The 57,671-nt window shown below is 54.3% G+C and carries 48 protein-coding genes, 1 tRNA gene and 1 riboswitch (2 of these 50 cut by a window edge); of the genes, 21 read left to right on the forward strand and 28 right to left on the reverse strand.

Annotated features, from left to right (window positions below; genetic code table 11):
- On the forward strand, window positions 1-1,982 hold the 3' portion of the coding sequence (locus NTH01S_RS00985) for a TonB-dependent receptor (protein WP_084366802.1). It extends 418 nt beyond the left edge of the window; only the last 1,982 of its 2,400 coding nucleotides appear in the window; the start codon falls outside the window, past its left edge; its stop codon occupies window positions 1,980-1,982.
- Window positions 1,983-2,136: 154 nt separating this feature from the next.
- Here NTH01S_RS00985 and NTH01S_RS00990 read toward each other — a convergent pair whose 3' ends face one another.
- Complete coding sequence (locus NTH01S_RS00990) at window positions 2,137-3,558, reverse strand: amino acid permease (RefSeq protein WP_245642025.1); 1,422 nt, start codon at window positions 3,556-3,558, stop codon at window positions 2,137-2,139.
- 153 nt (window positions 3,559-3,711) lie between these two features.
- The gene (gltX, locus tag NTH01S_RS00995) at window positions 3,712-5,046 is read right to left on the reverse strand and encodes a glutamate--tRNA ligase (protein WP_068167955.1); all 1,335 of its coding nucleotides are present in this window, start codon (window positions 5,044-5,046) and stop codon (window positions 3,712-3,714) included.
- 121 nt (window positions 5,047-5,167) lie between these two features.
- On the opposite strand from gltX (NTH01S_RS00995), the gene NTH01S_RS01000 reads away from it, so the two are divergent.
- Window positions 5,168-6,292, forward strand: coding sequence for a THUMP domain-containing class I SAM-dependent RNA methyltransferase (locus NTH01S_RS01000; protein WP_068168164.1), 1,125 nt, complete (start codon window positions 5,168-5,170; stop codon window positions 6,290-6,292).
- A 140-nt stretch (window positions 6,293-6,432) separates the two neighbouring features.
- Here the strand turns inward: NTH01S_RS01000 and NTH01S_RS01005 are convergent, their stop codons facing one another.
- Complete coding sequence (locus NTH01S_RS01005; RefSeq protein ID WP_068167958.1) at window positions 6,433-6,918, reverse strand: bactofilin family protein; 486 nt, start codon at window positions 6,916-6,918, stop codon at window positions 6,433-6,435.
- Between the two features lie 463 nt (window positions 6,919-7,381).
- On the opposite strand from NTH01S_RS01005, the gene NTH01S_RS01010 reads away from it, so the two are divergent.
- Window positions 7,382-8,353 carry an adenosine kinase gene (locus tag NTH01S_RS01010; protein ID WP_068167961.1) on the forward strand — a complete coding sequence of 324 codons (972 nt, stop codon included), beginning with the start codon at window positions 7,382-7,384 and terminating at the stop codon, window positions 8,351-8,353.
- 173 nt (window positions 8,354-8,526) lie between these two features.
- Here the strand turns inward: NTH01S_RS01010 and hpnK are convergent, their stop codons facing one another.
- The 4 genes from hpnK to NTH01S_RS01030 all read right to left on the reverse strand — a co-directional run bounded on the left by hpnK (window position 8,527) and on the right by NTH01S_RS01030 (window position 12,804).
- Window positions 8,527-9,351 carry a hopanoid biosynthesis-associated protein HpnK gene (gene hpnK, locus NTH01S_RS01015; RefSeq protein ID WP_068167962.1) on the reverse strand — a complete coding sequence of 275 codons (825 nt, stop codon included), beginning with the start codon at window positions 9,349-9,351 and terminating at the stop codon, window positions 8,527-8,529.
- A 12-nt stretch (window positions 9,352-9,363) separates the two neighbouring features.
- Window positions 9,364-10,788 carry a hopanoid biosynthesis associated radical SAM protein HpnJ gene (gene hpnJ, locus NTH01S_RS01020; RefSeq protein WP_068167966.1) on the reverse strand — a complete coding sequence of 475 codons (1,425 nt, stop codon included), beginning with the start codon at window positions 10,786-10,788 and terminating at the stop codon, window positions 9,364-9,366.
- An 82-nt stretch (window positions 10,789-10,870) separates the two neighbouring features.
- A complete protein-coding gene (gene hpnI, locus NTH01S_RS01025; protein WP_084366806.1) occupies window positions 10,871-12,031 on the reverse strand; it encodes a bacteriohopanetetrol glucosamine biosynthesis glycosyltransferase HpnI in 1,161 nt (386 codons plus the stop codon).
- A gap of 62 nt (window positions 12,032-12,093) precedes the next feature.
- Entirely contained in the window at window positions 12,094-12,804 is a 711-nt protein-coding gene (locus NTH01S_RS01030; protein WP_084366808.1) for an ABC transporter substrate-binding protein, read from the reverse strand.
- Between the two features lie 328 nt (window positions 12,805-13,132).
- On the opposite strand from NTH01S_RS01030, the gene hpnH reads away from it, so the two are divergent.
- A complete protein-coding gene (hpnH, locus tag NTH01S_RS01035; protein WP_068167972.1) occupies window positions 13,133-14,320 on the forward strand; it encodes an adenosyl-hopene transferase HpnH in 1,188 nt (395 codons plus the stop codon).
- A 209-nt stretch (window positions 14,321-14,529) separates the two neighbouring features.
- Window positions 14,530-15,822, forward strand: coding sequence for a hemolysin family protein (locus tag NTH01S_RS01040; RefSeq protein WP_068167976.1), 1,293 nt, complete (start codon window positions 14,530-14,532; stop codon window positions 15,820-15,822).
- Between the two features lie 3 nt (window positions 15,823-15,825).
- Here NTH01S_RS01040 and NTH01S_RS01045 read toward each other — a convergent pair whose 3' ends face one another.
- The 3 genes from NTH01S_RS01045 to NTH01S_RS01055 are packed head-to-tail and all read right to left on the reverse strand — an operon-like array spanning window position 15,826 to window position 17,635.
- A complete protein-coding gene (locus NTH01S_RS01045; protein WP_068167981.1) occupies window positions 15,826-16,215 on the reverse strand; it encodes a hypothetical protein in 390 nt (129 codons plus the stop codon).
- Entirely contained in the window at window positions 16,212-16,508 is a 297-nt protein-coding gene (locus tag NTH01S_RS01050; RefSeq protein ID WP_084366810.1) for a rod-binding protein, read from the reverse strand. Before NTH01S_RS01050 ends, NTH01S_RS01045 begins: the two co-directional genes overlap by 4 nt.
- Window positions 16,505-17,635 carry a flagellar basal body P-ring protein FlgI gene (locus NTH01S_RS01055; RefSeq protein WP_084366812.1) on the reverse strand — a complete coding sequence of 377 codons (1,131 nt, stop codon included), beginning with the start codon at window positions 17,633-17,635 and terminating at the stop codon, window positions 16,505-16,507. Before NTH01S_RS01055 ends, NTH01S_RS01050 begins: the two co-directional genes overlap by 4 nt.
- 212 nt (window positions 17,636-17,847) lie before the next feature.
- Here NTH01S_RS01055 and dksA point away from each other — a divergent pair, with 212 nt between their 5' ends.
- The 9 genes from dksA (at window position 17,848) to NTH01S_RS01105 (ending at window position 26,739) form a co-directional block, all read left to right on the forward strand.
- Window positions 17,848-18,261, forward strand: a complete 414-nt coding sequence (gene dksA, locus NTH01S_RS01060) for an RNA polymerase-binding protein DksA (RefSeq protein ID WP_068168175.1) — start codon at window positions 17,848-17,850, stop codon at window positions 18,259-18,261.
- Between the two features lie 53 nt (window positions 18,262-18,314).
- Window positions 18,315-18,389, forward strand: a tRNA-Thr gene (locus NTH01S_RS01065).
- A 107-nt stretch (window positions 18,390-18,496) separates the two neighbouring features.
- Window positions 18,497-21,103 (forward strand): penicillin-binding protein 1A, encoded by a 2,607-nt coding sequence (locus NTH01S_RS01070; RefSeq protein ID WP_068167983.1) that lies wholly within the window; start codon window positions 18,497-18,499, stop codon window positions 21,101-21,103.
- 62 nt (window positions 21,104-21,165) lie between these two features.
- A protein-coding gene (gene prfB / locus NTH01S_RS01075) for a peptide chain release factor 2 (protein ID WP_157070813.1) occupies window positions 21,166-22,297 on the forward strand; the annotation gives its coding sequence in 2 pieces (ribosomal slippage) (window positions 21,166-21,234 and window positions 21,236-22,297; 1,131 coding nt in all).
- 395 nt (window positions 22,298-22,692) lie between these two features.
- Complete coding sequence (locus NTH01S_RS01085) at window positions 22,693-23,358, forward strand: energy transducer TonB (protein ID WP_068167992.1); 666 nt, start codon at window positions 22,693-22,695, stop codon at window positions 23,356-23,358.
- A 160-nt stretch (window positions 23,359-23,518) separates the two neighbouring features.
- The gene (locus NTH01S_RS01090; protein WP_068168178.1) at window positions 23,519-24,568 is read left to right on the forward strand and encodes a MotA/TolQ/ExbB proton channel family protein; all 1,050 of its coding nucleotides are present in this window, start codon (window positions 23,519-23,521) and stop codon (window positions 24,566-24,568) included.
- Window positions 24,569-24,572: 4 nt separating this feature from the next.
- Entirely contained in the window at window positions 24,573-24,995 is a 423-nt protein-coding gene (locus tag NTH01S_RS01095) for an ExbD/TolR family protein (protein WP_068167994.1), read from the forward strand.
- Between the two features lie 67 nt (window positions 24,996-25,062).
- A complete protein-coding gene (locus tag NTH01S_RS01100; protein ID WP_068167997.1) occupies window positions 25,063-25,491 on the forward strand; it encodes an ExbD/TolR family protein in 429 nt (142 codons plus the stop codon).
- Between the two features lie 48 nt (window positions 25,492-25,539).
- On the forward strand, window positions 25,540-26,739 hold the full coding sequence (locus NTH01S_RS01105) for a hypothetical protein (protein WP_068168182.1): 1,200 nt from the start codon (window positions 25,540-25,542) through the stop codon (window positions 26,737-26,739).
- A 108-nt stretch (window positions 26,740-26,847) separates the two neighbouring features.
- Here the strand turns inward: NTH01S_RS01105 and flgH are convergent, their stop codons facing one another.
- A complete protein-coding gene (gene flgH, locus NTH01S_RS01110) occupies window positions 26,848-27,591 on the reverse strand; it encodes a flagellar basal body L-ring protein FlgH (RefSeq protein WP_068167999.1) in 744 nt (247 codons plus the stop codon).
- A 213-nt stretch (window positions 27,592-27,804) separates the two neighbouring features.
- On the opposite strand from flgH, the gene NTH01S_RS01115 reads away from it, so the two are divergent.
- Entirely contained in the window at window positions 27,805-30,297 is a 2,493-nt protein-coding gene (locus tag NTH01S_RS01115) for a mechanosensitive ion channel domain-containing protein (RefSeq protein ID WP_068168002.1), read from the forward strand.
- Between the two features lie 73 nt (window positions 30,298-30,370).
- Window positions 30,371-31,837 (forward strand): carbohydrate porin, encoded by a 1,467-nt coding sequence (locus tag NTH01S_RS01120; RefSeq protein ID WP_068168004.1) that lies wholly within the window; start codon window positions 30,371-30,373, stop codon window positions 31,835-31,837.
- Between the two features lie 276 nt (window positions 31,838-32,113).
- Here NTH01S_RS01120 and NTH01S_RS01125 read toward each other — a convergent pair whose 3' ends face one another.
- From NTH01S_RS01125 to NTH01S_RS01135, 3 genes are all read right to left on the reverse strand, one after another.
- Window positions 32,114-33,007: an EamA family transporter gene (locus NTH01S_RS01125; RefSeq protein ID WP_068168007.1), complete on the reverse strand. Its 894-nt coding sequence runs from the start codon at window positions 33,005-33,007 to the stop codon at window positions 32,114-32,116.
- Window positions 33,008-33,009: 2 nt separating this feature from the next.
- A complete protein-coding gene (parE, locus tag NTH01S_RS01130) occupies window positions 33,010-35,067 on the reverse strand; it encodes a DNA topoisomerase IV subunit B (protein ID WP_068168010.1) in 2,058 nt (685 codons plus the stop codon).
- A 62-nt stretch (window positions 35,068-35,129) separates the two neighbouring features.
- A complete protein-coding gene (locus NTH01S_RS01135; RefSeq protein WP_068168011.1) occupies window positions 35,130-35,690 on the reverse strand; it encodes a hypothetical protein in 561 nt (186 codons plus the stop codon).
- A gap of 319 nt (window positions 35,691-36,009) precedes the next feature.
- Here NTH01S_RS01135 and NTH01S_RS01140 point away from each other — a divergent pair, with 319 nt between their 5' ends.
- Window positions 36,010-36,561, forward strand: a complete 552-nt coding sequence (locus tag NTH01S_RS01140; RefSeq protein WP_157070816.1) for a hypothetical protein — start codon at window positions 36,010-36,012, stop codon at window positions 36,559-36,561.
- Window positions 36,562-36,641: 80 nt separating this feature from the next.
- Window positions 36,642-36,797 (forward strand): hypothetical protein, encoded by a 156-nt coding sequence (locus NTH01S_RS11700; RefSeq protein ID WP_157070817.1) that lies wholly within the window; start codon window positions 36,642-36,644, stop codon window positions 36,795-36,797.
- A 183-nt stretch (window positions 36,798-36,980) separates the two neighbouring features.
- Here NTH01S_RS11700 and NTH01S_RS01145 read toward each other — a convergent pair whose 3' ends face one another.
- The 4 genes from NTH01S_RS01145 to NTH01S_RS01160 all read right to left on the reverse strand — a co-directional run bounded on the left by NTH01S_RS01145 (window position 36,981) and on the right by NTH01S_RS01160 (window position 43,550).
- Window positions 36,981-39,917 (reverse strand): TonB-dependent receptor domain-containing protein, encoded by a 2,937-nt coding sequence (locus NTH01S_RS01145; protein WP_068168014.1) that lies wholly within the window; start codon window positions 39,915-39,917, stop codon window positions 36,981-36,983.
- 285 nt (window positions 39,918-40,202) lie between these two features.
- Window positions 40,203-41,330: an OmpA family protein gene (locus NTH01S_RS01150; RefSeq protein ID WP_068168188.1), complete on the reverse strand. Its 1,128-nt coding sequence runs from the start codon at window positions 41,328-41,330 to the stop codon at window positions 40,203-40,205.
- A 169-nt stretch (window positions 41,331-41,499) separates the two neighbouring features.
- On the reverse strand, window positions 41,500-41,850 hold the full coding sequence (locus NTH01S_RS01155; protein WP_068168017.1) for a DUF1491 family protein: 351 nt from the start codon (window positions 41,848-41,850) through the stop codon (window positions 41,500-41,502).
- A gap of 89 nt (window positions 41,851-41,939) precedes the next feature.
- Entirely contained in the window at window positions 41,940-43,550 is a 1,611-nt protein-coding gene (locus tag NTH01S_RS01160) for a S41 family peptidase (protein WP_068168020.1), read from the reverse strand.
- Between NTH01S_RS01160 and NTH01S_RS01165 the strand changes: the two genes are divergently transcribed.
- Window positions 43,549-43,758: a hypothetical protein gene (locus NTH01S_RS01165; RefSeq protein WP_068168022.1), complete on the forward strand. Its 210-nt coding sequence runs from the start codon at window positions 43,549-43,551 to the stop codon at window positions 43,756-43,758. The two genes, NTH01S_RS01160 and NTH01S_RS01165, sit on opposite strands and share 2 nt — an antisense overlap.
- A 70-nt stretch (window positions 43,759-43,828) precedes the next feature.
- On the opposite strand, the gene topA is transcribed toward NTH01S_RS01165, so the two are convergent.
- Window positions 43,829-46,519, reverse strand: a complete 2,691-nt coding sequence (gene topA, locus NTH01S_RS01170) for a type I DNA topoisomerase (protein ID WP_068168025.1) — start codon at window positions 46,517-46,519, stop codon at window positions 43,829-43,831.
- 27 nt (window positions 46,520-46,546) lie between these two features.
- Window positions 46,547-47,716, reverse strand: coding sequence for a DNA-processing protein DprA (gene dprA / locus NTH01S_RS01175; protein ID WP_068168027.1), 1,170 nt, complete (start codon window positions 47,714-47,716; stop codon window positions 46,547-46,549).
- A gap of 94 nt (window positions 47,717-47,810) precedes the next feature.
- On the opposite strand from dprA, the gene NTH01S_RS12145 reads away from it, so the two are divergent.
- Complete coding sequence (locus tag NTH01S_RS12145) at window positions 47,811-47,945, forward strand: hypothetical protein (protein WP_267288046.1); 135 nt, start codon at window positions 47,811-47,813, stop codon at window positions 47,943-47,945.
- Between the two features lie 150 nt (window positions 47,946-48,095).
- Here the strand turns inward: NTH01S_RS12145 and plsY are convergent, their stop codons facing one another.
- The 4 genes from plsY to gltX (NTH01S_RS01195) are packed head-to-tail and all read right to left on the reverse strand — an operon-like array spanning window position 48,096 to window position 52,364.
- Window positions 48,096-48,722: a glycerol-3-phosphate 1-O-acyltransferase PlsY gene (gene plsY, locus NTH01S_RS01180; protein WP_068168030.1), complete on the reverse strand. Its 627-nt coding sequence runs from the start codon at window positions 48,720-48,722 to the stop codon at window positions 48,096-48,098.
- Window positions 48,719-50,008: a dihydroorotase gene (locus NTH01S_RS01185; RefSeq protein WP_068168033.1), complete on the reverse strand. Its 1,290-nt coding sequence runs from the start codon at window positions 50,006-50,008 to the stop codon at window positions 48,719-48,721. The genes plsY and NTH01S_RS01185 overlap by 4 nt, the downstream gene beginning before the upstream one ends.
- Window positions 50,005-50,952, reverse strand: coding sequence for an aspartate carbamoyltransferase catalytic subunit (locus NTH01S_RS01190; RefSeq protein WP_068168036.1), 948 nt, complete (start codon window positions 50,950-50,952; stop codon window positions 50,005-50,007). The genes NTH01S_RS01185 and NTH01S_RS01190 overlap by 4 nt, the downstream gene beginning before the upstream one ends.
- Window positions 50,953-50,963: 11 nt before the next feature.
- Entirely contained in the window at window positions 50,964-52,364 is a 1,401-nt protein-coding gene (gene gltX / locus NTH01S_RS01195; RefSeq protein WP_068168039.1) for a glutamate--tRNA ligase, read from the reverse strand.
- A gap of 296 nt (window positions 52,365-52,660) precedes the next feature.
- Between gltX (NTH01S_RS01195) and NTH01S_RS01200 the strand changes: the two genes are divergently transcribed.
- Window positions 52,661-54,718: a ComEC/Rec2 family competence protein gene (locus tag NTH01S_RS01200; RefSeq protein WP_245642026.1), complete on the forward strand. Its 2,058-nt coding sequence runs from the start codon at window positions 52,661-52,663 to the stop codon at window positions 54,716-54,718.
- Here the strand turns inward: NTH01S_RS01200 and NTH01S_RS01205 are convergent.
- From NTH01S_RS01205 to spt, 4 genes are all read right to left on the reverse strand, one after another.
- Entirely contained in the window at window positions 54,690-55,265 is a 576-nt protein-coding gene (locus NTH01S_RS01205) for a TetR/AcrR family transcriptional regulator (protein ID WP_068168045.1), read from the reverse strand. The genes NTH01S_RS01200 and NTH01S_RS01205 overlap by 29 nt on opposite strands.
- Before the next feature lies 1 nt (window position 55,266).
- Window positions 55,267-55,731, reverse strand: coding sequence for a nuclear transport factor 2 family protein (locus tag NTH01S_RS01210; RefSeq protein ID WP_068168048.1), 465 nt, complete (start codon window positions 55,729-55,731; stop codon window positions 55,267-55,269).
- 254 nt (window positions 55,732-55,985) lie between these two features.
- Window positions 55,986-57,311: a voltage-gated chloride channel family protein gene (locus NTH01S_RS01215; RefSeq protein WP_068168051.1), complete on the reverse strand. Its 1,326-nt coding sequence runs from the start codon at window positions 57,309-57,311 to the stop codon at window positions 55,986-55,988.
- A gap of 26 nt (window positions 57,312-57,337) precedes the next feature.
- Window positions 57,338-57,415, reverse strand: a riboswitch (Fluoride riboswitch).
- Window positions 57,416-57,501: 86 nt separating this feature from the next.
- A protein-coding gene (gene spt / locus NTH01S_RS01220; protein WP_068168054.1) for a serine palmitoyltransferase crosses the window boundary here: on the reverse strand, window positions 57,502-57,671 show its end. Its footprint extends 1,024 nt past the window's final position; 170 of the gene's 1,194 nt are visible here — the last part of the coding sequence; its start codon lies off the right edge, out of view; the stop codon is at window positions 57,502-57,504.

Consider the following 57,671-nt stretch of genomic DNA (forward strand, 5'->3'; position numbering starts at 1 on the left):
CCAGCCCGGATACATCTGGCATGCAAGGCGGGGCGATCCAGAGCCGCAGCCTGACGGATGCTGACATGGCGCTGATGCTGGACAATGCGCCAGCCCAGAGTGCGACATATCTGGCGGAAAATATTGATTCGGAAAACCTTGATAGCGTCAGCATGATGCCGGGTTCTTCGCCGATTGATATGCCAGCAACGTCTGCAGCGGCTGGTGTGATGAACGAAACGTCCCATGATCCGGACCACAAATTTGGTGGTATGATGGATTTTTCTTACGGGACAAATAACCTGTCGCGTGAGTTTTTCCGCCTTGAATCGGGTGATCTGGGGCGTACGGGTGTGCGGAGCTATCTGTCATTCTCTAATAGCCATGCGCGCTCTTGGATGGGGGCAGGCATCAACCAGCGACGTCACCTTGATTTCGGTCTGCGGAAAGACTGGGATAATGGCTCGTTTGCAAAAGTGTTTATGTCATGGAACTCTGAGAACTTTGTTATTGATCGTTATCCGACGGCTACAGAGTTCTTTACGTATAAGCATACTGGGCAGGGCTACGGTCGTAAGGCCGAGTTTGACAAGGCCGGGAATGATTACTGGAAGAACAATGTTGACCATTGGAACCAGCTTTTCCTAACAGCACCGATGCATTTTGTGCTGAGTGACAAGCTACAGTTCGATTTGCGCCCATATTATAGCTGGGGCCGTGGCTGGGATGGGTCGTCCGGTGGTTTTGCTTCTAATGGGATGACTTATGGCAATGGTCAGGCAATTGCTGTTGGCACGCCATTGACCAGCTATTTCCAAGAAGATGGTGCGTTGGATGTCGGGGCTACGGCGAAGCTGGGCTATGATGTTGATCAGCATAACCACATTGATGTGGGTTATTGGTACGAAAATCAGGACTACACCCAGCATTTCCCGACGAGCGTTACGAAACCTGACGGGGCGAACCCAAGCCCAAATGAGGGATCATACCAGGTTTTCTCTAATGGTGCGCGTTCTAACCCGGGCAATACCACTGGGTATGAAGTGCATTCGCTCTTCCTTCAGGACACGGCAAAGTATTTGGACAACCGCTTGCAAATCAATGCAGGGTTTAAGTACGTCATGTCTAATATGTGGTATGTTCAGTATCCCAGCCAGGTGCGTATGGGGCAGAATTTGACGGCACCGTTGCCGCATTTCTCTGTGAGCTATCGCATTAATGAGCACCATCAGGTGTACATCAATGCCGAGGGTGATTTTCGCCAGCCAGCATCTTCTGCGATTGCAAACACGGCCTATACGGGTGTTGCGCCGAAAAACCAGTATTCGATTAAAGAAGAGCTGGGTTATCGCTACAATGATGATCATGTCATCGTTGATTTGGATCTCTTTAATTACAACATCACAAACCGTTTGCTGTCCACGTATGTTGGCAACAACCAATACGGTGTAGTGAATGCGGGTAATCAAACGGCGCGCGGTGTGGATGTGATGGCATCGTTGCAGCCGATTTATGGTTTCAGCCCATATGTTTCGTTTGAGTATCTGAATGCGCGTTTGGATACGAACATTGCCGCTTCTGATGTGCTGGGGAATCTGACGGCCTTCCGCACGAAGGGTACGCAAGCACCGATGGCGCCGCATGTGATGGCGAACTTTGGCATGACCTACACAAATGCAGGTTTCTTCGCGAACGCGACGATGCATTATACAGGTCCGCAATCTGTGACGATCGCAGGTGATCAACGTATGCCCGGGTACATCACGGATACGCTGTCTCTTGGTTATCACTTCAAGCCAGTATGGTATGCGCAGTCTCCGACGGTTCGTTTGAACTTCACGAATTTGACGGGCGCTGTGGTGCGGACGGGTGCTGTTGGTGTTGGTACCAATGCAACGGCTGTTCGTTTGATGAATGGCAATATGTCTGGTGCGGGTTCAAGCGCGCAGTTCTTTGTGCAGCCGCGCTTCAGTATGACGGGTACGATCTCTACGTCGTTCTAAGTGCTTAGGGTATAAAGACCTGTAAAAAGGGCCTGCCAGATTATTCTGGCAGGCCCTTTTTTATGTTCTGCCCGTATGCTCGGCGGCATATCCATGGCTGAGTGTTTCGTAATGGTCAGGTGCTATGCTCTCCCGCGTTCGGAGAGCATAGCGTTCAAGCGCGCTGAGACTGTACCACTTCTTTGATGCGATAAGCTGCATAAAAGACAATGACGCTTAAAGTACTGGCAAACAGTGTGGATCTGCCAGATGCGGAATACAGCATGCCAATAATGACAACGGCAATGCCAACTAGGCTTGCCGTACTGATCCAACGTGGCATGACAAAGAGTGCAGATTGCTCATCACGAAGGGAGCGGTGGGCACAGATGACGAGAGCATAAACCACCAAAATGACTGCGCCAGAGGCGCCGAGCAAAAAAGCAAAGAGTACATCTGGTGATAGGATGGAACAGCCGGCAACGATCAGGCCAAAGAGGCTGCAACCGGCAATGGCGCGTTGCGGCAGGCGTTGCTTAGACAGTTTTGCGAACCAAGAGGGGGCATCTTTACGCGCGGCTAGGCCTTGTAGGGTGCGGGATGTAATGTAGATGGAAGAGTTCAGGCATGAAATCACGGCACTTAGGATGACCACTTTCATTAAGAAAGGTGCGCCCGGTATGCCGATGGTTTCCATGGCAGTGACGAAGGGAGAGTGCCCAGGGTGAATGTTTGTCCATGGCACGAGGCACAGAATAAGAGCAACGGATAGAAGGTAGAAAACCATAATCCGTAGGCCGGTCGAGCGTGTGACTTTTGCGATATTCCCGCCCGCATCTTTGGTTTCTGCGGCTGCCATGGTCGCTGATTCAGAGCCGATCATTGAGAAAAGAACGCTTGGAATCGCGGTGAGGACCGCAAAGATCCCATGTGGAACAGGCCCCCCGCCAGTGTTCAAATTATGAACGACAGAAGGGGGTGGGCCGACAAAATGGAGTAGAGCGGCCAAGCCGAGTGCGCAAAACCCTAAGACGCAGATGACTTTGATGAGAGAAAGCCAGAACTCACATTCCCCAAAGAGGCGGACCGAAATCAGATTCAGAAGGTTAACGGTGATGATGAGGCCAATGGCAATGACCCATACGGGGAGGGCGACCCATTCGGAAATGGCGATGGCACCGGCAATGGCTTCTGCCCCGATGACGATGGCCCAGAAGAACCAATAGAGCCAACCGGCGACAAATCCGGCGGCTGGTCCGCAACCGACGCGAACACAATCCACAAATGATCCGATGCCGGGGCGTGCTAGTAGCATTTCCCCAAGCAGGCGCATCACAATAACGACGAGTAGGCCTGTCGCCGCATAAGCAAGGAGGACGGCGGGGCCTGCAAGAGCGATGGACGCAGAGCTTCCCACGAATAATCCGGCACCAATGACGCCACCTAGAGCGATCATTGTAACGTGCCGATCTTGTAATGTCCCGGTTGGAGCATTCTCGTGAGAGGTGTGGTGAATTATCGCCATGAAGCCATTATGTGTTGTGGATGGGAATGTGCGGAGTGGCCGATATAAAAAGGCCAGCTTATTTTCAAACATAGAATTGGCCCTGCGGGAAGAAGTGCTTTCTGGGGCGTTCAACGTGCTGGTGCGCGTTTTTGTGTGAGAGGGTTTTGCAAAATGGCCATAAAAAAAGCGCTCCAGCAGGAAGCTGAAGCGCTTTTGAAAGAGGAAGGCTGGGGCCGGCCTGTGTTAGGCGCGGATAGCATCCTTAAGACGTGAGATGACGCGCTCCCGCCCCATGAGAGCCAGAAGTGTTGGTAGGTCGGGGCCTTTTTCTTCTGCTGTCAAAGCAAGGCGCAGTGGCATGAAAAGTGTCTTTCCCTTGCGGTTTGTGCGCTCTTTGAGAATGTTGGTCCATTCTTTCCATGTGTCTTCACTCCATGGAGAGTCTGGCAATGTGTCCAGGGCGGTTTGCAGGAAGTCACGGTCATCTGGCTGCGGTGGTGAGATGATGGTGCCTTGTGTGACGTCCCACCAATGTGGAATCTCTGCAGAGATATCGACGTTACCGCGTACGGCGTTCCAGAACTCTTCTGTTGCTTCTGCCGGGAGATGCGCCTTGGCTTTCTCAAATGGCAGATTGTGCAGAGCTTTACGGTTCAGCGCGAGAAGCTGGCGCATGTCAAAGCGTGCGGCTGATTTGGAGACATGGGAGATGTCGTAGGAATCAATCGCTTCTTGCATGGTGATGACATCGGGATCATCGGATGTGCCGACGCGTGCGATGTAGGATACGATGCTCATTGGCTCAATGCCGTCGGCGCGTAGGGATTTGAGGCCGAGAGAATCAAAGCGCTTGGAGAGCTTGCCGCCATCGGTGTCGAGTAGCAGTGGAAGATGAGCGAAGGTGAACGGTGCAGGCTTGCCGGTGATGGCCTCGGCAATATCAATCTGCACACCGGTATTCGTGATGTGGTCTTCACCGCGCATAATATGCGTGATGCCCATTTCGAGGTCATCAATGACGGATGCCAGCGTGTAGAGAATCGTGCCGTCTGCACGAATCAAAACGGGGTCAGAAATGGCGGTGAGCTTAACGGAGCACTCATCCATGACGAGGTCGTTCCACTTTTTGCTGCCATCGGTCAGCTTGAAACGCCAGTAAGGGACTTTACCGTTTGCTTCCGCACGTGCGCGCTGGTCTGCGGTGAGCTTGAGCATTGCGCGGTCATAAAGGGGTGGCTTGCCTGCGCGGATACGCATTTCGCGCTTCGCGTTGAGTTCATGCTCGCTTTCAAAGCATGGGTATAGGCGGCCAGATGCCTTTAGTTTTTCGATGACGGCATCATAAATGTCCCGTCGTTCGGACTGGCGTACTTCCTCATCCCAGTTCAAGCCGAGCCATGCGAGGTCACGGTGGATGCCGTCCACATATTCCGGGCGGCTACGGGATGTGTCCGTATCGTCAAGGCGCAGAATAAAGCGGCCACCATGGCGGCGCGCAAAGAGATAGTTAGCAACGGCCTGACGCGCGTTACCAACGTGAAGATAACCAGTTGGGGAGGGTGCAAAGCGCAGTTTCATGCCGTCTTAATGCCTTATCGTTTTCGTGCTGGCCAGAGTGTTGTGCTGTGTTGGGCGTTATAGTGTGTTTTACGTCATTTCAACATTGCTCATAGCGCTGCTTCCTGTCATGCACGGCATCATGACAACATCCACTGATTTTGAGATTTTTCTGGCCGCGCCTCCCGGGTTGGAAATGGTTTTGGCTGATGAGATTCGGCTGAAAGGTTTTAAGCGTCCGCGTATTGTTCCCGGTGGTGTGACAATTCGTGGTGGATGGCCGGAAGTCTGGCGTGCGAATTTGTGGATTCGTGGTGCGAGTCGCGTTTTGGCGCGTATTGCGTCGTTTCATGTGCGCCATTTGGCACAATTGGATGATCTGGCGCGTGCGGTGGAATGGTCGGCCTTATTGCGGCCTGATGTACCCGTACAGGTTGAGGCGCATTGTGCCGGGTCACGCCTCTATCATAGCGGGGCTGTGGCAGAGCGGATTGGTAAAGCGATACATGCCACACTCGGTGCGCCTCTGGCTGAGGGCGATGTCGAACCATCTGTAACGGTGATGGCCCGTATTGAGCGCGATGTCTGCGTTTTGAGTTTGGATACATCAGGCGCGTTGTTGCATCGCCGTGGGTTTAAGCAGGCTGTGAACCGCGCACCCATTCGTGAGACCATGGCGGCACTCTTTTTGATGCGCTGTGGTTATACGGGACAGGAGCCTGTTGTGGACCCGATGTGTGGTTCGGGCACCTTTATTTTGGAAGCGGCTGAAATCGCTGCGCGGTTGAACCCGGGGCGTGGTCGTTCATTCGCGTTCCAGCATTTGGCGACGTATGACGCAGAGCGCTGGGAGGCGATGCGTGCCGTGCGGAGCACACGTGCCGTTGAAGCGACGTGTTATGGTTATGACCGTGATGCGGGGGCTGTGCGTATGGCGGGTGATAATGCTGAGCGTGCAGGGGTGAGTGCTGGCGTGCATTTCGCGCAGCAGCCGATTAGTGCTCTGAAGCCTCCGACCGAAACGCCAGGGTTGGTGATTGTAAACCCACCGTATGGGGCGCGTATTGGTGAAGCAGATGCGCTGGTGCCGTTATACCGGAGTTTCGGTCAGGTGATGAAGGAGCGCTTTAGTGGCTGGCGTGTGGGGATGGTGAGTGCCGTTCCACGCTTAGCGCAGGCTACGGGGCTGCCTTTCGTGGCACCTGAGGCACCTATCCCGCATGGTGGCTTGCGGGTGAGTTTGTACCGGACTGACCCGTTGGCATGAGGGTATTCTTCGGCGCAGCGAGCTTCTACGTTTTTTGAACCTGTCTTAGGTTTATGCGCCGCGTGGTATAGAGCTCAAATATACCAACAGCGATGATCTTCACCCGGCCAGGCGCATAGCATCGAGCCGGGTGAGGCCGATTAGGACGCGGCTTCTTCGTTCTTTTCTTCTGCTGATTCAGCAGCTTCATTAAACGAAGGGCGCGGAGCTGCTGCTTCCGTGATCATTTCAAGCTGGCCGGTAATCTGGCCACCTTCTTCAACCTGCAGGCGACGGCACTTTGCTTTGCCAATCAGGCGGCCACTGGCGCGAATGGTCAGGCTACCATTGACGGTCAATGTGCCGTCCACGGTACCTGCGACTTCGGCGTCTTCAACTTCGACAGCGCCACGGAATACGCCGCCCTGAGCGACTTCCAGTTCCGTTGCGGTGATCAGGCTGGACTCGACCGTACCTTCAACGACCAGACGCTCTGCATCCTGTACGGAGCCTTGAACGCTGATGCCACGGCCCACGACGAGCGTGCGGCGCTCTGGGCCGTTATGGCGTGCGGCACCAGGAGGGGTCACACCGGGACGTGCTGCTGCGCCGGGAGAAGGAGGAGTAGGGAAGGGAGTGCGACCCATGGCGGCGTCCTTTGGTTGTGAGGATTCGTTATGTGGCTGTGCGGTATCGTCCGGCGCAGAAGGTGCGTCGGTCGTTTGTTGGGCATCAGGCCGATTAGAAAAGATAGGTGGGCCCGAGAGCTTATTGTTCTCGGCAGACTTGGTGTCTTCTTCCGGTTTGCGTCTTCTGAACAAAGGAACCCCGCTACGGATCTGAAGGAAGGATACTTAGTCTCGGACGTGTACCCCAACGAACGCTGAGAGCGAGGGCGGGACAAGACCTAAAACTACGCTTACACGTTCTCGCCCTTGGCGGACAACCCGTGGAAATGTCGTAATGAGTTATTCTTTTGGAGAGGTCGTTAAAGGGGAAGAAGGAGGGGTGTGTTGGCGTGGGATTAGAGAAGCGATAAAAACATGTTGATTTGATGGCGCAGCTAGCGTCTTTGAGCGTTAATTCTCACTCTTAATTGTGGAAACGTGCATGTCTGCTTCTTATGATATTCTGTGCATCGGCAATGCTATTGTCGATATTCTTGCTTCTGTTTCTCATGAGACGGTGACAGCGCTTGGGGCTGTTCCGGGTAGCATGACGTTGATTGATGCGGCGACCGCTCATGATATTGAAGCACGTATTCAGGTTGAGCAGGTTTCTGGCGGTGGATCTGGTGCCAATACAGCCGCCGTTGCAGCCCGTATGGGGGCGAAGGTTGCTTACTTGGGGAAAGTAGCCGCGGATAAAGCCGGCGAAGATTTTGCGCGTGATATGAGTGCGCAGGGTTTGTATTTCCCGTCTGCGCCGCTTGTGGACTCTACCCCGACGGCACGTTGCATTGTGCTGGTAACGCCGGATGGTCAACGCACCATGTTTACCTATTTGGGGGCCTGCACGGAGTTCACGACGGAGGATGTCGCGGCGCAGACGGTTGAGAATTCAGCAATTACTTATTTGGAAGGCTATTTGTTCGATAAGCCGCAAGCGCAGGCAGCTTTGATCCGTGCGGCGGAATTGGCGCAAAAAGCAGGAAAGCGTGTTGCGCTGACTTTGTCCGATACGTTCTGTGTTGAGCGTCACCGTGACGCATTCCGTACGCTGATTTCGAAGCATGTGGATGTATTATTTGCCAATGAAGCGGAGTTGCAAGCTCTGTACCAAGTCACGGATACGGACGCAGCTTTGGTCGCCGTTGGGCATGATGTGTCTTTAGCGGCAGTGACCCGTGGTGCTGAGGGCTCTGTTGTTGTGGCGAATGGTGAGCGTCATGATGTGGTGACTCAGCCGGTGAATGTTGTGGACACAACAGGTGCGGGTGATGCGTTTGCGGCTGGTTTCCTAGCGGGCTTGGCTAAGGGTCATGACCTGACGGTATGTGCGCAATTGGGCAATAAAGCAGCAGGCGCTATCATTACGCGTCTTGGTGCGCGCCCGGCAGAAGATTTTACGCTGAAGGCGTAAGGTTGGTGTGCCTCAGGCTGAATTGTGCAGCCTGAGGCACATATGTGAGATCACGGCGCCAGATAAGATACGCGTTTATTGAGATAAACGTTTCGTGGGGTGGCTTTCAGTTCAACGGAACAACAGGCTTCGAACGATCGTGCTCCAGACTGAAAGTGTTTTTAGATAAAGCCTTAGATGTCCCGCCAGCCGATTTGCTGGATTCCAGCATCGTTGAAAGCATTTTTGACATCGGCTGAGAGGAGTGCCGCTAGCTCTCCGGCTTGGTCATACCCTGGCATGAAGTAGGCCATTTGTTCATTTTGGGCGGTGGCCGGATGAAAATAAACTTCGCTGACACCTTTAGGTAGGGATGGAATGAGTTTGGCAACGCGCTCAGGGGTCATTTTACCGGACCAGCGTAGGCCAAAGCATGAATCATTGGTTTTGAGGCCCGCATGGCGGATTTGAGAGCGGAGCAGTTGCGTCCAGTAACGTAAGGCGCGATCAGCCGTTTTTTCAGCTTCTCCGAAAGGGGCGGCGGGTTCCATCGGCGTACGAATGGCGGGAACGCCATGCTCGACACCAGATTCGATTAAAAAGCGCCCGACAGTAGGGTGGAGATGCATGTGCTTATGCGCATTGGCATGGTCAAGCTGTAGGCCCGTTTTAGCAAAAAGGCGGTATTGCGCTTCGATTTCGCGCCGTAGGGCACGGCGTTGGGCTGGACTGAAAAAGTAACCAATGCCAAGGGCAAGTTGGTCACGCCCGAACCAGCCGGTAGTGTCTGTGATATCCGGGTCACGGAGAACCGATAACCCTTCAATCGTGACAGCATGAAGCCCAACGCGAAGATTGGGCATGGTCTTGGCCCGCCGCACGGCGTCTGCCGCGGCATCCCCTGCCACCATCAGGCTGGCGGTGGAGAGGATACCTTCTTTATGTGCCTGCTCAATGGCTTCGTTGACTTCGATGCTGAGGCCGAAATCATCGGCAGAAACAATGGCGCGGCGGGTCATAGGTTTTGGTCTTTATGCGGCGTTACGGTCTTTAAGGAACTGGAAGAACTCCACACCTTCGCGCAAGCGGCGCTTCATCATCTGTGGTGAACGGAGCATTTCATTGAGGATGGACGCGATCTTGGAGCCACGGAAGTAGAACTTGCGGTAGAATTCTTCAACGCTTTCGAAGATTTCTGTGTGAGACAGATGATCATAGTGCAACGGTGCAATTTGCACGCCGTTATCATCAATCAGCTCAGCTTCTTCAACGTTCAGCCAGCCATTCTCTGTTGCTTGCTTGTGCAAGAACGTGCCGGGATAGGGGGCTGCGAGAGAAACTTGCAGGGTATGCGGATTGATTTCTTTGGCGAATTCAATCGTCTCCTGAATGGTTTCTTTTGTTTCACCCGGCAAGCCGACGATGAAGGTGCCGTGAATTTTGATGCCCAGCTTATGGCAGTTCTTGGTGAACTCCTTAGCGGTTTCAACGCGCATACCCTTCTTGATGTTGTGAAGGATTTGCTGGTTGCCGCTTTCATATCCGACGAGCAGTAGGCGTAGTCCGTTCTCTTTCAGGATTTTCAGCGTGTCGTAAGGCACGTTTGCTTTGGCGTTGCAGGACCATGTGACGCCGAGCTTACCCATTTCGCGGGCAATGGCTTCTGCGCGTGGCAGGTCATCGGTGAAGGTATCATCATCAAACATGAACTCCTTCACGTCTGGGAAGTATTGCTTTGCCAAGCGAACTTCTGCGGCCACGTGTTCGGGGCTACGTGTACGGTAGCGGTGACCACCGACGGTTTGTGGCCATAGGCAGAACGTGCAGCGAGACTTACAGCCGCGCCCGGTATAGATCGAAATATACGGGTGCTTCAGATAGCCGATGAAGTAGTCTTTGTAGTTCAGATCCCGCTTATAGACTTCCGTAACGAACGGAAGGCTGTCCATGTCTTCAATCATGGCGCGGTCTTTATTGGCGATGATCTCACCTTCAGGCGTACGCCATGTGATGCCATCTACTTCCGCGAGTGGCTTACCTTCAGCGATTTCTTTGATCGTGAAGTCGAACTCGTTGCGGGCGACGAAGTCGATCGGGCCGCCTTGTTCCATGCTCTCTTGTGGTTGCACAGCAACCTTTGCGCCCACCATGCCGATCATCAGCTTAGGGTTAGTGTCTTTCAGCATCTGCGCCACGCGCACGTCAGACGCGAAGGATGGCGTGGATGTATGGATGATCACCAGGTCGCGGTTTTTGACGTCTTCAAGAATGGGCTCCATGCCCATTTTTGCGGGGGGGGCGTCGATCAGGCGTGAGCCGGGGACTAGTGCTGCAGGTTGGGCCAACCACGTTGGGAACCAGAAGGACTTAATCTCGCGCTTCGCCTGATAGCGTGAGCCAGCGCCGCCATCAAAACCGTCAAAGGAAGGGGGCTGGAGAAAGAGTGTTCTCATCATCGGCGAAGTCTCCAAAGGTAAAGGCGCTAACGGCTAGTACGTGGGGAGGAGTATGAATCCTCTGTGTATACTTGAAATGCCGTTAGTTGTCTGTCCGTTTTCGTTTTGCGATATGGACCGTTCTTCCGCGCCATGCAACGCGTGAGCCGCGTGCACTTGCCAGCATGACGCCTGCGGAGAGCCAGTCCCGCAGGGGGAGAAGCGGTATAGACGTGGGAAGGGGGGTCTGAGTTGCGCGGTCTACGGTACGACTACCGATAGCGCGAATGCACCAACTCAGGAGAAATAAGAGCCATGTCCAGCGTGATTTAGGGTGGAACATGACGGCGGCTAGAGCCCAAAAGAGCGGTAGCTGGATGGATGAGAGGCCGTAACCAACGGGCTCTTCGTTCTTAACGGTGCGGCCCCAGCGTAACTCGTGCAGCAACAAATCACGCAAGGATGTTTCCGCTACGGTTGTGTGGGTCAGGGTCGGCGCAATGGTGATATCGTAGCCTTGTTTACGGATCAGCCGCCCGAGCTGAGCATCATCGGCAACGTGGTCAACCAAGGATTCGAGGCCGCCAATGGCGCTGAGCGTTTCACGGCGAAGTGCCATGGTTGCGCCAAGGCAGTCTTGGCGGCCAAGCAGGCGTGACATCATCACACCGGGTAAGAAATTGTGATTAATTTGGCAGGAGCCGATCTGTTGAACCACGGTTCCGTTGCCGGGACGACCTGCGTAAAGAGTCGTGACCAAACCTGTCTGGGGGTTATCAAAAGAGGTCACGACGTGTTTGAGGTAGGTCGTGTCACAGTGAATATCGGAATCTGAGATCACAATAATGTTATGACGGGCGTGCCCGTACATATTTATCAGATTACCGACTTTACGGTTCGGTCCATGTTCTGTGGCGTCAATGATGATGTCTACGGAGACATGCGGGTATTGCGCACACAACGATTCGACGACAGGCCGTGCTGTGTCATTTTCAGAATGTAGACCGAAGACGATTTGAAAATGCGGGTAATCCTGCGTGAAGAGCGTTTCGAGCGCGCTGCGCAGCAGGGGTTCGTCTCCGTGCAAGGGTTTGAGGAGGGTGACCTCCGGCCAAGCACGTTGGTCACAGGAAACCTTCACCTGGCTATCTTTTTCGTGTTTGCGAAAACGATGCAGAAGTGTGGCGCCTATGAGTGCTTGAGCATTCCCAGCGAAGGAGATGGCCGAGCAAAAGACTGCTGCGAAGAAGGACGGTGCTAACACGGTATCGGTGTCAGGCAGCGTACGCGGAACAGGGGAAAGAAAACACGTTAGGAAAAATCCGTTTAGTCATGAAGGAAACGTGCGGTTTTACTGTCGAGTAAGTCTGCAAGAGCAGAGGCACCACCTTGGCTCAGTGTTGAGCTGAAATCGGCGCGTTGAGCTGCGACTTGGCTGATATGTGCATCAAGCAGTACGTCCGTCGCGCGCCAGCCATTGGGGGTTTGTGTCATGACGTAATCAATGGGTGTAGGGGTATCGGTCCCGCCGCCAATGGTTGTGTCCACAATTTGCCCACCCGTTGGGCTGGGGCGCGTTTGTGGAAGCATGGTGAACACAGCGCCAGTACCGGGTTTGAAGGAGGATGCGTAGCGCGCAATGGTGAACTGCCGGAAAGATGAGAGCAGGCGCGCTTTGTCCGTATTGGACAAGCCTGCATAGCGGTATCCCACAGAGCGGCGGAGGATGGCTTCGAGATCAAAGGCACGGTCAACCGCAGGCGATAAGAGAACCATGCGGCGTTGGGCCGTTGTTCCAGTACTTTGTGCCGCACGCAACGCGTCATAAAGACCACGAATGGGTGATGAAACGGTGTCTATTGTCTGTGTTGCAGTCACGCTCTGTGCGTTTGCATGGGACATTGTACCCATGAGTGGCATAGTGCTGGTCACCAGCAACGTACCGAGCAACAGGCGGGGCAAGCGACAGGAAATGGAAGGAATCATGAAGAGTGCTTTCGTCCTCAACGGCGTATTTTGCAAGAGGTCGTGTGTCATACGCCGAAAATCAACCCATAATTTTTGAGGCTATACCCCGTTGGTGCGGCAAAAATGTGATGAATTTGCCACAGGGACGGAAGGAATAGGGTTGACGAACATTGAGAGGCATGAGGCTATCGGGGTATAGCCCGCAATTAAGGATTGCCGGGTGCTTTTGGGAACGCGCGTTTTTGCGTGAACTTTAGGAAAAAAGTATCTGCACGGTACACTTTTGCATAAAGCTGTAGCAGCAGGTACTTGTTACCCGTGTGATCGATGTCAAAGTAAGGCGCTAGAGTTTTTCACCTGAATGGGTGCCTCTGGTGTCCAGAATCTGAGGATTAGAATGGCCGTACCCTTGATGCAGGCTGTCCGGGTCGGACGGTACGTTGTCAAACAGCACCTGATGGGTCGGAAGCGGTATCCGCTGGTGCTGATGCTTGAGCCGCTTTTTCGCTGTAACTTGGCCTGCGCGGGCTGCGGTAAGATTGATTACCCGGCGCAGATCTTGAACCAGCGCATGAGCTTGCAGGAATGTTTGGATGCGGATGCCGAAGCAGGCGCGCCCGTCATTGCTGTGGCGGGTGGTGAACCGTTGCTGCATAAAGACATGCCGCAGATCATTAAGGGTCTGATTGCACGTAAGAAATACGTCTATCTGTGCACCAATGGTCTGTTGCTTGAGAAGAAGCTGGACGATTACGAGCCATCTCCTTTCTTCTCATGGGACATCCATCTGGATGGCGACAAACTGATGCATGATTCGTCTGTGTGTCAGGAAGGCGTGTTTGAACGTGCAACGGCGGCTATCCGTGCTGCAAAGGCTCGTGGTTTCCGTGTGTCCATCAACTGCACGTTGTTTGATGGTGCAATGCCTGAGCGTGTGGCTGCGTTCTTTGACGAAGTCATGGCGATGGGTGTTGATGGTATTATGACGGCACCGGGTTACGCTTATGAGCGTGCACCGGATCAGGAACACTTCCTGAATCGTCAGAAAACCAAGCAGTTGTTCCGTGATATTTTCCGTCTGGGCAAGGGCAAGAAGTGGCGCTTTACGCAGTCACCTCTCTTCCTGAACTTCTTGGCGGGTAATGAAAATTACCATTGCACCCCATGGGGCAAGCCTCTGCGTACCGTCTTTGGCTGGCAGCGTCCGTGCTACCTTTTGGGTGAAGGCTATGCCAAGTCCTTTAAGGAATTGATGGAAGATACGGCGTGGGAGCAGTACGGTACGGGTGCGTATGAGAAATGCGCAGATTGTATGGTGCATTCAGGCTATGAATCCACGGCTGTAATGGATGCGGTGCGTCGCCCTTGGCATATTGCGAAGGTTGCGCTGTTCGGTCCAGAAACTGAGAAGCCGATGGTGCCGGAAATTTCATTGGCGAACCAACGCTCTGCGGAATATGACTATGACGCACAGGTTGCTCAGCAAATGGAACGCCTGACGACGAAGGGCAAGCCTGCTCGTGGCCCGCGCGTTCGTGTGAACGGACGTGTTGCGGATGCCGTAACGGCGAACGCGGCGGACTGATTTCGTCACGCATTGTATGTTTCGGAAAAAGCCAGCTCTTCATAGGGCTGGCTTTTTTTATGGTGCTACATTTGGAGTAAGTCTCTCTTTTGGGGTGGAGAATGTGAGAGACGTGGCGTATTTTTCACTGCGATGGACAGGGCTGCGGTAAAATTATGGTGTTTTGCGTCTGAACCTCTTATGCTTCTGAGCATGCTATCGGTTCGATTATGCTGACCCCTATTCTGATTATTGGTTTGCTCATTCTCATCAACGCTGTGTTCGCGATGGGAGAATTGGCGCTTATCTCTGCCAAAAGGCCACGGCTTGAAGTCTTGGCGCGGCAAGGGGTGAGTGGTGCGGCGGCAGCGTTGCGGCTGTCTGAAAATCCACATTCTTTTTTGCCGACGGTTCAGGTCGGTATGACGCTGGTTTCAATCTTGGAAGGCACCTTCGGCGGCAGTGAGATTGAAGCTGGGGTGCGTGATAAGATCGCGCTAGTACCGTTCCTTAGGCCTGCGGCGGAAGAGCTATCCACAGTTGTTGTGGTTGCGTTGATTACGTTTGCCATGCTGGTCTTTGGGGAGCTGGTCCCTAAGCAGATTGCCCTGCAAAAGCCAGAGCGGATTGCTGCGCGTTTGTCGTGGTTGTTGGTGGCGGTGGCACGTGTGGCGCAGCCTGTTGTGTGGTTGTTGAGCGGTGCATCGTCCTTGGTGTTGCGCCTGTTACGTGTTGGCTCCATGCCGCGTGAGGCCGTTACGGAAGAAGAGTTGCGCGCGGTTTTGGCAGAAAGTGCACGGGCCGGGGTGCTGGAGACAGATGAGCAGTTCATGATTGAACGCTTGCTTCGTCTGGCGGACCGTCCCGTGCGGGCGATTATGACCCCGCGTAATGAGCTTTTCTGGATTGATCGAGACGCGGATGAAGAGACGCTTCTTCAGAAATTGCGTGCCTCACAACATGCGCGGATTGTGGTGTGTGAGGGGGATGTGGATCACCCTATTGGCGTTATTCTTGCCAAAGACATCATGGACCGTCTGCTTCAGAAAAAGCCTATTTCTGTTGATGCTGTGCTGAGAACGCCCCCCGTTATTCCCGATAGTTTAAGCGCGCAGGATATGATTGAGCGTATGCGTGGTGTGAACTTGGGCATTACTTTTGTCTTGGATGAATACGGCTCTTTCGAGGGTATCGTGACGGCATCTGACGTTTTTGAGGCCATTGTTGGTGAAGAGGCTGTCGATGTTGGTCCTGCGGAGCTTCAAGCCACGCCGGGAGAAGAAGAGTACTTGTTTGATGGCTTTATGCCCGCCGATGAACTGCGCGCACGACTGGACCTCGCCAATGTGCCGGGCGGTGGCAGCTATCATACGTTAGGCGGTATTTTGTTGGCCATGTTGCGCCGTGTTCCTGCAGTGGGGGACAAAGTGGCGTTTGAAGGTTGGTTGTTTGAAGTGCTCGAAATGGACCGCCGACGTGTTGCGAAAGTGAAAGTCAGTCGGCAGGTTCTCGCGCAAAATTAAAATTTAGGCGTTATTGATAAAGAACGGTATATGTGCGGCGGTGCTTGTGGATGTGTAACCGCCTTTTTGTCCGTAACTTTGGGGCTCAGCCTCTGGCGGTGGTGCGGTGAGTAGTTCGACCACGCGCTGTTGCGCTGAAATGGCGCGCTGCAACAAAACGGCATTACGTGCGGTGAGAGCAGAAAACTCTTCAATGAGAGGGTGGTGTTTGTTTTTTTGGGTGGCTGAAAGCGGGGGGGGAGTATTTTGTACGGCGGCGGCGAGCGCCTCTGTAGCGGCTTTCTTCTGGGGTAATAACGCCAATGCGTCAGGAATTTGAGCTGTTTCTAAGGCTCGATTCTCAGAGCGCAAAACCTCTAAAAGCGTGATGAGGCGGGATATGACCGGGCTCATGCGTGCTCCTGCATGGTCAGCATTTGTTTTTGCAGGGCATCACTGAGGCCGATGCCGCCATTGTTTTCCATGTTATGAGAAATCTGCTCAATCAGCATGGGTTTAAATTGCTTTTCACCGGCCCCTCCGGTGAACGGATTATCGGAAGAATCGTCACTTTCGAACATGGGCTGTAGCATTTGGTTAATGGTCATGGCTTCAAAGTCATGCGCGGCTTTTTCGGTTTTGTTCTGTTGGGTTTGGGGGGCTGCCTGTGGCTGGGTAGGGATGGTGAGGGGGGATGATACTATCATCGAATTTCGAGCTCCGCTTGGAGGGCGCCGTCAGCTTTAATCGCTTGCAAAATGCTAATCAGATCACGTGGACCAACACCGAGGGCGTTTAAACCCGCGACGAGTTCGTGAAGGGTTGTGCCGCTTGGCATGGTGGTGAGGTGGTGATTATGCCCGGTATCGACGGAAAGATTTGTGCGTGGAACGACCGCCGTTTGGCCAGCACCGAAAGGTCCGGGCTGAGAGACGGCGGGATCTTCCGTGATTTGTACGGTCAAGTTGCCCTGTGCGATGGCAACGGTACTGATGCGGACATTCGCTCCCATAATGATGGTGCCGCTTGCTTCATCAATAAGCACTTTCGCGGGCGTATCCGGTGAGACGATTAAATCGCCAATGCGGGTGAGGGTCGAGATTGGGTCTGCGGTAGAGAGGTCAAGCATGATAGTGCGCGGGTCTTCTAGGGAGGCTATGGGGCCGAGCGTACGATTGATAACGGTTTTGATACGACTGGCCGTTGTGAGGTCTGGGTTGCGTAAGCTGAGATGCAGGTTTTGACGGCTTTTGAGGTTGAAGGAGACTTCCCGTTCGACAATGGCGCCATTGGCAATATGTCCACTGGTGGGAACATTGCGTGTGAGGGATGCTGCTGCTCCGCGTGCGCTGAAGGCATTTGTCACCATGCTGCCCTGAGCCACGGCATAGACGTCACCATCGGCGGCCATGAGGGGGGTGACTAAAAGTGTCCCACCGGTGAGAGATGTTGCATCTCCGACGGCTGAGACTGTGATGTCGATATGGTTGCCGCTATGTACAAATGGAGGAAGTTCTGCCGTGACCATGACGGCGGCAATATCATGGGTTTGAAGTAGTTGCTCTTGATCTCGGATATTAACGCCCAAGCGGTTCAGCATGGAAATTAATGTTTCACGTGTAAAAATGGAATTGGTAAGGCGATCTCCGGTTCCATTTAAGCCAACAACAAGGCCGTAACCGATGAGCTGGTTACTTCTAACGCCTTCCATATCTGTAATATCTTTGATGCGGACACTGGTGGCGTGGCTTGGTAGGGGCAGTAGTGTAAAAAATATAAAAGTGATGAAGACGTTTTTTGCCGCTCTCAACATGTGCTGGAAGAGGTGCGCCATGATAAAGTGATGTCCTGACAGAAAATGAAGGCCACGGTCAGGCATAAATCTGGGGGGGATAGGTAAATAAATTGCTAATTGAGGGGTGATTTTATCTGTTTTTGTCTTTTGAGATGGCTTGGCGAATGCTCTTCGTGTGGTTATAAGCCGCTCGAGGTCACTGCGGAGTGACTATGCCGAATTTTCGGCAGGATTGCAGGGATTGGATGCGCATGATTACGTTGCCGCCGGACTATACCCCTTCCGACGACGAAGAGTTCATGAATCCGCTTCAGGTCGAATACTTTCGCCAAAAGCTTTTGCGTTGGCGCGCAGAGCTGCTGAAAGAAGCGGATGGAACGCTCGCCAGCCTCTCAGAAGGTGGTATTCACGAATCTGATATTTCTGATCGGGCAAGTGTCGAAACGGATCGGGCTTTTGAATTGCGTACGCGTGACCGTGCACGTAAATTGATTACAAAGATCAACATGGCTCTTCAGAAGGTTGAAGACAATGTTTACGGCTATTGTGAAGAGACCGGAGATCCGATTGGTTTGAAGCGTCTTGAGGCGCGTCCCATCGCGACTTTATCGATTGATGCCCAAGAACGTCATGAGCGGATGGAAAAAATCCACCGCGACGACTGATTGGGGGTTGCACTTGGCGCGGTAAGACGATAGGTACCCCGCCAAGGCAGCGGGCTGCTGTAGCTCAGTGGTAGAGCACTCCCTTGGTAAGGGAGAGGTCGCGAGTTCAATCCTCGCCAGCAGCACCAGTTTTTTCCTATTACATGAAATAAAGATGGTCGATGCGCTCCGTTCCTGACGGGATTCGGTGTCAGTAAGGGGCGACGGCGCCTCAGAACGATGTTATCAAACGCTTATGACGCATCCTCGCTATCGCTCCCGTCATCCTCATGACAATAAAGGTCGGCCGATTATACGGCCGCGTTTTCGTCGTTTTCGCCAAGCTCTGGCGGTCACAGCCGGCGTTGGTCTGGTTGGGGCGTTAGGGGCAGGTGTCTTAGCCTGGGCGACTTACGCGAAGTTACTGGCGGATCTGCCAAGTATTGATAGTTTGCAGGTCTATCAGCCGCCAACGGTTAGTCGGATTTATACATCTGATGATCAATTGATGGCGCAATTGGCCAGTGAACGGCGTATTTTCGTGCCGATTGATGCGATTCCAGATCGTGTAAAAAAAGCTTTCCTCGCGACGGAAGATCATAATTTCTACAGCCATGGCGGTGTAGATATGATGGCGATTGCACGTGCGGGTGTGACAGATTTATTCGCACGGCATGGGCGGCGGCCATTAGGGGCTTCGACGATTACGCAGCAAGTGGCAAAGGTCATGCTGCTGAACAGTAACGTGCTGACGCTGGAGCGTAAGTTCAAAGAAGCGCTTCTGGCTATTAAAATGGAAGAGGTTCTATCGAAAGATAAAATTCTCGAAATCTATTTGAATGGTATTGATCTTGGGAATGGCGTTTTTGGTGTGGCAGCCGCTGCGCAGACGTATTTCAATAAGCCTTTAGATCAATTGACGGATGCGGAAGCCGCATCTTTGGCAGCGCTCCCGAAATCTCCGACGCATTATAATCCGTATTTGCACCCTCAGGCCGCATTGGTGCGCCGTAATCTTGTTCTGGACTTGATGGTTGAGAATGGGGTTTTGGGTCGTGATCAGGCGGAGCAAGATAAGCAAGAGCCGCTTCTTCCAGAGCGCAGCCCACGTTTTGGGCCTCTGGAGGATTCAGAGTGGTTCGGTGCGGAAGTGCGGCGTCAGCTTATTGGGCAGTATGGTGAAGACCGTGCGCTTAATGGCGGCCTTGAAGTCCATACGAGCATGAATCATAGCCTCCAGACTGCGGCGACTCGTATTTTGCGTGAAGGGCTGATGACCTATGATCGTGCGCGGACGGGGTGGCGTGGTCCGGTGCGGCATGTAGAGGGCGTGACGGAGAGTAATTGGACGTCGCAGCTTGATCGTGTCGTCGCGCCTGCTGGTATGCTGCCAGAGTGGCGGCTTGGGATGCTTTTGCCCGGTGGAACGCGTGTTGGTTGGGTAGAGCATGGCGTGCCGCGCACGGCTACCTTGCTGTGGTCCGATATCGTCTGGGCGCGCCGTATGCGGTTGATACAGGCGGGTGACGCCATTATGGTGCAACCTCAAGCGAATGGGACGGTATCACTGCGGCAAATTCCTCAAGTTGAGGGCGCTGCCGTGACGATGGATGCCCGTACGGGGCGTGTTCTGGCTTTGGTTGGGGGGTGGTCCTTCCGTGAGAGCCAGTTTAACCGCGCGACGCAGGCGCTGCGTCAGCCGGGGTCATCGTTTAAGCCATTTGTGTATTTGGCCGCGATGGAACAGGGTATTTCACCCTCTGAAAAGTTTGATGATTCTCCCGTTTCTTACGGGAATTGGCACCCGCGCAATTACGAACATGATAATTGGGGGCCAACGACCCTGCATGACGCCTTGCGGGAAAGCCGGAACCTGGTCACCATCCGGGTGGCTGCGCATTTAGGTATGAAAGCGGTGGCAGATACGGCGGAGAAGGCGGGGCTTGTTGAGCAAATGCCGCGCGTTCTGCCTGCGGCTTTGGGGGCGGTGGAAACGACGGTTCTGAAAGAAGCGGCTGCTTATGCCAGCATTGCCAATGGTGGGCATGTGGTTCAGCCGAGCGTGATCGATGATATTCAGGACCGAGCCGGGGATATTGTGTGGCGCACGAGTGCTCTGACATTGACCTCAGGCCAGCAAATGCCGCCCGCACCTGCGGTTGCGCCGGGTCAATCAGGGGGAGGGTCAGCACCGGTGTCTTCACCCGTACCTGTGCCGAGTGGATCGGCGGTACCTATGTTGAACGACCCGCGCCCTGTATTGGCGAGTGAAGCAAGCTCGTATCAAGTGATCGCAATGCTGAAAGATGTGATTGCGAATGGCACGGGCCGTTTGGCGGGGGAGGGGATTGATCGTCCCATCGCGGGTAAGACGGGCACGAGCCAAGATTTCCATGACGCATGGTTTGCGGGGTTCTCCCCTGATCTCGTGACGGTTGTGTGGGTTGGTTACGATACGCCGGCAACGTTAGGCAAAAATGCGGATGGTGGACGTATTGCGGCCCCTATTTGGAACCGCATTATGAAAGCTGCGTTGGCTGACCGGCCGCGTGTTGATTTCCGCGTGCCAGCCGATATTACGTTGGCGCGTTATAATACGGGCCGTATAGAAGCTGTGGACGGGTTTAAGGCTGATCAGGTGCCGGGTGCTTCGGTTGCTCTGCATGGTTTTGGTGCGGGTACAGAAGCGCTGACCGCGACTGATACTGGTGCCGATGCTGTTGTGTCTGACAGCGAGAACGACATGGGGAATGTGCCAGAAAATTCGACCGCGCCGTCAGGGCATGCTGCTCAACCAAATGCATCAGCGCCGCAGAAACAGGATTCGGGTGAGGGTGACATTGGTGTCGGTGGGTTGTACTGAGGGGGGCTTTCGTTGTGGGAGCACCGTAGTGGTGGGACCATTTTTGCGAATGGAGAAAGAATATGTCGGCCGAAACTGAGGCCCTTGCGGAGCAAATCAAGCAGTCGGTGGCACTGCTGAGGAGGCATCTTTAACTGGGATGTCTCTAAAACCCGGCTTGAAGAATTAAATCATCGCTCTGAAGATCCCGAACTTTGGAATGATGCGGCTCTCGCGCAGAAGTTAATGCGCGAACGGACGACGCTTGCGAACCAAATTGAGGGCGTTGAACGGATTGAAGAAGACGTCAGCAGCACGCTTGAGCTTGTTGAGTTGGCGGAGATGGAAGGCGATGAAGGGATGGTGCAAGATGCCATTGCTTCCCTGCGTGCGATTGCTGCGGATACGCATAAGCGTGAGATTGAGAGCCTTCTATCTGGTGAAGCAGATAGCAATGACTGTTACTTAGAAGTCAATGCTGGCGCGGGCGGTACGGAAGCGCAGGACTGGGCTCAAATGATCCTGCGTATGTATACGCGCTGGGCCGAGCAGCATGGTTATAAGGTGACCTTCATTGAAGGCAGTGAGGGCGAGCAAGCTGGCATTAAGTCTACGACTGTGCAGATCAGCGGGCCCAATGCTTATGGCTGGATGAAGACGGAAGCAGGTGTACACCGTTTGGTGCGTATCTCCCCGTTTGACTCGGCTGCGCGTCGTCAAACCTCTTTTGCTTCTGTGTGGGTCTATCCTGTTGTGGATGACACGATTGAAGTGGAAGTGAACGATTCTGACCTGCGCGTTGATACGTTCCGTGCGTCAGGCGCGGGTGGTCAGCACGTGAATAAAACGGATTCTGCTATTCGTATTACGCATATTCCAACCGGCATTGTTGTTGCGTGTCAGACGGATCGTTCACAGCATCGTAACCGTGCGAAGGCCATGGAAATGCTGCGTGCGCGTATGTATGAAGCAGAACTGCAAAAGCGTGAAGCGGCAGCCGCCCAGACGGAGGCGTCTAAAACTGACATCGGTTGGGGGCATCAAATCCGCTCGTATGTTTTGGCGCCGTATCAGTTGGTGAAAGATTTGCGGACGGGTGTGGAGAAGGGGAATCCGGACGCTGTTCTTGATGGTGCGTTGGACGATTTCATGTCCGCTTCTTTGGCGCAGCGTGTCGGTGCTACGCGTTCTGAGGCCAGTGCTACTGCACAATAAAGAGGCAGAAGAGTTTTGGTTCTGACGAATCTAAAATTCTTTATAGTTTGTAAAAAAAAGATCGTTCGAGAGGGCGATCTTTTTTTTATATTTTTGTCTTTAAAAAACGTTTTTTACCCAAGAAAATATGCATTAATGTCGCATTTTGTTGGGGTATTAGGCCTAATTGTTTAAAAAATATGACGATTTCATAATTCTGAAATAAACAATCGGCTTGACACATTATGGCGAAGCCTGCCCAATTAAGCATATCGGGTATGTGTGCAAGGCATGTGATGTTCATGCGGATTTGTCTTGCATAGTGTCTGCAAAAAAGCGTTCGATCGGTTGTCGCATGTCGTGAAGGATGTGTGTACCGATTGCCTATTGTCAGTGAGGGGTAAGAAGGTTTCGACATGAAGAGCTACGCCGCACAGCAGCGCAAGCCGGCAGATTATCTTGTCGCAATCATCGTGGCCGTGCTGGTTATGGGCGGCATTGTTTATGCGCTCATGAGTGGTGCTGTGGGCAAGCTTACCCACGAGCAGCCGCCGATCAAAACAGAAGTGATCAAAGAGCAGCCTAAGCCACCGCCGCCACCGCCACCGCCGCCACCGCCGCAGATGGAGCAGCCGCCTCCACCGTATATTCCGCCGCCAAAGATCAGTGTTCCGCCGCCGCCGAAGGCTGTGCAGCGTGTAACGCAGACGAAGCCGCCGCATCCGGTTCCGCCGAGCCCGACGCCGACACCAGTGCCGACGCCAGCTCCGCCAACACCGAACCCGGTGCCAGCAGTTCCTGATCACAGCGCAGGTGCGCGTCCTATTAACGGGGCAAAGCCTGAGTATCCGGAAGAAGCACAAGAAGAAAACCGCGAAGGCAAGGTTACTGCTAGCTGCGATATTCTTCCGACCGGCTATACAGCAAACTGTCAGATCGTCAGCTCAAGCGGTGGTCATGAGTTTGTTGAAAGTGCGCTCGAATTCCTGCGGAAGGCTAAATATCAGCCTGCGGTTGTGAATGGTGCGCCTGTGATGGAACATCATCACATTCTGCACGTGGACTTTAACCTGGGCGATTAAGCGCAGGTTATTGGGTGCGATCATTGAGCTTTCTCCCTTTGTCTGGGTGTCCCAAACAAAGGGAGAGAATAAAAAAATACGGTTCCAACACTCATGATTTTGGGACTGCAAAGTTTAAGACCGCTCGGCTTCGGGCGCTTTAATTGAGGATATGGAGTTCATGACCAGACTGTTCCGCCTTCCCGCTCTTGCTGCTCCTACGAAGGCGCGCGCCGTCCGGGCCAGCGCTATGGCTCTGACGCTGGCTCTAGCAACGGGCGCTGTCGCTCCTGCGATCAGCTATGCTCAGGACGCTTCCCAAGCTGCACCAGCAGCTCCGGCACCTGCTGACCAGTCCGCTCCTGCGGCGGCAGCACCAGCACCGGCAGCAGCTCCAGACGCTGCAGCGCCTGCTCCGGCAGCAGCTCCAGCACCTGATGCAGCCGCACCAGCAGCTCCGGCACCAGATGCCGCAGCGCCGGCTGAAAAAGTTTCTGCACCTGCTGAAGACACAGCGCCAAAGGGCAACCCATATGGTCTGGGCGCTCTTTGGGCAAATGGTGACATTATCGCACGTAGCGTGCTGATCATTATGGTGATCATGTCTGCTGGTACGTGGTTGATCATGGTCACGAAGTTTCTTGAGCAAGCACGCGTTTTGTCTGCTGCTAAAGAATCCGCTCGTGAATTCTGGTCTAAGCCTTCTATCCAAGAAGGTGCAGCGTCACTGAAGGCGTCTTCTCCGTTCCGTTACATTGCAGAAACCGGCATTGTTGCTGCTGAGCACCATGACGGTTCTATGCGTGACTCCATCGACCTGCATTCATGGACGGAAATGTCCATTTCTCGTTCGGTTGAAACGGTGAATACGCGTCTGCAAGGCGGCCTGGCATTCCTGGGTACCGTTGGTTCAACGTCTCCGTTCGTTGGTCTGTTCGGTACGGTTTGGGGTATTTACCACGCGCTGACAGCGATCGGTATGTCCGGTCAGGCATCCATCGATAAGGTTGCTGGTCCAGTTGGTGAATCCCTGATCATGACGGCAATCGGTCTTGCAACGGCTGTTCCTGCTGTTCTGGGTTACAACCTGCTGATCCGTCGTAACAAGGGTGCTATGGACCGCGTGCGTAACTTCGCAGCTGACGTTCAGTCCATCCTGATCGGTGGTTTCCGTCACGGTGCTTCTCCAGAAGCAACGCAGACGACTTCTGCAACCAACGGCCGAGGCTAATCCCATGGGAATGAACGTCGGAGGAGGCGGCGGTGACGACGAGGTGGTGTCGGCTATCAACACCACTCCCCTCGTCGACGTCATGCTGGTGCTGCTGATCATCTTCTTGATCACGATCCCTGTAGCGACACATACGGTGAAGGTGAAACTGCCGGTTGATGCTAATCAGCCGACACAGACCAAGCCGGGCAATGTTGTCCTTGCAGTGACTGCAAATGGGCAGGTGTATTGGGATACAACCCCGATGCATTCGCGTGATGACTTGTTGAACCATCTGGTTGAAGCGGCGAAGAAAAAGCCGCAGCCACAGATCCAGGTCCGTGGTGATGGCGCAGCAAAGTACATGGCGGTCGGTCAAGTTGTGGCCACGTGTCAAGAGGCGGGTATTGCTCACGTTGATTTCATCACTGAGCAACCTCACTCGTAAGGTTGGTCGCAGGGCCTGAATCTCAGGCTCTGCGCTCCCTTCAATTGTTTAAGGAAGGACCGCCGATATGGGTATGAACGTAGGAAGCAGTGCCGAAGACGAAGGTATTGTCGATATCAACACCACGCCATTGATTGACGTGATGTTGGTGCTGCTTATCATGCTTATCATTACTATTCCGTTGCAGACGCATTCTGTGTCGATCGACCTGCCGCAGGGCAATCCTCCGCCATCTGCGGAGCAGCCTAAGCTGGTGACGGTCAGCATCGGTTATGACAACAGCATTACCTGGAATGGCGAAGCGATTGATTCTGAAGCATCGCTGCAGTCACATTTTGCCTCTGCTGCGGCAGAAGCAGATCAACCAGAAATGCATATTCACCCTGACCGCCTTTCGGATTATAAGACGGTTGCCCATGTTATGGCTGATGCTCAGCGCCTCGGTATCACGAAGCTCGGTATTGTGGGTCTAGATCAGTTTATGGAAGGACAGTAATTCGTGTCTTTGTCCCTTAACCGCTTCAACCTTACCCGTAAAACGCTCATGGTCAGCACTGCTGCTCTGAGTATTGCTTTCTTTGGTACGGCTTCGGCGGCTGATGTTCTTGGCCAAGCCGTTGGTAAGGATCTGCAGCAGGCGCAGTCTGCCCTTGCATCCAAAGATTACGCAAAGGCGATGACCGCTGTTGATGCAGCGGACGCTGTTAAGGGCAAGACCGAGTACGAGTCGTACACGACTGCACAAATGCGTGCGGCTGTGGCAGCTCAGTCCGGTAATACGGCAGCTGCGATCAAAGCATATGATGTTTTGATCGCAAGTGCTCGTACGCCTGCAGCGGCCAAAGGCCAAATGCTGATGGCCGAAGCAACGATGGCTTATAGCGGGAAAAATTATCCGCTCGCGATTCAAGCGACACAGCGTTACCTGAAAGATCATGCGCTTGATACGCGTATGCAGACGGTTTTGATCCAAAGCTATTATCTGCAAGGTGATTGGAAAGGTTGTGCACAGGCAGCGCAGGCACAAGTTGATGCAACGATTGCTGCGGGAAAGATTCCGCCAGAAAATCATTTGCAGATGCTGGCCACGGCTTATACCAGCCTAAAGGATGCTGACGCGAAAACGCATACCTATGTGTTGCTCGCAAAGTATTACAACAAGCCTGATTACTGGGCGATGTTGATCCACGATCTGGTTGCAAATCCGAACCTTCAGCCGCCATTGGTTCTGTATGTTGAGCGCCTCCGCTTGCAGACAGGTGTGTTGAAAGATCCGTCTGATTTCCAAGACATGGGTGAACGCGCTGTTCAGATGGGCTTGTCTCAGTTAGCATTGAACCTGCTTAATCAGGGTTATGCGGCAAAGATTTTGGGTGTTGGTTCTTCAGCACCGGCTACAGCAAAGTTCCATGCTTTTGTTGCGCAGCGTGCAGCAGCAGATCGTGCGCAGTTGACGCAAGATGCGACGGCGGCTCAGGCCGCGGCAAATGCTGGTCCGTCTCTGACGACAGGTTATAACCTTGTTCTGAATGGGCAGGGGCCTGCTGGTTTGGCTCTGATGAAGGCTGGCTTAGCAAAGTCACCACGTTATCCAGATCTGGCCGTTGTGGAATACGGCATGGCGCAGATGGATGCAGGTCAGAAGTCAGAGGCGATTCAGACCTTTAACTCTCTAAAGACTCCTGGCCCAGCACGGGATGTGGCGGCTTTGTGGGCGTTGCTTTTGTCTCAGCCAGGGCACTAAAAAACCCGCTCTATAATCTGTGACGATACTATGTGTAAGAAGCGCTCCCTTTTGATGAAAGGGGGCGCTTTTTTGTGTTTATGTGATCTGTTTTGCCCTGCGTTACGGTTAGAAGGGTAGGATCGCATCCATGATTTGTTGGCCATATCGTGGCGTTTGAAGGTGGCTGAGTGTGCCGCGTCCACCATATGAGATGCGCGCTTCTGCCATACGGTCATGTGTGACGGTGTTATCTGCGGTGATGTCTTGCGGGCGTACAATGCCTGAGATCCCGAGTTCTCGGAGTTCGCTGTTTACGCGCATTTCTTGTTTGCCCATCACAACAAAATTACCATTGGGTAAGACCTGAGTGATGGTGCCGGCGAGGCGTAGGGTTACGCTCTCATTTCGGACGATTTTTCCTGTGGCTGTATTGCCACTGCTGCTGTTGGTTGTGAGACTGTTGGCACCTGTTAACGCATCAATGATTTTGCCTTTCACGCCGAAAAGATTGGGAATACCGAGCTTTTGGTTCCCGTCTCGCTGTGCTGTCGTGCCGTCATTCATGGAGGCATTGTCGGTTATATTGACGATAATGGTTACGAGATCTCCGACTTGGGAGGCACGTTGGTCTTTAAAGAAAGCGCGGCTCCCACTGTGCCACAAGCTGGCGGGTTCTTGTGGAGGTAAATGGAGGGGCGGCATAGGCATTGTAATCGGCTGATAATGGGCCGCTAATGTTGGGTCTGAGATAGTGGTCATGTGGGGGGGGCGGCCAATTTCGGAAAGCTCATCGAGGGTAGTGCAACTGCTGAGCAGTAGGCTTGCTGTGCAGTACAGCAAGCCCAATGGCGCTTTAAAGGAATGAGGCATGATCTTGGGCAGTCCAAACGGTAAGATAATCTGTTGAGAGAAGCACGCAGGGATTTAAGATCAGGTTAAAAAGCGAACCTCAGTAGGAAACTCTGCGTTCACAAACACTGAAGAGGGGGCATGTTTCGCGTCATGTCTTTGAGGCGTGTCTGGCCATAATAGCGTTCGGGGCAATGCCGCGCGTAAGTAGAAAGACCAAAGAGGAGTGTATTTATGACGCCGAGTGCAGGGAATGGCGGTGGCTTGGTTCATCGTCGTGGTGGCGCGCATGTTTGGACGCAATGTGCGCGCAGGGTTTTGGCTACGATGATCATGTGTGCCTTTGTTGTGGGCGGTGCTCGTATGGCGCATGCGGAGGGGGCGGCGGCCGTTCCGAGTTTGACGCAGGCACAGGCTCAGCAATTACTCGGCGTTTTGAATGATGATACGAAACGTAAGGCTTTTGCCACAACGTTAAAAAATTTAGCGGATGCACAAACAGCGGGTGCTGTGCCGGGGGTATCACAGGCCAAGCCACATTCTGACAATTTGGGTGACCAAATGTTGGGCAGTGTCGTGGGTTTTGGGCGGGCGTTACAGCATGAAGCGCATGTGCTGATGGGCACGATTGGTAATGTGCGTGCTCTTGGTGTTTGGGTGGTTGGCGTTGTGCACACGCCGTCTGAGCAAGCCTTGATCCTGAAAGTCATGCTGCGCGTTGCGGTGTTGCTTGTGGTGGGCGGTCTGTTGTTCGTCGTGTTACGATTAGCGCTGAAAAAGCCACGTGCGGCGCTGGAGGTTCGTGGTCAGCAGCGTAATGTCCGTGAGGAACGGGCAGAGCGGCGTGAAGTACGTCATGTGGCTGAGGCGACGCAAGAACACAGCAGTAATGGCGTGCGGTCTGCAGAAGATGTGGAGCGTGATGAAGCGCAGCGTGTGCGGCATCAGGGTTCATGGTCGAAATTAGTGCTCGCTTTTCATCGCTTGCCGTTCGCATTTGGCTTGTTTGTGCTGGATATTTTGCCGGTTGCCATGTTCCCACTGGCGGCTTTCTTGATTGAGGGGCTGGATAATGCGGGCGATGGGGCAACAGGAGCCGCTATTGAGGCTGTAGCGTGGATTGGGTGTTTTGGCGTTTGTGGCCTTGTGGCGTTTGTACAGATGATTTTTGCGCCGCAGCAGGCGTGGCGTCGTTTGTTTGTTATGGGTAATAAAGGCGCGTATTTTTGGTTTAGTTGGTTGAAGCGCCTTGGGGCGAGTTTAGGGTTTGGTCTGGCTGTATTAACGGTGTTGTCATCCGTGGGGATGCCAGATGCTGTGGTGGGGGCGTTAGGTAAATTACTGGCCCTGATGATTCATCTGCAGTTGCTCTTTATGATTCTACGCGGGCGCACGCCAGTCTGGAAATTATGCGAGCAAGTTGCGGCGCGCAGTCCTGTTCCGGGTGTATTGCGATTTATTGGGCATAGTTGGTGGATTGCCGCTATCTTCTTTGACCTCGCCTTGTGGTTGGTGTGGGCTGCGGAAATTCATGGCGGCTATACTGCGATTACAACATTATTCGTGCGGACATGTGTGGCTGTCGCGTTGACGCGTATCGTCAGCATTATTGCGTATGGTGGTGTGGAACGTCTGTTCCGTTATTTACCTGATTGGGCCTCTTTAACAGAAGATGCGCAACGCAGGGTGAGTCGTTATTATCCTGCGGCACAGCATGTAGTGACGTTGTTACTGGCTGTTGTAACGGTTTTTGCTCTATCCGTTGCGTGGGGTGCGCCGGTACGTGAGCTCTTTGAGCAAGGTGGTTTGGGGCAGCATATTTTCTCTTCAGTGGTGACGATACTTGTTTCACTTTTAATCGGTGTTTTGGTCTGGGAAGCGGTGAGCATCGTGACGGAGCGGCATTTGCTGAGTTTGGCCAATTCAACGGATGGCGCAGCAAAAGCGGCACGTTTTCGGACGTTGCAACCTATGTTGCGTATTATTCTTCTGGTGATTTTGTCGGCCGTTATTGGGCTGACGATTTTGTCTGAGATAGGTGTGAATACTGCGCCACTTTTGGCGAGTGCATCTATTTTTGGTGTTGCACTGGGTTTCGGGTCACAGAAGCTCGTGCAGGATTTCATCAGTGGGATTTTCTTGCTGATGGAAAATGCGCTGACTGTCGGTGATGCCGTAACGTTAAGCGGGACGTATGGTGTGGTTGAAAAGCTCTCGCTGCGCACAGTTCATGTGCGGGCGAATGATGGGTCAATGAACATCTTTCCGTTCAGTTCTTTGAACCAGATTATTAATTATAATCGGGACTTCGCACGGGCAATTATCGTGGCTGAGGTAGGGTATTCTGCTGATACAGATGATGTTGTGAAGGCGATTAATGATATCACGGCAGAGATGAGGGCTGATCCGGAGTTTAAGAGTCTGATTATTGATGACTTCCAGATGTGGGGGGTCGACTCACTGAATGACTGGTCCGTTACGGTGCGTGGCACACTGCCCACGACGACGGCGGGACGTTGGCCGGTGCAGCGTCAATTCTATCGCCGTATGAAGAAGTGCTTTGAGGCACGTGGCATTGACATTCCATTCCCAACACGGACATTGGAGGTATCAGGGCTAGAACGTTTGACGGATTATCGGGGGCCACAGGGTGAAAAACTTGGTATAGCTCCAGAACATGCGGGGAGTGTTCGGGCGCAAGATGCCGAGATTGATGAGAAGCGATGATAAGGGGAGCGGTGGGCCAGGAGGCTGCACCGGGTCATTTCTGACGGTTATAAGGCCTCTCTCTGTTGTGGCGATGTTTGCTGCATGTGCTGTGTTTGGTGCAGCACATGCTCAGCCACAACCGACGGATGCGCCTTCCCCGGAGATGGATATGGCCTCCGATCAGTCAGGTAGTCATACTGATGAGCTGATACCATCTCCCGGTGCTGAGGCGACCTTGCCGAAGGCATCAGCCTATGAGAATGTGATTGATAATTTCCCGGTTCCACCATCATTATTTCCCGTTGTAAATCAACGTTCTGGGTGGTTGAAGCGGCATGGGAACATTCTTCAACTGGATAATCTGAACGAGTTTATGGGGGCCGTGACTGCGCCTACACCTGGGCATGGTTATCGTCAGGGGGCGTCAAATGCGGGGCAGTATGCGCTGAACATTTTGACGGACTGGGGCCGTGTTTTGGGCTGGTCTGGTTTTACGACGCATGCGGTGATTGTGGGGCGCTACGGTACGACGGCGAACCGTATGTTTGGTGATTGGTTGGCGCATAGTCAGGAAACTTACGGCGGTGGTGGTAATGTCGTTGCGCATTTGGTGATGGTGTATGGTGAGCAGCGCCTCTGGGAAGATCGTTTGTCCGTGGCTGCGGGGCGTATGTCTCAGCTCTCTGATTTTGCCAGTGGGTCTTTATTCTGTACGTTTATGAATAATAGTTTTTGTGGCCGCCCGAAGGGGGCTGCGGATAGTTCCTATTATAGTTCCTATCCAGCGTCAGTATGGGCTTTGCGGGTGAGGGCGCGGCCGCTACGCCGTGATGTTTATGTGCAAGCGGGTGTGTATTTTGCAGAAGAGGGAATTTATTCGCCTTCGATGAACCGCTCTGGGTTTCATTGGAGTGGCGCGTATCATGTTGGAGAGATTTTCCCTGTTGAGTTGGGTTGGCAGCCGAGTTTTCGGCGTCCTTCCGGTGAGGTTGCGTTTCCGGGGCACTATAAGCTCGGCTTTGCGGTAGAGCGCGTGGCGCGGGATGAAAATTTTTTGGATACGTTGGGGAATCCTTATGCGGATAGTGGTTTCTCTGCGGCGCGACAAAATGGTTCGTGGTCGAGCTGGTTTTTGATGGATCAACGTTTATGGACGTCGCGGCGGCATCCTAAGACGGGGCTCTCCTTTTTGGGTGGCGCCGTTTTTAATGCGCCACATACAGCATTGCGTGACCGCCAATTCTATGCCGGTTTTACATGGAATGGTTTTTGGGCAAGCCGCCCAACGGATACGATTGGTCTTGCATTTTCGTATGTTCATATTGCTGATGGTGTTCAGAAATCGGAAGCGCATTTAATGCGCCGTAAGGGCGTCCTGCCGTATAAAGCGACTGGTATTCAAACGGATGCTGAAGTCGTGGAACTGAATTATAGTTTCCCGATCGGGCGTGCGGTGACGTTGGAGCCGGATATACAGTATTATCATCACCCGAATGGACAGGCGAACTTGCGTGACGCGGTGATGGTAGGATTCCGCAGTCATGTCGAAATTTTCTAATTAAGGGGACGTTTGAGCCCTGTTACAATGTGAGTTTAGGGGCACAGCTACCCTGTTTGTTTTGCTTTTTAAGCGGTTTAGACGCGGAATTGTTATTTCGATGAGACGCGCCTATCCCATAGGGGCAAATACTCCACGAACTGCTCCACCTCAAAGCCAATAGAGGTTTCCAGCAGCGTCTGAAACGCTGCAACAGGGTCACGGCAAGCGCGTCCTCGGCTTAGCGTAGGATTTTTTGGCGTAGGATTTCGCTCCCTACCGTAACGATCCCATTAATTAATGGTGGGTGTTGCGTGGGCTGGTGAGAACATTACCGGCTGAAGCGGTTACGATGCATAAGACACCGATCCAGCGTGCTGAGGATAGGTTCTCCCCCAAGAAAATGAGGCCAGAAATGGCACCGAGCATAGGCTCCATGCTGAGGAGAATGCCGAGGTCACGCGGTTTGAGGCGGCGCATGGCCATCATATCAAGAATATAGGGGACAGCAGAAGAGAGAACCGCCACACTTAGGGCTGCGCCGCCCTGCCATGGATGGGTGAAGATCAGTGGTAGGGTGGGAAGGAGGCAGGGAATGAGCAAAAGCCCTGCGGTGCTCATACCAAGTGTAGTGGCTAGGGCTGCGGGGAGTGTCTGGCCGATGCGTGTGCCGGTTAGGATATAGATGATCCAACCGCAGCCGCTCAGGAGGGCTGCGGCGATACCCCATGGGTCGAGGCCGTGTACAGATCCATGTAGAGCGCTCTCCGGGCGCAGGAGGAGGTAGAGACCAAGTATGACGAAGCTGGCCCAGCAAAGGTCTAGGATACGGCGGGAACCCGTTAAGGCTAGGGTGAGGGGGCCTGTAAATTCGAGGGCTACGACAATGCCCAAAGGTAGCCGCACAAGCGCGTAGTAGAAGCAAAAATTCATCACGGCGATGGACAGCCCATAGGGCAAGAGCAGCGTGAGCGTTTTTTTGTTCAGTTGGCCGGGTAGAGGGCGCCAGATCGTGAGGAGAATGATGGCGGCCAAGCAAACGCGCAGCCCCACCATGCCGGAGGGGCCAAAAAGTGGGAACAACCCTTTGGCTAAGGTTGCTCCGATTTGGAAAGAGGAAATACCCCCGATCAATAAGCCAACGGCTTTGAGTTGGCTGTAGCGCTCGGGGGTGTGGGGATGGGTGGCCATGCTCAGACGTCGAGGTCCTCAACGCTGCGGGCGTGTTCTTGAATGAAACGGAAACGGAGTTCGGGTTTGCGTCCCATCAGGCTTTCTACGCGCTCACTGGTAAGATGACGGTCTTCAGGTAGTGCCACAACGCGCAAAAGCGTGCGGCGAGCAGGGTCCATTGTGGTTTGCTTCAAATCCTTGACCGGCATTTCCCCTAAGCCTTTGAAGCGTGAGACTTCGACTTTGGCATTGGGTTTGAAATCGCTGCGGATGCGGCGATCCCGGTCCAGATCATCCATGGCGTAAATGGTTTTGGCACCATGGGTCAGGCGGTAGAGCGGGGGTTGTGCAAGGTGTAGGTGTCCGTGGCGGATGAGTTCTGGCATTTCGCGGTAGAAGAACGTCATCAGCAGCGAGGCGATATGCGCACCATCCACGTCTGCATCGGTCATGATGATCACGCGGCCATAGCGTAAACGGCTGACATCGAAGCTTTGGCCGACACCACAGCCTAGTGCTTCAATCAGGTCGCGGAGTTCTTGATTGGCGCGCAATTTGTCTGCGGTGGCGGAGGCGACGTTGAGAATTTTGCCGCGAAGAGGGAGAACGGCTTGTGTTTCACGGTCACGGGCTTGGCGCGCAGAACCGCCCGCAGATTCACCTTCGACGAGGAAGAGTTCTGTTTCCGCCGCATTCTCACGCGTACAATCGGTCAGCTTACCGGGGAGGCGTAGCTTACGGGTGGCGCTCTTACGGGCAGTTTCTTTGACTTCACGGCGGCGCAGGCGGTCTTCTGCGCGTTCGATCATGAAGGCTAAAAGATTATCAGCCTGTTGCGGGTTACCGCCGAGCCAATGATCAATCCGGTCACGCAAAGCTCCTTCGACAAGGCGTGAGGCTTCTTGCGTGGTCAGCTTGTCTTTCGTTTGCCCTTGGAATTGCGGGTCACGAATGAAGACGGAGAGTTTTGCCGCGACCGCGCCGAGAACATCTTCTGCGGTGATAGCGGCTGCGCGCTTATTCTTACGCTGGTCGCCCCATGCGCGGAACCCTTTGACGAGAGCCGCACGGAAGCCCGTTTCATGCGTGCCGCCTTGAGGGGTGGGGATGGTGTTGCAGTAGGACGTCAGAGCCGAAGGGCCGCTCTCAAGGAAAGCAACGGCCCATTCTACCCGTCCTCCTGTACGCCCATCGGCGGCGACGGGGAGTTCAGCTTCACCGGCCCAGCATGGGGAGAGGAGTGCCGGATTCTCGCCAAGATCAGCGGCGAGCGCATCTTCTAGGCCATTGGGGAATTGGATGAGCGCTTCGGCGGGTGTTTCATCCTCGGCCTTGAGGAGGGAGGCCTCACAGCGCCATTGGATGGTAACCCCCCGGAACAGGGCTGCTTTGGATTTGCACAGGCGGAAGAGGCGCGCAGGAGAGAAATGGTGCGTGCCGAAAATTTCGGGGTCTGGTGCGAAGCGCACGGTCGTGCCACGGCGGTTTGGTGCGTTGCCTATCGGAGCTAGTGGGCCGAGGGGGTTCCCGCGTGAGAAGTCTTGGCGGTACAGCGTACGATCCCGCGCGACTTCGACCTCTAATTTTTCAGACAAAGCATTGACGACGGAACTGCCGACGCCATGCAGGCCGCCAGAGGTGTCATAGGCTTTGCCGGAGAACTTACCACCCGCATGGAGGGTGGTAAAAATGACTTCGAGCGCAGATTTGTCTGGGAATTTGGGGTGTGGGTCGATTGGGATGCCGCGGCCATTATCGCGCACCATCAGTTGATGGGCGCTTTCTAGGCGCATTTCGATGATACTGGCATGCCCTGCCACGGCCTCATCCATGGCGTTATCAAGGATTTCAGAGGCGAGGTGGTGGTAGGCATTATCATCCGTACCACCGATATACATGCCGGGGCGACGGCGGACAGGCTCTAAGCCTTCGAGGACTTCAATGTCCTGCGCGTCATAATTAGGCGCATTCGTGGCGCTGCCGGCAGGCCCCGTGGATTTGGGGGCCTGTCCGCGACCGCGTCCACGGCCTCGTGCTGGGGAAGTGCCGTTTTGGCCGGACTCGAACAAATCGCTCATGAGAGCGTTGTCGCCGCGCAGCTAGCGGACGTCAAGCGTTCCCGATGATTACGGTGCAGAAATCAGCCTTTATGGCTACGATGGCGCGTTGTGCTCTTGGCTTCACCATGGCGGGAACGGCGGTCCGTCGCGGCAGGGGCTGAGCAGGTCTCGTAAGAAGCAGGCTGCGCGACGTCTTTTGCTTCCGCATAATGAGCGAGATCAGAGGCCGTTTGCAGGGCTGCGGTTTCGTCAAACATGGCTTCACGCTGAGCGCAGAAGACTGTGCCGGATTTTAAGCCGCCAAGAGATTGGATATCGGCCAGTTGGGTCACATAGTCATCATGCGCAGCCTGTGCACGGCGGCCATATGTGTCACGGAAATATGTATTGAGTCGGTTTTCTGCATCGAGCAGAGCAGGGCGGAACTTGCTGACAAACGCATTGTAACGATCTTGCGTTTTGCAGGACAGCGCCGTCACCATCAGTTCAGACTTTAGGCCAGCTACGTCAAATGCTTCATGTGCGGGCGAATTAGTGCAATCCGCAGCAAAGCTTTGGGTCGGCCCTGTTACGAGGGCTATAGCGAACGCTAAGCCAGTGCATGTTTTGCATAGTAGAGAACGGCGGAAAATCGAGGGCATTCACTCACTCCACGAGGTCGAGGCACTGACGGGTTCAAACCATCATCTGAATGTGCATCGCAGTAGCCTGAAAAGAGTTTTTCAACAAGAAACTTTACAGCGTCTTGGTCGCTACTGAAAACATGGTGTGGAGCATGGCTTCATGGCGGAAAAGCGGCAATTTTGGTGGTGTGCGTTTCTTTTCATGCCGTTGATAAAAATTGTCTTCAGAATAAGTAAGAGTCCTCTTCTTGCTCTTTCGCTTGTTGGTTTCCTGCTCTACATGCGGGATGTGCTATGCGATGATAGCGTTTGTATTTGACTCGTACCGGAGGTGACTGTGCGTTTGCGAGGTTCTGCCATTTCTTTGGGTTCGGCCTGTGCGGTCGCCCTGCTGTTGTCGGGCTGTGCCCAAACGCCGTTGGTTCAGCGTGCTGTTGCGCCTAATCCGTTTGGTTATCAAAAAGTCTCTGCTGTATGCCATGTTTCTCCCGTTACGACGGGCGCTGATGGCAGCATGGCTGTGACGATGGCTGTACGGAGTGACGATGGCCTCTGTGCGCTTTCTGTCCAGCAGCCAGGTGGTGGAAACTATGCCTCTTTTGGCGTGAACCCAGCACCGTCACACGGGAAGGCTTTTCTGTATAATTATGATGGCCATACCTATGTTGATTATACGCCCGCCACGTCTTTTGTGGGCTCAGACAGCTTCACGGCAGAGTTGATTCCGGCTTCTGGCGGAAAGCGCGAGCATTTGACGGTGAAAGCAACGGTTGATGCGACGGGTGTGAGCGTCACGGCGCCAACCCCACCAAGCAGCACCAAAACAGCAGCGCCTGTGGCGAAAAAAGCGGCACCAGCACGCCATGTTCGGGCACGCCATAAGCGGTAATTTGGTTCGTTTTGAGCAAGCGGTAGGAAGCGGTCAGAGTATTCTCTGGCCGCTTTTTTTGTTTGTAAAAGCTGAGGCGGGTGCCTCTGACATATGCGTCATATTATTATGCTCTTAACGGTACCGGGCACGACACGGCAGATTTAACTTTTGGGTCTGTGGCGCTGTTCGTTGCTTCCCATGGGGCAGATGAAGAACACAGCTTTGCTATTGGTGTGGAACAGCGCGGGAGCTAGGCGTTTAAGCGTTTTTGACAAAGTATTGTGCTGTGAATGAAGCCGCTAACATATATGGGTCTTTAGGCACTGTGTGATGGTAGAGCACGGCGCGGGTCTCATGCCGCAATAGAGAATTAAGCACAAAAAAGCCCTCCATTGAGGAGGGCTTTTCGTAGGTGGAGTAAACCTCTGATCGGAAGATTAGAAGTTCAAGCCAGCTTGCAAGAAGAATGTACGGCCATACATGAAGCTGCCGTATTGAGCAGCGTTCGTGTTGGTACCACCGTCTTGTACGAAAGGAGGCTTTTTATTGTTGATATTCTGAATACCACCCGTGAATGCCCATTTTTTCCATGAGTAGTCAAAGGAGATATCATTTTGAATCATAGACGGTGTGCTAATGCGTGTCGTGCCGCTTGCGGGAAGGTCTGCTGTCCCGTTATTCCAGCGCATGCCGCTTGTGTATTGCATCATGTAGTTCACGGCGAAGTGACCGTGCTGCCATGTCAGTGTTGCATAATCACGCGTGATAGGTTGAGCACTAGGGACGGTGGTACCATACTGGTAGGCCATGGAGCCTAGGAAGTCGAAGTATGAGCCTCCTGGGGATTGTTGTTGCTTATAGCTGATGAGGCGTTGGAAGTTGTTATCGACGATAATCGTATCACGTGGGGTAAGGCGGAAACGGTAATTTGTATCCCAGTCAATACCACTCTCGATCATGGTGCCGATATTTTGATCTGTAGCGCTTACAGTTGCGATTTGACCGCTCGATGAGCGCGCTATGTTTGCACATTCTGTTGTATTGGCATTGGTATAGCAAGAATCCACAATATACTGGGTGCCTACGGGACCGACCATACCATTCAGGGTGTAATGCCAGAACTCAGCCGATGTGGAGAGGCCCGGAATCCAGTGCGGTGTTAAGACTGCACCGAATGTATAGGTGCGGCCTGTCTCTGGGTGGAGTTTTGCATTACCGCCCGTGATGGTTGGAATTTGCCCGCCACCAGCTTGTTGGAATGTTGCAGAATTGATGCCATGGGCGGCACAGTTTGCAGCGACAGCGTTAGACAGAGCGCCGTAAGAGCCAGCCTGAGAGCAGGGGTCATTCGCTGAGTTAAAGCTGATGGCTTGGCCACCATACATTTCATACACATTTGGTTGGCGGAATGATGTGCCGATCGTGCCACGAAAGCGAACGTCTTGGGTTGGGGCCCAGTTGATACCGGCTTTCCAGTTTTTGGCATTACCAAAAGTACTATAGGAAGAATAACGGCCTTGGACGTCGACTGAGAGGTCATGTGCCAAGAAAGCGTGTTGTAAAAGCTGTATATGCGCTTGCGCATAGCCCTCGGTCACGTTGAAGCCACCACGGGTTGGGGCTACAGGGTTACCGAATGTATTGCCTTGTTGCACGAGCGGATCGGGGATTGAGCTGAGCTGTTCGCCACGGTGTTCCATGCCGAGAGCAATGCCGAGATCACCGCCATTGGCCCAAGGCATCTGTACAACATGGTTGTTGTGAATGCGGAGGTTGAGATCACGCAACTGGTAGGTTGTGTGGCCGTGGGACGTGTAATTTGCGTATTGTGCCGCTTCTTTTGACAAAGGCTGAAGGGCGCTGCTCTGCACGCATCCAGCATATCCCGCACAAGAGTTTGGGTTGTATGCATAGGTCATATTAGGGTCGGAGAGGTTGGCTGTATCGCTTGGAACCAGACCAAATTCACGCATCGTATTTAAGTAGTTACCGACACCGTACCCTTGTGTCATCTGCTGACTTTTGCCGTAGGTATAAGAGAGGTCATACATCCATTGATGTGTGATTTCTCCTTGTACACCAAGTTTCCCGGTGAAAGTGTCTAGGGCTGTTTCGTAACGACGTGCACCAAATTCTGTGAGACGGCGGTAAAGCTGTGGTGTGTCGTCTGTTAAGTTTCCGGGATAGTTGAGAGGCAAAAGGACGCCTGTTGGCGTGGTAGAGATGGGTTGCGGAGCCATAAACATGCTGGACGTTTTATGGCCATATTGGGCATTTCCATAGAAATCGAAATGCTTATTGAGTTCGTAATGCGTATCTGCAGATAAGTTTGAATCTTGAAAAGAATTGATGAGGGATGATGCACTAGCAAAATTATAGCGCTGGCCATTATAGGTGGTTGATTGACCGTTTGCTACAGAATAACGTCCGGCAGAACCGCCATAGAGTGTGCCGGATGGTGTAATGCTGGAGCCAAATACTGTGCCGGCGGGGTTCATTTGTACATTGGAGGCCCATGCGCGATCACGCATCATGACGCCGCCTTGTGTCATATAAGACCCAAATAAGGTGAGGTTACCCTTGCCGTGGTCAAAGTCCCAGCCTTTATAGCCCGAAATTTGGCCGATTGGATTATCACCGTAGCCGGTAATTGAGCCTTTAACCGTGATGTTGGCGTCATTGAGGTCATGGCGCAGCTTGATGTTGACGACGCCGGACACTGCGTCAGCACCGTAGAGTTCTGAGCCGCCATCTTTCAGAATTTCAACGCTGGCGACTTGCTGCAACGGGATGGAGTTCAAGTCTACGCAGTTTGAATCCCCGTTCAGCGTAGTGCGCTTCCCGTCGATCAGAACCAGAACGCGGTTCGTGCCTAAATTGCGAATATCCAAGCAGGATGCGCCACCTGAACCATTGGCTTGGGTGTTGTATGTGCCGGATGACCCAACAGACGGTAAGCGCTGGAAGAAGTCGCTCAGCGTGGTGGCGCCGGTGTTTTGGATTTGCTTTGCTGTTACGATCTGTACAGGGTTAGCGCTGGTGTTGCGTGCTGTGCTGAGCGCAGAACCGGTCACGACAACGTTTTCGACGCTGTGATCAACAAAAGGTGCCGGTGCAAAACGCGCAGGGCGTGTTGCTGCGGTGAGGTGTTGAGCAGGTACTGGCGCAGGTGCTGCAACGGGCGCTGTGGTTGCCGCAGGGGCAACACGCTGAGCTTTAGATGTTTTTGCTGCGTGGTGAGCGTGTTTATGTGCGGCGGCAGCGTGAGCGATAGAAGGTGCTGCAGCGCATGTGGCGCTGATGGCGAGTACGCTTGCGCTCAGGAGAAGAGCGTTGTGGCGTTGCCGTAACTTGGACGATGTCGTTGCAGGCATCAGGGTATCCGGTTGCAAAATGTGGGCCTACTGCACAAGCAGGAGGCATAACAGGGTGCGGGGTCATAAAACCGCAATGTTTTGAGATTAACGTAATATAATGATACGGCAATATCGTTATGGCTGATATGCACGTGTTACAGAGGAAGTGTTGTGTTTGCGCAACATGATGTGCGTTTGGGGTATTTGGTGGTAATAAAATTAAAATTGTTTTTATAAAATGGCATAGGCGAAATCCTGTGCAGATCTCGCCTATGCCATGGGGTGCTCTTTGAAAACTATACGTTACTTGAGGTTGATTTCCACGCGCCGGTTTTGAGGTTCACGTGTATTGGGCCCCGTCGTGACGAGTGGGCTCGCGTCACCATAGCCGTGGGTGACAATCATGCCGGAGGCAATACCATCACGAATCAGTTCGGCCTTTACGCTGGCGGCACGGCGTTCTGAGAGGGCGACATTATACCGATCACCGCGTTGCCCGGGGTGAGCGGCGGAGTTGTCTGTGTAGCCACTGACATCAATATGCGTGACCTGCACGGAGCCTGTATTTTTGGCCGCCTCCGCCACGACAGCGCGGGCGCGGTTACTGAGTTCAGCAGAATCCCAATCGAAGAAGACGAGATAGGTGCGGGCTGGCGTTGGGGCTGGGGGGAGCGCGACTGGAGCACTGACAGGCGCTGGCGGTGGCGGCGCGGGGTTGAATTCATAGCGCAGGCCAAGCAGCAGGGAATGGTTGAAGTCGGTACGTGTTTCGCGGGTTCCGGTGTTGAAGCTGGTGGGGGTGGTGAAGGCTGATGTTGTGTGGCTGTTGGGGCCAAGCAACGAATAAAAGCGGTATTCCGTTGTGGCGGAGAGGCCGACGACCCATGGAACGGGGAAGGATAGGCCAAAGATGCCTTGATATGCGAAATTCCCTGACGTGCCGTTCACCCACTGACTAAATGTGCCGCCGGGGGTGGAAATGTTCGTGTTCATATTCTGCCAGCCATACCCTACGCCCGCTCCGAAATAGGGGTAGACCCATGACTTGCCGATATCCATATCAAACAAGGCATTGACCATGGCGCCATAGCCTTGCTGATGACCGCCGGTGCGTGAGGGGAACTGGCTGCTGCGGAATTGCTCAAGGCGATTATTCCGATAATTGCCTTCAACTTCCACACGAAAGCCATTGCCAAAGCCCCAGCCAAGGCTGCCAAGGCCGGTGACGCCATAGTCGTAACGGTCACGGCCACTTGGGAAATTGGGAGAGAGGCGGACCTCTTGGTCCTGATTCCAGCCAACGCCACCAGCGCCAGAGATGTAGAGGCCGTGCACTGGCTGTGCATGTGCGAGGCTAAGGGCCAGCACAGAGGCACCGGCTACGAGCCCGACCCGGGCGAATAGATGTCCGGGGGCGGAACGTCGGGTCATGTCATCTCTCTCCAAATTGCCCAATACGGATATGGTTTCTTGCTGAAACTGAGTGGAAACGCAACGCGCTTCCCGCATGGGCGGTTGGGTTTTATCACGTAGCACGCGCTGCTTTAGGGGCGGTCTGTGGCTTTTTCTCTACACATACCCTGACGGTTTCGTCTGTATTTTACCAGAAGAGTTCTTCAGCTTCGTCATCATCACAGGTGCGGGAGCCGAGTTCTTGTTCAATGGGGGCAGCACAATCCGGTACGGTGAGCTCGATCACCCATAAATCTGGGTCATAGCGTTGTTGTCGGGCAATATAGTCGTTGAGTGTTTCGTTATCGGTCAGGGGGGTGCGGACCCATGAGCCGTTATCTTCGCGCAAAATAACGTGATGACGGGCTCGGTCTTCCAGAAGGATGATAATGGCTCCGGCATCTTCATCGCCACGGTGTAAGACCATAGCGGAATGGTCACCATCATTGAAACGGCGGAGTGTGGCGCGGACCCAAAGGCCCGTTTTGAGGCGCGACATGTGATGATATTCCTTATGCCAATCATGAGAGTTTACAGCACGTGGTCCGAGAGAGGGCCGAGCTATGTGATGAAAGTGTGCGGAAGGTTCTAATGGAGGGGCGCGCTGTTTTCATCTGGGACGGCGTTAAGAGCGGTTGTGTAGAGTTGCCGTGAGGAGAGGATGCTGGCTGCGAGGTCCAGATCGGCATCGGTGCCGAGTGCGGCGGGGCATTGATTGCGGATAGCGAGGACTTTTGAAACCGTGACGGGGGCACGGGTTGCACGTGCGGTGTGCAGGGCGTCTTCCATGAGGTTGTGGCCATGTTCAAGGGCTCTAAGCTGTGCATCCAAGCTGTTTGCACCCAGTGATGTGCAAATTTGGGGCATGACGCCTAAGCCTTGCAGGGGCCAGCCAAGAGGCGCTTGATTGCGGCTCCATGTCACAAAAAGTTCTCCGCCATTGGGCATTTGTCCAATGACTTGTGTGAGGCCCTTGCCGAGTGTTTCGCTCCCGATCACCACGGCGCGGCGGTGGTCTGCTAAAGCTGACGCGAGGATTTCTGAGGCGCTGGCCGTTCTGCCGTCAACAAGCACGATAATGGGTGCGCCTGTGGTCATATCCCCGCCCTGTACGGCCCAGATATGATTGGCTTGCGGGTAACGGCCATGGGTTGTCACGGCAATGCCATGGTCAAGGAAGAGTGCGGCGGTTGTTACGGCTTGTTGAACGACACCGCCCCGGTCCCCGCGCAGGTCAAGGATGAGGCCGGGGATGGCTGGAGAATGGTCGGCATGGGGTGTGAAAGTATCATCTGGGGGCAGGATTTGGCTGAGAAATTGGCTCATTTCTTCGGCCGTTTCAGACGAGAAAGAGGTGATTTTTAGGACTGGGTAGCGCCCATGATGCTCAAGGAATACGGTTTCTGGTGGAACGGCGCTGCGTGTGAGCGTCACGGTTGCGTGCGTATGGTTCGTGGTTGCGATCTGGAGCGTAACATCTGTGCCGTTATCGCCCTCCAGCCAATGCTGGACGCGTTCTGCAGTTTGGTGGTGTGTCGTTTTGCCATCTACAGCAAGGATATGTTGCCCGATATTTAAGCCTGCCGCCCAAGCAGGGCCGTTGGCATTAATGGCTGAAATGATCATGTTGTGACCGCTCGTATCGACGGTGATGCCGATGGAGCCGTCATGCCCCACGCGTTTTTGCCGGTCATGATCTGCAAAGGATGGCGCGAGATAGCGTGAGTAAGGGTCCAGATGGTTGAATAATTCGTCAAAAAAGCTTTGAAGCAGCGCGTCGGCACTGTTTTGATGAATGGCGTCTGAGGACTGCCAGCTTGCTTGTAACGCTTCTGCTGCAAGGGTCGCCCATGCGGTGATATTATTGTCTGCGGGTATGATGTGTTGGAAGAGCACTTTTTGCCCGCGTATCACGCTGAGCGATACGTTGGGGGTTGGTTTGTCCTCTGGTGCACCATGTGTGGCGGCGGGGAGGGGCGTTGGATCTTCTTGGATGGTAATGGTCGGGTCAATAGCCGTTAGGCCATCTAGTCCCCAAAGGCTGAACTCATGAGCGCTATGGTTGTCGAGGGTCCGTGGGGACAAAAAACGCAGAGCGGCAGCGATGACATCACGGGTGTCATTGGTGGGGAAGGTATTGGCGGGGAGAGATGTGGGAGCCGGAATGTTCGGTGGTGTTTGCGCAGATGTGGGTACCATGGCACCTGACCACCCGATCAGTACCGCGATTGAAGCGCAAAAATATACACGCCGTATCGCACGCCGTATCACAGGGGAAACGCACTGTACGGCATATGATGGCGCGGACCTGATGATGGAGGGCAAAGGGAAGGCGTGGCGCAAAGACGTGATTCCAAATGGCGTATGCGTGGAATCTTATGCGGCTGATTCCACGCATACGCCATAGCCCCGCTTCTACAGAAAGAGAAGAGGGGTAGGCGCGCCCATAAACCCCTCTCGTGAGGGGGTTAGGCGGGTTATTCGCTGTCTTGCGACGCGGTTTCTTTTGTTTTTTTTGCGCGTGAAGAAGGCTTTTTCGTGGTTTTTGTCGCGGTTGGGCTTTTTTTGGTGGTTGTGGTGCGTTTGGGTTTGGCGGCTGTTTTTTCCGTTGTTTTTGATGTCGCTTTGGTCGTTGTTTTGCGCGCTGTGGTTTTTTTAGCACCACCTTTGAGGGGTTTACCCTTTTCCGCGAGCAGTGCGAGCGCTTCGTCCAGTGTGACGTCATCCATGCTGCGGTCTTTTGCTAGCGTGGCGATCATTTGTTCGTGTTGCACATAGGGGCCAAAGCGGCCCTTGCGGACCATAACGGGCTCATTGTCTTTGGGGTGTGCGCCCAGAGTACGGATGGAAGCGAGCTTTTTGGCAAGACTATCCACCGCACGGTTTAGACCGACGGTGAGAACATCATCATCTTTATCCAATGTCCCGAAAATCGCGCCCATTTTGACGTATGGCCCAAAACGGCCCAATCCGGCTTCGATGGTTTCACCTGTCTCTGGGTGAGGGCCGATAACACGCGGCAGGGAGAGCAAACCGAGGGACTGCTCTAAGGTGATGGTGTTACCATCGAGGCCCTTGGGGATAGTGGTGCGTTTGGGCTTGGCTTTTTTATCGTTCGGGTCTGCTTCGCCGCGTTGAATATATAGCCCGTATGGGCCGCGCCGGATGGTGATGTCTTCTTGGGTAGTGGGGTCTTGCCCGACCACACGCATGCCGTCTTTCAGGCCGTCATCTTGCCCGTCATCCGCGACGAGGCGGCGCGTGAACTGACATTCCGGGTAGTTGGAACACCCAATGAATGCGCCATGCTTGCCAAGGCGTAAGCCGAGGCGCCCTGTGCCGCAGGCGGTGCAGGTGCGTGGGTCTGTGCCGTCGTCCTTAGCGGGGAAGAAATGCGCGCCCAGATCGTCATCAAGGGCATCAATGACATCGGATATTTTGAGGTCTTTAGTTTGATCAACGGCGGCGGAGAAGTCACGCCAAAAAGCGGCCATGACATCGTGCCAGTCTGCGCGGGCACCGGAAATATCGTCTAATTGTTCTTCGAGCGATGCTGTGAAGCTTGTATCGACATAGCGTTCAAAGAAGGAGGTGAGGAAGGCTGTGACCAAGCGGCCACGGTCCTCGGGCATGAAACGTCGTGTTTCGAGGCGGACGTAGTTTCGGTCCCGTAGAACGCTGAGAATAGAGGCGTAGGTGGAAGGGCGGCCAATGCCGATTTCTTCCATTTTCTTGACGAGTGATGCTTCAGAATAACGCGGTGGTGGCTGGGTGAAGTGCTGTTCAGCATCCACCGCCGTGGTGCTGATACGGTCGCCTTCTTTCATGGGAGGAAGTAGGCGGCTATCGTCATCATCGCCGGTTTTGCTGTCGTCTCGCCCTTCGATATAAAGCTTTAGGAAGCCATCAAAGGCTATGGTAGAGCCGGTCGCGCGTAAGAGCGTTTTGCCGCTTTCATCGGCCAATGTGACCGCGACTTGATCCATTTCTGCGGATTGCATCTGAGATGCGACAGAGCGCTTCCAGATGAGGTCGTAAAGGCGTTTTTGATCTGGAGTGAGGGTTGCTGACACATGCGCCGGGGTACGGATGATCTCGGTCGGGCGTATGGCTTCGTGGGCTTCTTGAGCGTTCTTGGCTTTGGTGGCGTAAGCGCGCGGGGATGTCGGGACATATTCAGAGCCGAAGGCTTGTCCGATATGGCCACGGATGGAAGCGATGGCTTCTTGAGCCATCGTTACGCCATCGGTACGCATATAGGTGATCAGGCCGACGGTTTCTCCGCCGATTTCAACGCCTTCATAGAGCTGTTGGGCTGTCCGCATCGTGGTCTGGGCGCTCATGCCGAGCTTGCGCGATGCTTCTTGCTGGAGTGTTGAGGTGGTGAAAGGCGGCGGTGGGTTACGTTTTGTGCGTTTGCGCTCTACGGCGCGCACCGTAAAGCTGCTTGCGCGGACGGTATCACGGGCTGCGAAGGCTAGGGCTTCGGTATTGAGGGTGAATTGGTCGAGCTTATCGCCTTGTAGCTGGGTTAATTTGGCTTGGAATGCGGCTTGGGCTGGTGTTTTGAAGCCGCCCGTCACGCTCCAGTACTCACGCGGTTTGAAAACTTCGATTTCCGCTTCGCGCTCGCAGATAAGGCGTAAGGCTACGGATTGCACGCGGCCAGCGCTGCGGCTGCCGGGGAGTTTGCGCCACAAGACGGGGGAGAGCGTAAAGCCCACCAAGTAATCGAGTGCGCGGCGGGCGAGATACGCATCAATGAGTGGTTGATCTAACTCACGTGGTGCGGCCATTGCGGCTTGCACGGCTGATTTGGTGATCTCGTTGAAGGTGACGCGGTGGACGGTCAGGTTCTTGAGAAGTTTCTTGTCTTCTAGAACACTGCGGACATGCCATGAAATGGCTTCACCTTCACGGTCCGGGTCAGTCGCTAGGTAGAGATTTTTTGCGCCTTTGAGGGCTTTGGCAATGGCCGAGATTTGTTTGGAGCCGCGCTCATCGGTTTGCCAGGCCATGGCAAAATTTTCGTCCGGGCGGACACTGCCGTCTTTGGGGGGGAGGTCACGCACATGCCCGAATGAAGCGAGTACGGTGTAATCACTTCCAAGATATTTGTTGATCGTTTTTGCCTTCGCCGGGCTTTCGACCACCACTACGTCCGTCATTGTCCCTCCGGCGCTACCGCGTTCGTCTTACATTGGTAGGAGCGCTACGCGTCCCCCCGGCACGAATTCCAGCACTCCACCCAACTCTAATTCGGTCAGGGCTGAAAGTACGGCCGAAACGGAGAACTGACAGCGACTTACAACCTCGTCAACCGTTACTGATGTGACAGATAGGAGAGGACGGATGTGTTCGATGATAAAATCGAGGTCTTTTTCGCGCATATTTGAGGGGGTGGGCGTAGGACTCCACGGAGAGGGTGTGTCATAAAAACCTAAGGTATTCTGCTGTTTTATACCCCATGGGGCGGGGATATAATCCGGGAGAGACGTTGGAAGCTCTGGTAAAATATCATGAATATTTTCGGTCAGGGTGGCGCCATGTTTTAAAAGCATATTTCCACCACGGGAGCGTGGGTCAAGGGGAGAGCCGGGCACAGCGAAGAGCGGGCGGTCATAATCACGGGCTAATCGTGCTGTGATGAGTGTGCCGGAATGCAGGGCTGCTTCGACAATAATACAGCCGATTCCAAGTCCTGCAATCAGACGGTTTCGGCGCGGAAAGTGCCGTGCTTGTGGGACTGTACCAAGTGGAGCCTCGGTAATGAGGCAGCCGCGTTCAGCAATATCATTTTGAAGCTGCTCATGTTCTGGGGGGTAAATATGATCTAATCCGCCAGCGATAGCGGCGACGGTGAGGCCTGGGTGTAAGGCCGCTTTATGGGCTGCCGAATCGATACCACGGGCCAAGCCTGAGAGCACATAATACCCATGGGCTGCAATTTCGGCTGCAAGGCTTTCTGCTATGCGAATGCCGGCTGCGGACGCATTACGTGCCCCCACAATGCCGATGGCAGGTTGAGAGAGCTTACGAACATCGCCCTGAGCGAAGAGGACAGGCGGTGCATCGGGAATATGTGTGAGCAAGGCTGGGTAATCAGGGTCTGAGCGCAAAAGGGTATGCCCATTATGGGTCTCTAACCATGCAAGCTCTGTTTCGATTTCGGTTTGTGTTGGGATGGTAGGGAGGGCGCTGCGGCCAGCGCGCCGGAAACGGTCTGGTAGATTGTCGAGGGCCTGTGTTGCGGAACCGTATTGGCGCATGAGCTTGGTAAAATTGGCGGGTCCAATCCCGGAGATGCGGGAGAGACGTATGGCATTGATGCGTTCGGTTGGTGGAGGTGTCGGGTGAAGTGGCATGCGCCGAGTGTTAGGTGAGAAGAGGTTAATAAACTGTAAGCTGCTGGGGTGGGTGCGCGGATTTCTGGTTTTTCAACGGTTTTAACCACTTGCGGTGTTGGTGCATCACACGCTGGCGGATGGAAATGACGATCATGTTCGTAAGTGTTTTGCGGAGTTTGCGGTCGCACAAACGCTGATTACGCCGCATCATGCGCATGATGAGATTGATCGTATTCTGGCGGAGTGATCTGTGGTGCGCTGGGGAAGCATGAGCCAGAATGGTGCTCTATGATGGTACGGCGTATTGCGCGGGCCTATAGGAGCCTGCACCGTGCTAAGGACGGGTGCCCGAACAAAGTCAGCCGGGCAATGGAGTATAGTGCCCGGCGGATAGTTTTTATGGGGTCTTTTGCCCTACGCGTGGTTCTGTGCCGTTGATGAGGCGTATGATGTTACCGTAATGGCGTAACCAAATAATGGTTGAAATCCCCAGCGTTGCTAAAGGGAAGGGGGAGGCAAGCGGGGAGGAGCCAACCATCGCAATCATTAGTAAGGGCGCGGCGAGGAATGCGGTGAGTGCCCCTGCCGATGAAATACGGCTAAAGCGGGCAACGGCCAGCCATAGGATCGAGCTCAGTAGACCAACCGGCCAGCTTAGCGCCCAAATGACCCCTAAGCCGGAGGCAACGCCCTTACCGCCTTTGAACCCCAGCCAAACCGGAAAACAATGCCCCAAAACAGCGCAGAAGGCCGCGATAGCCATGGCTTGTGCTGTGTGGTCTGGTGCGAAGCGCGCAGCGAGTAAAACGGCGAGCACGCCTTTGAGGGCGTCTAGTAGCAGGGTTGCGGCGGCAACACCTTTTTTGCCGGTGCGTAGCACATTGGTAGCGCCGATATTGCCAGTGCCGATTTTACGAATATCACCGCCGCCAAATGCTGCGGTCAGAAGCAACCCGAAAGGGATACTCCCGAGGAGATAAGCGAGGGCAGCGTAAAGGAACAGGCTATGCGGTACTGCGGTCATGCCGCGCCCTCAGTTGTGCAGGATGGGGCGGTATAGACTTCCGTGCCGTGGCGGAAAGTGCGGAGAACTGTTCCGGGCATGGTTTTACCATCAAAAGGTGTGTTTTGTGCGCGTCCCGGCAGTTTTCCGGATTCAACAACCCATGTTTGCTCAGGTGCGAAAAGGCAGAGATCTGCCTTGGCACCGAGAGCTAGTGTGCCGGCCTTGATGCGCAAGACTTGCGCCGGGGCAGACGTAATGAGGCGCAGGGCGTTCAGCAGGTCTAGCCCAGAAGCAAGAGTTGCGCTCAGGAGTGTCACGAGGCCGATACCGCCAGCGCGGGCTTGCGCGAAGGGGAGGCGTTTGTCGTCAGCATCAGCCGGGGCATGATCGGAGGCGATAGCGTCAATCGTTCCGTCGGTCAGTGCGGCAAGAACGGCATCTTTATCGGTGGCGTTGCGGAGTGGTGGGGAGAGTTTCGCGTAGGTGCGGAAATCCCCGATGGTTTCTTCCGTTAGGAGGAAGTAAGGCGGGGCCGTATCGCAGGTAATGGCGAGGCCACGGGCTTTTGCCTTGCGGATAAGGTCTAGCCCCTCTGCTGTGGAGACATGTGCAAAATGCATGCGCCCACCGGTCATTTCAACAAGGCGTAAATCTCGGGCGATGAGGATAGCCTCAGCCGCAGCAGGGACTTGTGGGAGCCCCAAGCGCGTGGCGAGTGGCCCCGATGTGGCGCAGGCGCCGCGTGCCAGCGAGGGGTCTTCCGGGTGTTGGACGATGAGCCCATCCATGAAGCGTGCGTAGGATAACAGGTTCCGGAGCTGCTTCGTATCGGCAATGGTGCGGGTACCATCGGTGAAGGCGACGGCCCCGGCTTCCTGAAGGAGGCCGAGCTCTGCGGTTTCTTTGCCTTCGCAGCCTTTGGTGAGTGCACCGTAAGGGTGGATGGTGATCATGCCCGTATCGTTGCCGCGCTCTTTGAGGTGCTGCACCAAAGCGGGGTCATCAATCGTCGGAGCGGTATTGGGCAGGACGGCGAGGGTGGTGACACCACCGGCTACTGCCGCGCGTGCGCCTGTTTCAACATCTTCACGGTATTCGAATCCGGGTTCGCCAAGGTCTGCGCGCATATCGACCAGCCCTGGCGCAAGGACGGCGCCGCGTCCGTCAATACTGCGTGCACCTGCGGGGGCGGTTGCGGCATCAAGTTCTGTGATAACGCCATTATGGACGGTGAGGGTGCCGGGTGCGTCACGGTTGCTGGCTGGGTCAATGATGCGAACATTGTGGAAGAAAAGAGTGGTCATGAGGGTCTCCGTCCGCGAGAAAGGCGGTCTAGCACGGCCATACGGACGGCGACGCCCATTTCAACTTGCTCGGAAATGACGCTTTGAGGGGAATCAGCGACGTTGGAAGCGATTTCAACGCCTCGGTTCATCGGGCCGGGATGCATGACTAGAGCATTTGGTTTGGCCAGTGCGAGGCGCTTGCGGTTGAGGCCGAAAAAGCGGAAATACTCACGCGCACTAGGGACAAGGCCGGAGCCCATACGTTCTTTTTGCAAGCGCAGAGACATCACGACATCCGCCCCGTTGAGGGCATCTTCCATGGTGTGGTGAATGGTGACATTGCCTTTGCCTAGGCCTGCCATGGTACCGGGAAGCAGGGTTGGGGGGCCCACAAGGCGAATTGTGCTGCCGAGTGCGGTGAGCAGATGAATGTTGGAGCGGGCGACGCGGCTATGGCCGATATCACCGCAAATCGCGACGGTCAGGCCAGACAGCGTGCCGAGATGGCGGCGGATGGTAAGTGCATCGAGCAAGGCTTGTGTTGGGTGCTCGTGCATGCCGTCACCCGCATTGATGACGCTGGCTTCAACTTTCTGCGCCAGAAGGGCTGGTGCGCCGGATTGCGCGTGGCGGACGACCAAGAGGTCACAGCGCATGGCGTTGAGGGTGGCGGCCGTATCAAGAAGCGTCTCGCCCTTGTTCACCGAACTTGTGGCGACGGTCATGTTAATGACGTCTGACCCGAGGCGCTTCCCTGCGAGTTCGAAGCTGGTGCGTGTGCGGGTACTGTCTTCAAAGAACAGATTGATAAGCGTACGCCCGCGCAGTGTTTCCCGCGGGGCGGAGCGGGAACGACTGAGGAGGGCGTAGCTTTCGGCCAAGTCCAAGATAGGGAGGATCTGGCCTTTGGTAAGGCCTTCAATCCCGAGGAGGTGACGGAGGGGCGGAGACGGATCAGGCATGGCTCGCTCTTTTAGCTGATAGCACTGTCAATGCGTGCCAAGACCTCATCTTGGCCAAGGGCGGCGAGTGTCAGGTCAATGCCGGGTGAGGTGGTGCTGCCGGTCATGGCGGCGCGCAGAGGTTGTGCGACGGCACCCAGCTTCAACGTATTGGTTTCGGCATAAGCGCGGAGTGCGTCATCAATCGCCTCGGCGGTGAAGTGGGGGAGCTCAGCTAATGCGAGGCGGATGCCTTTGAGCACCTTCTGCCCATCTTCCCCTAAGAGTTTTTCAGCTTTGGGTGTGAAGGTCAGTGGCAGGGTAAAGCCTGCAAAAGCGGCATTATTGGTCAGTTCAACCAATGTTTTCGCACGCTCTTTGAGGCCCGGCATCAGTGCGAGAACACGGCTGCGCGTTGCATCATTAATGGCGACGTTTTCGTGGCTTTTCAGGCGCTCCATCACGTCATCGGTGAGGCGCGCATCATCGGCCTGACGCATCCAAACGCTGTTGAAGTGAGACAATTTGGCGTAATCCATGCGGGATGGAGAACGGCCGACACCATCGAGGTCGAACAGGCGGATCTGGTCTTCGCGTGACAGGATTTCAGCATCGCCGTGGCCCCAGCCGAGGCGCAGCAGATAGTTGCACAGTGCTTCTGGCAAATAGCCCTCATCACGGAAATCCACCACAGAGGCCGCGCCGTGACGTTTGGACAGCTTGGCACCATCAGGGCCGTGGATCAGTGGGAGATGTGCAAAATATGGGAGGTCCCAGCCCATCGCACGGTAAATCATCGCCTGACGGAAGGTGTTGGTCAGGTGGTCATCACCGCGCATGACATGGGTGATGCCCATATCGTGGTCATCGCACACAACAGCGTGCAGATAGGTTGGCGTGCCATCGGAGCGTAGGATGATGAGGTCATCCATCTCCGCATTCGCAACACGGACTTCGCCTTGGACGAGGTCTTTGATAATGGTTTCACCATCACGCGGGGCCTTGAGGCGTACTGCGAATGGTGCGCCTTCTGGGGCTTCGGATGGGTCACGATCGCGCCATGTGCCGTCGTAACGGGGGGGGCGCTTTTCTGCCATGGCTTTTTCGCGCATGGCTGTGAGTTCTTCTGGCGTGCAATAGCAGCGATAGGCGAGGCCGCGTTCCAACAGGTCTTGTGCAACTTCTGTGTGGCGGTCTTGACGGGTGGATTGGAACACCGGTTCTTCATCCGGTGTCAGGCCCATCCATTTTAGGCCGTCCAGCAGTACGTCCACCGCTTTTTGCGTGGAGCGCTCGCGGTCCGTGTCTTCAACACGAAGCAGGAATTGGCCGCCGTGATGGCGTGCATAAAGGAAGTTGAACAGGGCCGCGCGGGCATTACCAACGTGCAGGAGCCCGGTCGGCGAGGGGGCGAAGCGAGTGCGGATTGTCATGCCGCCCTCTTATCATAATCTGAGGCGGTCTCGCTATCCGCAAATGATGTGTGGGAGTGGTGCTGCGTGGCTGGAAGTGATGCCTGTTGTTGGGGGGTACAAAAATATGGGGTGCAGTTATTGGCGCGCAAAATACTTTTCGTTTTTGATGTGCGGTGATCGCTACAGAACATTGTTGCTGATATAATTATTGTTCAATAGAATATAAAATATAAATAAATATCGGGTATATTTTTATGGTTTTATTAAAAATAAGTCGATTTTTAGAGGGGTGTTTGGCCTTTCAGGGGCGCTCTTTGTTGAATTGGTCCCCGGTTTTTTTTGCGCTGGGGGTAGTATTTTATTGTGCACTGCCCTTTGAGGTGCCCGTTTGGGGTATCTCTATTGCGCTGATTGTTGCAGCAGGGTGGGCGTGGTGCGTACGGGGTTCAGCGCTGTGGGGGCGTGTCGTCTGTGCTGTTTTGCTCTGTGTATTAGGGTGTGCCGATGCCTTATGGGAGACGCGCCGGCAGCCGGACATGCCCGCGTTACCAACCCGCGCTGTGACCGTGGTTGGTGAGGTTCAGTCGGTCGATCTTTTGCCGGAACGCGATGAGAAAACGGGCGAAGTGCGGCGGTTGCGTATTGAGGGGGCTGTATTTGATACGCCAAGCGACGCTGGGATGCCGCCATTGCGCAGAGCGTTAACGGTTCGGCTGCGGGCGGATGATAAGACGGGCATATCCTCCGGGCAGCGCGTCAGTGTGCGGGCTTTATTGCATCCACCGCAGCGCCCTGCATGGCCAGGGGGGCGTGATATGCAGCGTGAGGCGTGGTTTTCCGGCCTTGCGGGGAGTGGTTATGCTCTGGGGGGTATTACGGTGGAGGGGCATGCGCGCGGGGCTTGGTTGCGCCGTATGCGTGAGGCGATGGCCGATCGGTTCTACGCGGTTTTGCCGGGGCAATCTGGGGCTATCGTGGCTACGGTGATGGTTGGGGAGAGTGCGCGTCTCTCTCCTAAAACACGGCAGGATTTTGCGGCATCTGGCTTGGCTCATCTCTTAGCGGTTGCGGGTTTGCATTTGGGCTTGGTGATGGGGAGCGCGACTATTTTAGTAAGGGCTGTACTCGTTCTTTCTGAGCGAGCGGCGCTGTGTTGGCCGTGTAAAGAAATTGCTGTGATTGGCGGCTTTGTGCTTGGCGCTGTGTATGTGGCGCTGACTGGAGCGCATGTGCCAAGTGTGCGGGCCTTGGGAATGGCGGGGTTGTTTGTCGTCGCGTTGTTGAGTGGGCGCAGGGTGATGTCCATGCGCTCTTTGTCGGTCATCGCTATGATGTTGTTGGTTGTGACCCCGCATGTTGTGCTGGATGTGTCGTTCCAAATGTCTTTTGCGGCTGTGATGGGATTGATCGCGGGATATGAAGGGTTGCGTGCGCCGTTATTAAAGCTGCGGGGAGAGGGGCAGTTATGGCGGAGGGGCTTGGTGCATGTGGTGATGTTGGCGCTGACGTCTTTGCTGGCGGGTCTTGCAACATTGCCGGTGAGTATGGCGCATTTTGGTACGTTTCAGCCGTGGTTTGTATGCGCGAATATGGTAGCGGTTCCGCTTATGGCTGTGTGGGTTATGCCTGCGGGAATTGTATCAGTTTTTCTAATGCCATTCCATATGGCGGGTTTGCCAATACAGGTCATGGGGTGGGGTGTAACAATGATTCAATGGCTTGCAGCCTGTGTGGCGCAATGGCCATGGGCGCAGAGTGCTGTACCCGCGATGCCAGCATGGGGGCTTTGTTGCGTCATGTTTGGTCTTGCGTGTCTTTGTTTATGGAGAGGGGCAGGGCGCTGGGCGGGGGCAGTGCCACTTGTTTTGGGCTTGGCGAGTATATGTGTGGAAAAGCCGTTACTTTTGGTGGCTCCTGATGCAGGTGTGGTGGCCGTACGTGACGGGGCTGCATTGCGGGTGGGGCCCGTCAGTGGATTGGACCGTTCTGTATTGGCAGACTGGACGCAGGCATTGGCTCTGCCAGTACAGCCTTTGCCAGAGGCATGCAGGGAGGGGCTTTGCCGGTTGTCTGTTGGCGGGCGTATGTTTTTGCTGAGGGTGAGTGGCCGCGTAGAAAGATCAGTCTTGCCATCTGCCGAGATGTGCCGTGATGTGGTGCTGTTTGTCAGTGCCTCTCCAGCACGGGGGGCGTGCCCGGGTGTGGAGCGGATTGATCGTTTTTCGGTGTGGCGTGATGGAGCCTTTACGGTTTATCCGAGCAGTGACGGTATTCGCCTTGTGTCTGGGCGGATGGTCCAGGGGGTACGGCCTTGGGTGCCGCCACCGGGGTGGCGTGGTATGCCTACTTTGCCTTTGGCGCCGGCGGAGTGAGCTTGTTATGCAGTTGGGTGATTGTACGTTGAAAGATCGCGGGGTCATTGAGGGCGCGTGATAAAATAATGGCGCCTTGGATTTGTAAAACAGTCTCTTCTGCCAGATGACGGGCATCGTGATGTGGAAGGTGTATGCGTTCAAGGGAGGCTGTAAGCGTTTCTATCCATGTGGTAAAATAATGGGCGATTGTCTCTGAAAATTGGTCACGTTGATGCCCGGTAGCAAGAACACCCATGAGGCACACGCGCTGACCGGAATGAAAGTATCGTGTAACCGCGTCCAGCATGGACTGAATGGACGTTGGTGTGTGTGGTTCGGCCTGTAGGGGAGCATAGATATGTGTTTCGAACCATGTTTTGATATCCGTTAAAACTGTGGTCATCATCTCGGCTTTGCCGCCGGGGAATAAATTATATAGGCTCCCTTTGCCTAAGCCTGTGGCTTGTGTGATGAGGCCAATGCTTGTGCCTTCGTAGCCATACTCACGAAAGACTTCAGCGAGTATGGCGAGGGTTTGTGCGGGGTCTTTAGAAGGGCGGGGCACGTTAGAGTTCTAATGCGCTAAGGCTGGGGTGAGCGTCAGGACGGCGCCCGATGGGCCAATGAAATTTGCGCTCGGCTTCTGTAATGCGAAGGTCGTTGATGGACGCAAATCGTGTTTGCATGAGGCCATTTTTATCAAACGCCCAATTTTCATTTCCGTATGAGCGAAACCATTGGCCAGTTTTATCATGCCATTCATACGCGAAGCGGACAGCGATGCGGTTATGGGTATAGGCCCAGACTTCTTTGATGAGACGATATTCGTGCTCATTAGCCCATTTTTGGGTTAGGAAATGGATGATTTCGGCGTGTCCACAGAGGAACGAATCTCGGTTCCGCCACTGACTATTGGGCGAATAAGCCTGTGATACTGTGAACGGATCACGGCTGTTCCATGCATCCTCCGCTAGTCGTGCTTTTTGAGCGGCTGTTTCTGCGGAGAAGGGAGGTAAGGGGGGACGCGGCATGGTGCACCTAAAGCTAAATTTGTACCAATCAGTACAAATTTAGCTTTAGGTTATTTTTATAGTGTTGTCCAGCATGTGTTGTGCGTGGGAGAGGGTGATGAGCTTACGGCGCCAGAGGATACGGATGATGGCGCCGCGTTGCTGGGTTCTGCGACATGGGAGCAGTCCTCCTTGCGGAAGATGGGCTCATTTATGCGTAATGGGCAGAGGCCAAAACGCTCGGTGCTTGTGCTGGGGGTAGGGTTGAGTGTGTTTTATTTGCCTTCGCGCATGCTTCTCAGTGTCGCGTTGATAGGGGCCATAATGCGCTGGTGTTTTGGTGTTGCGATCCGTTGTGACAAGTAGATACCGTGATGGCCGGAGCAGGCATAGGCGACCCAACACGCAATGGTGAGGGGGACGGCGTAGTCTGCACCAAAAAGCTCGATCCCCATTAGGGTGCAGGCGATGGGCGTATTGGCCGCGGCAGCGAAAACGGCCACGAAGCCTAAGCCGGCAAAGAGATCTGTGGGAGCGTTGAGCAGTGTGGCCAGTGTATGGCCGAGGGCTGCGCCGATAAAAAAGAGGGGGGTGACTTCGCCGCCTTTAAAACCTGCGCTGAGGGTAATGACCGTAAAGAGGAGCTTAAGGGCCCAGCTCCAATAATCTGTGGTGGGTGTAAAGAAGCCGGAGAGAGTGGGATCTCCGGGAAGGGCAGACCATACGCCAAGGCCCAGATAGGCGCGGGTGTGTAAGGCCCAAACGAGCATAATGATGATGCATCCGCCAAAAGCGGCGCGTAATGGGCCGGACGGTATGCGGTGTTTCAAAACGCCACCCAAAGTATGGTTGGCTTCGGCAAAGAGGAGGGCTGTTAGTCCGAATGCGATGCCTGCAAGTGCCGTTTTGGCGAGAAGAATGGGGTGCTGGAAAAGAGGGCCTGTGGTCGGAATGTGTGTGGCGATATGGTAAAGTGTGTGGTGCATGCCCCAGCTATGGCACGTCCAATCTGCGAGGATGGAGGCCAGAAGGCAGGGCAGAAGTCCGGCATATTCCAAGCGCCCTATCGATAGGACTTCGAGTGCGAAGACAGCACCGGCTAAAGGCGTGCCGAAGACCGCCCCAAAGCCTGCCGCGACACCAGACATGAGGAGTATGCGTGTTTGTGCGGGAGCAAGCTTTAAAAATCGACCCGCAGTGCTGGCGAGGCTTCCGCCGAGTTGAACGGCGGTTCCTTCTCGCCCGGCAGAGCCTCCAAAAAGATGGGTGACGATGGTGCCTAAGAAGACAAGCGGTGCCATTCGGAAGGGAACACCGGCGGTAGGGCGATGGATTTGTTCAACAATGAGATTATTGCCCGCGTCTGACGTGCCGCCAAAGCGCTGGTACAGCCATGCGATGCCCGCCCCGCCAACGGGGAGCAGGTAGAGGAAAGAGGGGTTAGAAAAGCGTGTTTGTGTTGCCCAATCCAGCAGCCATAAAAATGCCGCGCAGAGCGAGCCGATCACGGCCGATACGGGAACAATAATGGCAAGCCATAGTAGCGTTGTACGCGTGGTGGTGAGAACGGAAAGGGTAGAGTTGTGGAATAAAGCGCGCATGAATCCTCCTTGCTGCCTGGTGCAGGCGCTGGGTAGGAATCATCGTCCCTTGCAAGGGCAGTTCGACCATGATGGCCCGGCAGAAATCCATTACCGTTGGGCGAGAGCATCGCAAAACTTAGGAAGATTTGTCAATGCTTGTGCATAATGCCCCCGCAAGGCTCAGAATGTGCTTTGCGAGGGTGGGGTATCAGGCTGAAAGAGCGTTTGCAACTTGTGTAAAGGCTTGAACAGCCTGATCAATTTCGTCTGCACTATGCGCTGCCATGACGGAGCAGCGTAGAAGTGGGCGGTTATCAGGTGTCGCGGGTGGGAGCGAAAGGTTCACATACACGCCAGCCTCAAGCAGGGCATTCCAGA

It is taken from the genome of Neokomagataea thailandica NBRC 106555, assembly GCF_001598495.1.
Classification (GTDB): domain Bacteria; phylum Pseudomonadota; class Alphaproteobacteria; order Acetobacterales; family Acetobacteraceae; genus Gluconobacter; species Gluconobacter thailandicus_A.

Coding starts and splice junctions, on each gene's coding strand:
- NTH01S_RS00990 (WP_245642025.1), bottom strand. CDS start 3,558: ATGTTTGAAAATAAGCTGGCCTTTTTATATCGGCCACTCCGCACATTC.
- gltX (WP_068167955.1), bottom strand. CDS start 5,046: ATGAAACTGCGCTTTGCACCCTCCCCAACTGGTTATCTTCACGTTGGT.
- NTH01S_RS01000 (WP_068168164.1), top strand. CDS start 5,168: ATGACAACATCCACTGATTTTGAGATTTTTCTGGCCGCGCCTCCCGGG.
- NTH01S_RS01005 (WP_068167958.1), bottom strand. CDS start 6,918: ATGGGTCGCACTCCCTTCCCTACTCCTCCTTCTCCCGGCGCAGCAGCA.
- NTH01S_RS01010 (WP_068167961.1), top strand. CDS start 7,382: ATGTCTGCTTCTTATGATATTCTGTGCATCGGCAATGCTATTGTCGAT.
- hpnK (WP_068167962.1), bottom strand. CDS start 9,351: ATGACCCGCCGCGCCATTGTTTCTGCCGATGATTTCGGCCTCAGCATC.
- hpnJ (WP_068167966.1), bottom strand. CDS start 10,788: ATGATGAGAACACTCTTTCTCCAGCCCCCTTCCTTTGACGGTTTTGAT.
- NTH01S_RS01030 (WP_084366808.1), bottom strand. CDS start 12,804: ATGACACACGACCTCTTGCAAAATACGCCGTTGAGGACGAAAGCACTC.
- hpnH (WP_068167972.1), top strand. CDS start 13,133: ATGGCCGTACCCTTGATGCAGGCTGTCCGGGTCGGACGGTACGTTGTC.
- NTH01S_RS01040 (WP_068167976.1), top strand. CDS start 14,530: ATGCTGACCCCTATTCTGATTATTGGTTTGCTCATTCTCATCAACGCT.
- NTH01S_RS01045 (WP_068167981.1), bottom strand. CDS start 16,215: ATGAGCCCGGTCATATCCCGCCTCATCACGCTTTTAGAGGTTTTGCGC.
- NTH01S_RS01050 (WP_084366810.1), bottom strand. CDS start 16,508: ATGATAGTATCATCCCCCCTCACCATCCCTACCCAGCCACAGGCAGCC.
- NTH01S_RS01055 (WP_084366812.1), bottom strand. CDS start 17,635: ATGGCGCACCTCTTCCAGCACATGTTGAGAGCGGCAAAAAACGTCTTC.
- dksA (WP_068168175.1), top strand. CDS start 17,848: ATGATTACGTTGCCGCCGGACTATACCCCTTCCGACGACGAAGAGTTC.
- NTH01S_RS01070 (WP_068167983.1), top strand. CDS start 18,497: ATGACGCATCCTCGCTATCGCTCCCGTCATCCTCATGACAATAAAGGT.
- NTH01S_RS01085 (WP_068167992.1), top strand. CDS start 22,693: ATGAAGAGCTACGCCGCACAGCAGCGCAAGCCGGCAGATTATCTTGTC.
- NTH01S_RS01090 (WP_068168178.1), top strand. CDS start 23,519: ATGACCAGACTGTTCCGCCTTCCCGCTCTTGCTGCTCCTACGAAGGCG.
- NTH01S_RS01095 (WP_068167994.1), top strand. CDS start 24,573: ATGGGAATGAACGTCGGAGGAGGCGGCGGTGACGACGAGGTGGTGTCG.
- NTH01S_RS01100 (WP_068167997.1), top strand. CDS start 25,063: ATGGGTATGAACGTAGGAAGCAGTGCCGAAGACGAAGGTATTGTCGAT.
- NTH01S_RS01105 (WP_068168182.1), top strand. CDS start 25,540: ATGGTCAGCACTGCTGCTCTGAGTATTGCTTTCTTTGGTACGGCTTCG.
- flgH (WP_068167999.1), bottom strand. CDS start 27,591: ATGCCTCATTCCTTTAAAGCGCCATTGGGCTTGCTGTACTGCACAGCA.
- NTH01S_RS01115 (WP_068168002.1), top strand. CDS start 27,805: ATGACGCCGAGTGCAGGGAATGGCGGTGGCTTGGTTCATCGTCGTGGT.
- NTH01S_RS01120 (WP_068168004.1), top strand. CDS start 30,371: ATGTTTGCTGCATGTGCTGTGTTTGGTGCAGCACATGCTCAGCCACAA.
- NTH01S_RS01125 (WP_068168007.1), bottom strand. CDS start 33,007: ATGGCCACCCATCCCCACACCCCCGAGCGCTACAGCCAACTCAAAGCC.
- parE (WP_068168010.1), bottom strand. CDS start 35,067: ATGAGCGATTTGTTCGAGTCCGGCCAAAACGGCACTTCCCCAGCACGA.
- NTH01S_RS01135 (WP_068168011.1), bottom strand. CDS start 35,690: ATGCCCTCGATTTTCCGCCGTTCTCTACTATGCAAAACATGCACTGGC.
- NTH01S_RS01145 (WP_068168014.1), bottom strand. CDS start 39,917: ATGCCTGCAACGACATCGTCCAAGTTACGGCAACGCCACAACGCTCTT.
- NTH01S_RS01150 (WP_068168188.1), bottom strand. CDS start 41,330: ATGACCCGACGTTCCGCCCCCGGACATCTATTCGCCCGGGTCGGGCTC.
- NTH01S_RS01155 (WP_068168017.1), bottom strand. CDS start 41,850: ATGTCGCGCCTCAAAACGGGCCTTTGGGTCCGCGCCACACTCCGCCGT.
- NTH01S_RS01165 (WP_068168022.1), top strand. CDS start 43,549: ATGGCACCTGACCACCCGATCAGTACCGCGATTGAAGCGCAAAAATAT.
- NTH01S_RS01160 (WP_068168020.1), bottom strand. CDS start 43,550: ATGGTACCCACATCTGCGCAAACACCACCGAACATTCCGGCTCCCACA.
- topA (WP_068168025.1), bottom strand. CDS start 46,519: ATGACGGACGTAGTGGTGGTCGAAAGCCCGGCGAAGGCAAAAACGATC.
- dprA (WP_068168027.1), bottom strand. CDS start 47,716: ATGCCACTTCACCCGACACCTCCACCAACCGAACGCATCAATGCCATA.
- plsY (WP_068168030.1), bottom strand. CDS start 48,722: ATGACCGCAGTACCGCATAGCCTGTTCCTTTACGCTGCCCTCGCTTAT.
- NTH01S_RS01185 (WP_068168033.1), bottom strand. CDS start 50,008: ATGACCACTCTTTTCTTCCACAATGTTCGCATCATTGACCCAGCCAGC.
- NTH01S_RS01190 (WP_068168036.1), bottom strand. CDS start 50,952: ATGCCTGATCCGTCTCCGCCCCTCCGTCACCTCCTCGGGATTGAAGGC.
- gltX (WP_068168039.1), bottom strand. CDS start 52,364: ATGACAATCCGCACTCGCTTCGCCCCCTCGCCGACCGGGCTCCTGCAC.
- NTH01S_RS01210 (WP_068168048.1), bottom strand. CDS start 55,731: ATGCCGCGTCCCCCCTTACCTCCCTTCTCCGCAGAAACAGCCGCTCAA.
- NTH01S_RS01215 (WP_068168051.1), bottom strand. CDS start 57,311: ATGCGCGCTTTATTCCACAACTCTACCCTTTCCGTTCTCACCACCACG.